Source organism: Enterococcus sp. DIV0800 (genome assembly GCF_050559735.1).
In the GTDB taxonomy this organism is placed as follows: Bacteria; Bacillota; Bacilli; order Lactobacillales; family Enterococcaceae; genus Enterococcus_A; species Enterococcus_A devriesei.
On record NZ_CP187898.1, the window covers coordinates 1,553,311 to 1,610,981 of the forward strand.

Annotated in this window: 55 protein-coding genes; 11 read left to right on the top strand and 44 right to left on the bottom strand. The window is 40.1% G+C overall.

Features of this window, described 5'->3' with window-relative positions; translation table 11 throughout:
• Positions 1 to 20 precede the first annotated feature (20 nt).
• On the bottom strand, positions 21 to 248 hold the full coding sequence (locus IGI54_RS07585; RefSeq protein ID WP_430620356.1) for a helix-turn-helix domain-containing protein: 228 nt from the start codon (positions 246 to 248) through the stop codon (positions 21 to 23).
• Between the two features lie 148 nt (positions 249 to 396).
• On the opposite strand from IGI54_RS07585, the gene IGI54_RS07590 reads away from it, so the two are divergent.
• Positions 397 to 1,053, top strand: a complete 657-nt coding sequence (locus IGI54_RS07590; RefSeq protein WP_430620357.1) for a LexA family protein — start codon at positions 397 to 399, stop codon at positions 1,051 to 1,053.
• A gap of 88 nt (positions 1,054 to 1,141) precedes the next feature.
• Positions 1,142 to 2,260 (top strand): tyrosine-type recombinase/integrase, encoded by a 1,119-nt coding sequence (locus tag IGI54_RS07595; RefSeq protein WP_430620358.1) that lies wholly within the window; start codon positions 1,142 to 1,144, stop codon positions 2,258 to 2,260.
• Between the two features lie 135 nt (positions 2,261 to 2,395).
• Here the strand turns inward: IGI54_RS07595 and rplS are convergent, their stop codons facing one another.
• The 7 genes from rplS to rpsP all read right to left on the bottom strand — a co-directional run bounded on the left by rplS (position 2,396) and on the right by rpsP (position 6,966).
• Positions 2,396 to 2,743, bottom strand: coding sequence for a 50S ribosomal protein L19 (rplS, locus tag IGI54_RS07600; RefSeq protein ID WP_010740291.1), 348 nt, complete (start codon positions 2,741 to 2,743; stop codon positions 2,396 to 2,398).
• Between the two features lie 141 nt (positions 2,744 to 2,884).
• A complete protein-coding gene (locus tag IGI54_RS07605; protein ID WP_430620359.1) occupies positions 2,885 to 4,153 on the bottom strand; it encodes a TIGR00341 family protein in 1,269 nt (422 codons plus the stop codon).
• 80 nt (positions 4,154 to 4,233) lie between these two features.
• Entirely contained in the window at positions 4,234 to 4,968 is a 735-nt protein-coding gene (gene trmD, locus IGI54_RS07610) for a tRNA (guanosine(37)-N1)-methyltransferase TrmD (RefSeq protein ID WP_071862878.1), read from the bottom strand.
• Positions 4,958 to 5,482 (bottom strand): ribosome maturation factor RimM, encoded by a 525-nt coding sequence (rimM, locus tag IGI54_RS07615; RefSeq protein ID WP_430620360.1) that lies wholly within the window; start codon positions 5,480 to 5,482, stop codon positions 4,958 to 4,960. The genes trmD and rimM overlap by 11 nt, the downstream gene beginning before the upstream one ends.
• 23 nt (positions 5,483 to 5,505) lie before the next feature.
• On the bottom strand, positions 5,506 to 6,354 hold the full coding sequence (locus tag IGI54_RS07620) for a membrane lipoprotein lipid attachment site-containing protein (RefSeq protein ID WP_430620361.1): 849 nt from the start codon (positions 6,352 to 6,354) through the stop codon (positions 5,506 to 5,508).
• A 79-nt stretch (positions 6,355 to 6,433) separates the two neighbouring features.
• Complete coding sequence (locus IGI54_RS07625) at positions 6,434 to 6,679, bottom strand: KH domain-containing protein (protein ID WP_071862881.1); 246 nt, start codon at positions 6,677 to 6,679, stop codon at positions 6,434 to 6,436.
• A gap of 11 nt (positions 6,680 to 6,690) precedes the next feature.
• Positions 6,691 to 6,966 (bottom strand): 30S ribosomal protein S16, encoded by a 276-nt coding sequence (gene rpsP, locus IGI54_RS07630; RefSeq protein WP_071862882.1) that lies wholly within the window; start codon positions 6,964 to 6,966, stop codon positions 6,691 to 6,693.
• 226 nt (positions 6,967 to 7,192) lie between these two features.
• On the opposite strand from rpsP, the gene IGI54_RS07635 reads away from it, so the two are divergent.
• Together IGI54_RS07635 and IGI54_RS07640 are read left to right on the top strand one after the other, a co-directional pair.
• Complete coding sequence (locus tag IGI54_RS07635) at positions 7,193 to 7,747, top strand: NADPH-dependent FMN reductase (RefSeq protein ID WP_430620362.1); 555 nt, start codon at positions 7,193 to 7,195, stop codon at positions 7,745 to 7,747.
• 99 nt (positions 7,748 to 7,846) lie between these two features.
• On the top strand, positions 7,847 to 8,494 hold the full coding sequence (locus IGI54_RS07640; protein WP_430620363.1) for a GNAT family N-acetyltransferase: 648 nt from the start codon (positions 7,847 to 7,849) through the stop codon (positions 8,492 to 8,494).
• Positions 8,495 to 8,523: 29 nt separating this feature from the next.
• Here IGI54_RS07640 and IGI54_RS07645 read toward each other — a convergent pair whose 3' ends face one another.
• From IGI54_RS07645 to IGI54_RS07670, 6 genes are all read right to left on the bottom strand, one after another.
• On the bottom strand, positions 8,524 to 9,036 hold the full coding sequence (locus tag IGI54_RS07645) for a dihydrofolate reductase family protein (protein ID WP_430620364.1): 513 nt from the start codon (positions 9,034 to 9,036) through the stop codon (positions 8,524 to 8,526).
• Positions 9,037 to 9,109: 73 nt separating this feature from the next.
• The gene (locus IGI54_RS07650) at positions 9,110 to 10,519 is read right to left on the bottom strand and encodes a C69 family dipeptidase (RefSeq protein WP_430620365.1); all 1,410 of its coding nucleotides are present in this window, start codon (positions 10,517 to 10,519) and stop codon (positions 9,110 to 9,112) included.
• A 76-nt stretch (positions 10,520 to 10,595) separates the two neighbouring features.
• Positions 10,596 to 11,162, bottom strand: a complete 567-nt coding sequence (locus IGI54_RS07655) for a DNA-3-methyladenine glycosylase I (protein WP_430620366.1) — start codon at positions 11,160 to 11,162, stop codon at positions 10,596 to 10,598.
• A gap of 100 nt (positions 11,163 to 11,262) precedes the next feature.
• Positions 11,263 to 12,678, bottom strand: coding sequence for a signal recognition particle protein (ffh, locus tag IGI54_RS07660; protein ID WP_071862888.1), 1,416 nt, complete (start codon positions 12,676 to 12,678; stop codon positions 11,263 to 11,265).
• 55 nt (positions 12,679 to 12,733) lie between these two features.
• Entirely contained in the window at positions 12,734 to 13,072 is a 339-nt protein-coding gene (locus IGI54_RS07665) for a putative DNA-binding protein (protein ID WP_071862889.1), read from the bottom strand.
• Positions 13,072 to 13,533 carry a DUF523 domain-containing protein gene (locus tag IGI54_RS07670; RefSeq protein WP_430620367.1) on the bottom strand — a complete coding sequence of 154 codons (462 nt, stop codon included), beginning with the start codon at positions 13,531 to 13,533 and terminating at the stop codon, positions 13,072 to 13,074. The genes IGI54_RS07665 and IGI54_RS07670 overlap by 1 nt, the downstream gene beginning before the upstream one ends.
• A gap of 295 nt (positions 13,534 to 13,828) precedes the next feature.
• Between IGI54_RS07670 and IGI54_RS07675 the strand changes: the two genes are divergently transcribed.
• Positions 13,829 to 14,524, top strand: a complete 696-nt coding sequence (locus IGI54_RS07675; RefSeq protein ID WP_071862891.1) for a response regulator transcription factor — start codon at positions 13,829 to 13,831, stop codon at positions 14,522 to 14,524.
• Complete coding sequence (locus IGI54_RS07680) at positions 14,521 to 16,257, top strand: ATP-binding protein (protein WP_430620368.1); 1,737 nt, start codon at positions 14,521 to 14,523, stop codon at positions 16,255 to 16,257. Before IGI54_RS07675 ends, IGI54_RS07680 begins: the two co-directional genes overlap by 4 nt.
• A gap of 53 nt (positions 16,258 to 16,310) precedes the next feature.
• Here the strand turns inward: IGI54_RS07680 and IGI54_RS07685 are convergent, their stop codons facing one another.
• Positions 16,311 to 17,189 (bottom strand): phosphate ABC transporter substrate-binding protein PstS family protein, encoded by an 879-nt coding sequence (locus IGI54_RS07685; protein WP_071862893.1) that lies wholly within the window; start codon positions 17,187 to 17,189, stop codon positions 16,311 to 16,313.
• Between the two features lie 288 nt (positions 17,190 to 17,477).
• On the opposite strand from IGI54_RS07685, the gene IGI54_RS07690 reads away from it, so the two are divergent.
• Positions 17,478 to 17,678 (top strand): hypothetical protein, encoded by a 201-nt coding sequence (locus tag IGI54_RS07690; protein ID WP_071862894.1) that lies wholly within the window; start codon positions 17,478 to 17,480, stop codon positions 17,676 to 17,678.
• 83 nt (positions 17,679 to 17,761) lie between these two features.
• On the opposite strand, the gene IGI54_RS07695 is transcribed toward IGI54_RS07690, so the two are convergent.
• Positions 17,762 to 18,928 (bottom strand): pyridoxal phosphate-dependent aminotransferase, encoded by a 1,167-nt coding sequence (locus tag IGI54_RS07695; protein WP_379945631.1) that lies wholly within the window; start codon positions 18,926 to 18,928, stop codon positions 17,762 to 17,764.
• Between the two features lie 340 nt (positions 18,929 to 19,268).
• On the opposite strand from IGI54_RS07695, the gene IGI54_RS07700 reads away from it, so the two are divergent.
• On the top strand, positions 19,269 to 19,655 hold the full coding sequence (locus IGI54_RS07700) for a hypothetical protein (protein WP_071863418.1): 387 nt from the start codon (positions 19,269 to 19,271) through the stop codon (positions 19,653 to 19,655).
• Positions 19,656 to 19,674: 19 nt separating this feature from the next.
• Here IGI54_RS07700 and IGI54_RS07705 read toward each other — a convergent pair whose 3' ends face one another.
• Entirely contained in the window at positions 19,675 to 20,592 is a 918-nt protein-coding gene (locus IGI54_RS07705; RefSeq protein WP_430620369.1) for a helix-turn-helix domain-containing protein, read from the bottom strand.
• 321 nt (positions 20,593 to 20,913) lie between these two features.
• On the opposite strand from IGI54_RS07705, the gene IGI54_RS07710 reads away from it, so the two are divergent.
• From IGI54_RS07710 to IGI54_RS07720, 3 genes are read left to right on the top strand one after another with little or no spacing between them, the layout of a single operon-like run.
• Positions 20,914 to 21,840, top strand: coding sequence for an AAA family ATPase (locus IGI54_RS07710; RefSeq protein WP_430620370.1), 927 nt, complete (start codon positions 20,914 to 20,916; stop codon positions 21,838 to 21,840).
• Positions 21,841 to 21,843: 3 nt separating this feature from the next.
• Entirely contained in the window at positions 21,844 to 22,857 is a 1,014-nt protein-coding gene (locus tag IGI54_RS07715) for a DUF58 domain-containing protein (RefSeq protein WP_430620371.1), read from the top strand.
• Positions 22,858 to 22,862: 5 nt separating this feature from the next.
• Positions 22,863 to 24,995, top strand: a complete 2,133-nt coding sequence (locus IGI54_RS07720) for a transglutaminase domain-containing protein (protein ID WP_430620372.1) — start codon at positions 22,863 to 22,865, stop codon at positions 24,993 to 24,995.
• Positions 24,996 to 25,020: 25 nt separating this feature from the next.
• Here the strand turns inward: IGI54_RS07720 and IGI54_RS07725 are convergent, their stop codons facing one another.
• The 27 genes from IGI54_RS07725 to IGI54_RS07855 form a co-directional block, all read right to left on the bottom strand.
• On the bottom strand, positions 25,021 to 25,845 hold the full coding sequence (locus tag IGI54_RS07725) for a MerR family transcriptional regulator (RefSeq protein ID WP_430620373.1): 825 nt from the start codon (positions 25,843 to 25,845) through the stop codon (positions 25,021 to 25,023).
• A 27-nt stretch (positions 25,846 to 25,872) separates the two neighbouring features.
• Entirely contained in the window at positions 25,873 to 26,613 is a 741-nt protein-coding gene (locus IGI54_RS07730) for an ABC transporter permease (protein WP_071863424.1), read from the bottom strand.
• The gene (locus IGI54_RS07735; RefSeq protein WP_430620374.1) at positions 26,606 to 26,869 is read right to left on the bottom strand and encodes a hypothetical protein; all 264 of its coding nucleotides are present in this window, start codon (positions 26,867 to 26,869) and stop codon (positions 26,606 to 26,608) included. Before IGI54_RS07735 ends, IGI54_RS07730 begins: the two co-directional genes overlap by 8 nt.
• 39 nt (positions 26,870 to 26,908) lie before the next feature.
• Positions 26,909 to 27,334, bottom strand: a complete 426-nt coding sequence (locus IGI54_RS07740) for an ATP-binding cassette domain-containing protein (protein WP_430620375.1) — start codon at positions 27,332 to 27,334, stop codon at positions 26,909 to 26,911.
• A gap of 65 nt (positions 27,335 to 27,399) precedes the next feature.
• Positions 27,400 to 27,804: a GNAT family N-acetyltransferase gene (locus tag IGI54_RS07745; protein ID WP_379945639.1), complete on the bottom strand. Its 405-nt coding sequence runs from the start codon at positions 27,802 to 27,804 to the stop codon at positions 27,400 to 27,402.
• A gap of 267 nt (positions 27,805 to 28,071) precedes the next feature.
• Positions 28,072 to 29,013, bottom strand: a complete 942-nt coding sequence (ribF, locus tag IGI54_RS07750) for a riboflavin biosynthesis protein RibF (protein ID WP_430620376.1) — start codon at positions 29,011 to 29,013, stop codon at positions 28,072 to 28,074.
• 3 nt (positions 29,014 to 29,016) lie between these two features.
• On the bottom strand, positions 29,017 to 29,940 hold the full coding sequence (truB, locus tag IGI54_RS07755; protein WP_430620377.1) for a tRNA pseudouridine(55) synthase TruB: 924 nt from the start codon (positions 29,938 to 29,940) through the stop codon (positions 29,017 to 29,019).
• A 163-nt stretch (positions 29,941 to 30,103) separates the two neighbouring features.
• A complete protein-coding gene (locus tag IGI54_RS07760) occupies positions 30,104 to 32,179 on the bottom strand; it encodes a cation:proton antiporter (protein ID WP_071863428.1) in 2,076 nt (691 codons plus the stop codon).
• A 4-nt stretch (positions 32,180 to 32,183) separates the two neighbouring features.
• Positions 32,184 to 32,474: a hypothetical protein gene (locus tag IGI54_RS07765; protein ID WP_071863429.1), complete on the bottom strand. Its 291-nt coding sequence runs from the start codon at positions 32,472 to 32,474 to the stop codon at positions 32,184 to 32,186.
• Between the two features lie 404 nt (positions 32,475 to 32,878).
• Positions 32,879 to 33,226 (bottom strand): 30S ribosome-binding factor RbfA, encoded by a 348-nt coding sequence (rbfA, locus tag IGI54_RS07770; protein WP_071861026.1) that lies wholly within the window; start codon positions 33,224 to 33,226, stop codon positions 32,879 to 32,881.
• 92 nt (positions 33,227 to 33,318) lie between these two features.
• Entirely contained in the window at positions 33,319 to 36,033 is a 2,715-nt protein-coding gene (gene infB, locus IGI54_RS07775) for a translation initiation factor IF-2 (RefSeq protein WP_430620378.1), read from the bottom strand.
• 12 nt (positions 36,034 to 36,045) lie between these two features.
• Entirely contained in the window at positions 36,046 to 36,348 is a 303-nt protein-coding gene (locus IGI54_RS07780) for a L7Ae/L30e/S12e/Gadd45 family ribosomal protein (protein WP_430620379.1), read from the bottom strand.
• Positions 36,341 to 36,637: an RNase P modulator RnpM gene (rnpM, locus tag IGI54_RS07785; RefSeq protein ID WP_071861045.1), complete on the bottom strand. Its 297-nt coding sequence runs from the start codon at positions 36,635 to 36,637 to the stop codon at positions 36,341 to 36,343. Before rnpM ends, IGI54_RS07780 begins: the two co-directional genes overlap by 8 nt.
• 18 nt (positions 36,638 to 36,655) lie before the next feature.
• The gene (gene nusA / locus IGI54_RS07790; RefSeq protein WP_430620380.1) at positions 36,656 to 37,843 is read right to left on the bottom strand and encodes a transcription termination factor NusA; all 1,188 of its coding nucleotides are present in this window, start codon (positions 37,841 to 37,843) and stop codon (positions 36,656 to 36,658) included.
• 210 nt (positions 37,844 to 38,053) lie between these two features.
• Positions 38,054 to 38,527: a ribosome maturation factor RimP gene (rimP, locus tag IGI54_RS07795; RefSeq protein WP_071861022.1), complete on the bottom strand. Its 474-nt coding sequence runs from the start codon at positions 38,525 to 38,527 to the stop codon at positions 38,054 to 38,056.
• Positions 38,528 to 38,693: 166 nt separating this feature from the next.
• Positions 38,694 to 43,037: a PolC-type DNA polymerase III gene (locus IGI54_RS07800; RefSeq protein ID WP_071861021.1), complete on the bottom strand. Its 4,344-nt coding sequence runs from the start codon at positions 43,035 to 43,037 to the stop codon at positions 38,694 to 38,696.
• Positions 43,038 to 43,136: 99 nt separating this feature from the next.
• Positions 43,137 to 44,405 (bottom strand): RIP metalloprotease RseP, encoded by a 1,269-nt coding sequence (rseP, locus tag IGI54_RS07805; RefSeq protein WP_430620381.1) that lies wholly within the window; start codon positions 44,403 to 44,405, stop codon positions 43,137 to 43,139.
• A gap of 217 nt (positions 44,406 to 44,622) precedes the next feature.
• Positions 44,623 to 45,573 (bottom strand): galactose ABC transporter substrate-binding protein, encoded by a 951-nt coding sequence (locus IGI54_RS07810; protein WP_430621488.1) that lies wholly within the window; start codon positions 45,571 to 45,573, stop codon positions 44,623 to 44,625.
• Positions 45,530 to 45,664, bottom strand: coding sequence for a hypothetical protein (locus IGI54_RS07815; protein ID WP_379971628.1), 135 nt, complete (start codon positions 45,662 to 45,664; stop codon positions 45,530 to 45,532). The genes IGI54_RS07810 and IGI54_RS07815 overlap by 44 nt, the downstream gene beginning before the upstream one ends.
• Complete coding sequence (locus IGI54_RS07820; protein WP_430620382.1) at positions 45,657 to 46,580, bottom strand: hypothetical protein; 924 nt, start codon at positions 46,578 to 46,580, stop codon at positions 45,657 to 45,659. The genes IGI54_RS07815 and IGI54_RS07820 overlap by 8 nt, the downstream gene beginning before the upstream one ends.
• Complete coding sequence (locus IGI54_RS07825; RefSeq protein WP_430620383.1) at positions 46,570 to 48,366, bottom strand: sensor histidine kinase; 1,797 nt, start codon at positions 48,364 to 48,366, stop codon at positions 46,570 to 46,572. The genes IGI54_RS07820 and IGI54_RS07825 overlap by 11 nt, the downstream gene beginning before the upstream one ends.
• Positions 48,366 to 49,970, bottom strand: a complete 1,605-nt coding sequence (locus tag IGI54_RS07830; RefSeq protein ID WP_311900029.1) for a response regulator transcription factor — start codon at positions 49,968 to 49,970, stop codon at positions 48,366 to 48,368. The genes IGI54_RS07825 and IGI54_RS07830 overlap by 1 nt, the downstream gene beginning before the upstream one ends.
• Before the next feature lie 229 nt (positions 49,971 to 50,199).
• Positions 50,200 to 51,852 (bottom strand): galactose/methyl galactoside ABC transporter permease MglC, encoded by a 1,653-nt coding sequence (locus IGI54_RS07835; RefSeq protein ID WP_071861015.1) that lies wholly within the window; start codon positions 51,850 to 51,852, stop codon positions 50,200 to 50,202.
• 20 nt (positions 51,853 to 51,872) lie between these two features.
• On the bottom strand, positions 51,873 to 53,381 hold the full coding sequence (locus IGI54_RS07840; protein WP_430620384.1) for a sugar ABC transporter ATP-binding protein: 1,509 nt from the start codon (positions 53,379 to 53,381) through the stop codon (positions 51,873 to 51,875).
• Positions 53,382 to 53,753: 372 nt separating this feature from the next.
• Positions 53,754 to 55,046 (bottom strand): substrate-binding domain-containing protein, encoded by a 1,293-nt coding sequence (locus IGI54_RS07845; protein ID WP_430620385.1) that lies wholly within the window; start codon positions 55,044 to 55,046, stop codon positions 53,754 to 53,756.
• A 364-nt stretch (positions 55,047 to 55,410) separates the two neighbouring features.
• The gene (locus IGI54_RS07850) at positions 55,411 to 56,205 is read right to left on the bottom strand and encodes a phosphatidate cytidylyltransferase (protein WP_430620386.1); all 795 of its coding nucleotides are present in this window, start codon (positions 56,203 to 56,205) and stop codon (positions 55,411 to 55,413) included.
• 56 nt (positions 56,206 to 56,261) lie between these two features.
• Positions 56,262 to 57,065, bottom strand: a complete 804-nt coding sequence (locus tag IGI54_RS07855; RefSeq protein ID WP_430620387.1) for an isoprenyl transferase — start codon at positions 57,063 to 57,065, stop codon at positions 56,262 to 56,264.
• Positions 57,066 to 57,671 lie beyond the last annotated feature (606 nt).

The window sequence follows — 57,671 nt, forward strand, 5'->3', positions numbered from 1 at the left end:
TAGGCAAAATAAATAACTTTCTATTTGCTTTTAGGCAAATCTTCATACAAAAAAAATTCAGGCAAATCATTGATATCTTTTCCTAAGGACTTCATTAAAACTGGCAATTCATTAGCATTGAACGAGTGTATTCCGTTTTCTTTTTTCCAGTATGATGCTCCATTCATTCCCATTAGAACGCCCATTTCAGTAACACTTTTTTTTGCATCTTTCCGCGCCTTTTCTACTTTTTTTAAGTTTAATAACACTTTCCTGTTACCTCCTTTCGTTATGACAAAATGACTATAACACGCATTTTGCCCTAAGGCAAACTTTTTTTGATATAAAATAATTCTTTTGCCTTGTAGGCAAAGATGTTATAGTATTTTTAGATAAATTAGAAAAGCGGTGAGAATATTGACTGGTGAACAGTTAAGCGAGGATCAGCTTAAAGTAGCTGCTATCATGAAACAAGCAAGAAAAGGAAAAAAATTAAGCCAGTTAGAAGTAGCCCCTAAATTAGGTTTAAACAATGCTACTTTATCTAAATATGAAAATGGTAAATTACCTTTCCCTGATTCAATACTAATAAAGCTCTCTAATATGTATGATATTGATTACTATTCGCTTCCCGGAGTCGTAAAACCTAGGCTAGTGGGCTCCAGAGAAACCATGCAACTAATTGGAACTATAGTAGCTGGAAAACCCCTAGTAACCTATTCAGATCCAGAAGACATACAAGTTCCAGCAGAAATAAAAGAAGCCTATCCTAATGGGTATTTGTTAGAAGCTTCGGGGGATTCAATGAATCGTCTTTTCCCAGATGGGCAATTGTTAGTTGTTGATCCAGATTCAGAAGTAGAGTCAGGATTAGTATACGCTGTTCGGATAAATGGTGATGAAACAACAGTAAAAAGAGTGATTGTGGGAAAAAACTTATTAGTGCTTCAGCCGGATTCTTATGATGAACGTTATAAGCCGTGGATGATTGATGATCCACTTGTATTAAGTGAAGTATGTATTGAAGGAAAAATAGTTTGGGATTTTGCCAATCCCAATAAAAGAAAATATTAATTCAACAGTCGATATAGCCCCGCCCCAATCTGGGGCTATTTACTGATGCTAAAAAAAGAACGTACATTCGATTAAGGAGGCACTGCATATGTGGATTGAACCATTGGCAAACGGAAAGTTTAAGTATGTCGAGCGATACGAGGACCCACTGTCTGGCAGAACCAAACGGGTATCAGTTGTAAAAACTAATAAAACAAGGCAAACTCAAAAGGAAGCTACTTATATTCTTAATAATAAAATAGCAGCAAAAATGAAAAACTCTAAATCTAAGCGGGAAGAAATCACTTTTGTAGATTTGTATGATAAATGGTTTGAAATATATAAGAAGTCTGTTGCAGAAAGTACATATCTTACCACTAATAACTTAATGACTGCTGTCAAAAATGATATTGGTAAAGAAACGCTCGTTTCTAGAATTGATAGCAATCTAATAAATGATATTCTCGAAAAATATCTTTATGAAAAAAGACTATCGAATAAATACGTTAGTGTCATTAAATCTAAAATCAATTTGATTTTTAAATATGCTCTCAAAAGAGGTTACATTCGAGAAAATCCAATTGATAAAGTTACGGTTGATTATAAACCTGAGTTTAAAACAGAGAAGATTAAAGATAAATTTTTAGAAGACGAGGAATATAAGAAGATAATAGAGTACACGGATGCACATAACAAACGCTACTCGTTGTTGTTTCAATGGCTTTACTTAACGGGAATGAGGCCCGGTGAGGCATTGGCTTTGCAAAAAAATGATATTCATGGTGACAGAGTAACAATCAATGGAACATTGCTATATCGTGAGCGTAAAGCCAATGAAATGATAAAATCAAAACGAACTAAAACGGCTGCAGGCATGCGGGAGATTGACTTGCCATCCAAAGCTATGGAAATTGTTAATGAACTGCTCGAATTAACTCCGAATGGTAAATTCTTGTTCCAGTCATCAAACGGCACGCCATTTTTTTTGAATGCTATTAACACTTATTTACGCGACCATAAAATTGAAATGGGATTGTCGCAAGACAAACCACTTAGTTCGCATATTTTTCGCCATACCCATATTTCAAAACTGGCTGAAATTGGAACGCCTATATACGTTATTCAAGATCGCGTTGGACATGAAGATAGCAAAATTACTCAACAAATATACCTTCATGTAACACAAGGAATGAGAGAAAAACTGCAGAGCGACCTAGAGCATTTATAATAGCTTGCCCCTTTTCTGCCCCTTTTACCGATTATTAGCGATTAGCTTCCTTGGAAAACGGCTAATAACATAACTAAAACAAAAGAAAAAACCCCTGAATTATCAAGGGTTTTATATTCATCAGATAATAATGGATTAACGACGAATTTCTTTGATACGAGCTGCTTTTCCGTGTAATGCACGTAGGTAGTAAAGTTTTGCACGACGCACTTTACCGTAACGAACAACTTCGATTTTCGCAACACGTGGAGTGTGTAGTGGGTAAGTACGTTCCACACCAACACCGTTAGAGATTTTACGTACAGTATAAGTTTCGCTGATGCCAGCTCCGCGACGTTTGATTACTACGCCTTCGAATAACTGAATACGTTCGCGAGTTCCTTCGACAACTTTCGCGTGTACACGAACAGTGTCCCCAGGACGGAATGCTGGGATGTCAGTACGTAATTGTTCTTGAGTTAGTTCTTGAATCAATGGATTCATATTTATCATTCTCCTTATTCCAAACATTCTTAGGACAGGTGCCCCAGCGGAATATCGTATAATTGATGAGCTTTGCACTCACCAAAACATTCTAACACAGATAAAAAGCATCTGTAAAGATAAATTTCTTGTCACGCCGGATTAATTCTCCAGCTTAATAGAAATTTCTTTATCTTGCTGCTTGATATAACTCTCGGCCTGCTGTTTGATTTTATTTTGTTCCGTCTCTGAAAGATTTTTATGAGTCATGATTTCGATCACACCCGTTTGTTCACCGGTCTTGGTTTCTTGTTCCTTTAGGGAGATACTGGTGATTCGGTTAGGAAACTTAGTGAACAGCTTTTCTTTGATTTGTTCCATTTCCTGATACAACGAATGATCATTGGCAGCGTTCGTTAAGCGCTGTGTTTCCGCTTGCGGGGTATTTTCTTGTTGTTGATTTTCTAAGTAACGATCTAAATCCTTTAGACTCAGCGCTTCGCTATCTGCGACTTGACGGACGCTTAGTTGATAATCCTTCAGCCGATAGTCGGCTAACTTTTCTTGCAACTGTGTGAGCTGTGATTTCGTCAGTTCCGAGCCGATGGTATCGATGGATAACTGATGGTTCTCTGTGTCTAGGGCTTGATTTAAAACGTAATAATCAGAGAATTCGTTGGCTAGGTATTTTTTAACTTGTTGTTCATCCACTTGTTTTTTTACTAAGGAACCAGCTGAGAAAATACTCGGCAGTAGGACTAAAACAGCAAAGAAGATCATGACATAATTTCTCTTTTTTGCCTCGCCTTTTTTCACCACTTTACGAGTAGAAATCTGAAAAACCTGCAGTACGATGAAGGAGGTCAAAATAATACAAGAAACATTGACGAGAAACAAATAACTGGCGCCTAAAAAGAAATCTAGATTTCTTTCGTAGATCCCATAACCTACCACACACAACGGCGGCATCAACGTCGTTGCAATGGCTACTCCTGGAACGATATTATTCATTTCTTTTTTTCTGGCACCGATCATACCGGCGATCCCACCAAAAATAGCAATGATTGCATCCCAAATCGTCGGCTGCGTACGGGCTAAAATTTCTGAACTGGCATAAGTGATCGGTGAAAGGAAAAAATAAAGGGCCGCCGCAATAATGGCGAAGCCGGCTTCCAATAGTAATAATTTCAACGCTTTGATCGTCAGCCGGGAATCAAAAGTCGCAAGCCCCATCCCTAGACCTTGGACTGGCGCCATGATCGGTGAGATCAGCATGGCACCGATCACCACTGGCTGTGAATTCATGTTTAAGCCGATAGAAGCAATCACGATTGCGCACACTAGAATCAGGACATTCTCCTTCTTTGGTGTGATTCCGTCATATATTTTATCGTAAAGCTCCTGATTCGTTAATACTGATGGATCGTCCATGCTCATCACTTCCTCGTTTTCTTTTAATTGTAGCAAAAAAGCTTGAATGACTGAAAAATTATGCAGTCACTCAAGCTCGTTTATTCTTCGTTCTTTATTTCAATTAATAATTTTTGCATTTCGGGAGTCAGCTCTAATTTCTCCAGCATGTCCGGTCGGCGCAAATAGGTTCGCCGCAAGGATTCTTTTAATTGCCATTCTTCAATCAGACGATGGTTGCCATTCATCAAAACTTCCGGCACACCCATCCCTTCAAATTCAGCGGGTCGGGTATATTGAGGATGTTCCAGCAAACCTGTCGAGTGGGAATCCGTTTTCGCCGAAGTCTGGTTGCCCAGCACGTCTGGTAATAAACGAACAGTGGCATCAATCATTACCATTGCTCCAAGCTCGCCACCAGTCAAGACATAATCGCCTAAAGAAACTTCATCGGTCACTAAAGAACGAATCCGTTCATCATAGCCTTCATAATGTCCGCAAATAAAGACCAGCTGCTCTTCTTGGGAAAATTCCTCCGCCATTTTTTGGTTGAAAGGTTTTCCGGCTGGATCAAGCAAGATCACCCGTTTTTGTTGATTACTCGTTTCAGCTTCGATGGCTTTCAAATTATCATAGATTGGCTGGACCTTTAATAACATTCCAGCGCCACCACCATAAGGATAATCGTCCACCTGCTTATGTTTATTATCTGAATACTGACGGAAATCATGTACCTTGATCTCCAATAATTCTTTTTCTACTGCTTTGCCGATAATCGATTCACCTAAAGGTTCTTCGATCATTCTAGGAAAGAGGGTCAGTACATCAATCCGCATCGTCTAACAATCCTTCCGGAAGTTCCACATGAACGGTTCCCTCAGTCAGGTCGATATCTGTTACAACTGATTCGATATAAGGAATCAGCGCGTCTTTCTGACCCTTACGTTTTACTACCCACACATCATTCGCGCCTGGTGATAAAATTTCAGTGATCTTTCCGATTTCACGATCTTCTTCATCAATGACTGTCAGACCAATGATTTCATGATAATAGTATTCATGTTCATTCAGCTCAGTCAATTGCTTTTCAGATATTTTTAAAATGCCATCACGAAAGGCTTCGACTTGATTGATGTTGGGATAACCTTCAAAACTTAACAAGTCAAAATTTTTATGGCGACGATAACTGGCGATCTTTAAAGGTAAAACCTCTTGGTCTTCTCTAAATAAGAAAAGTTTTTCTCCAACTTGATAGCGTTCCTCCGTAAAATCCGTGGTTGAGATCACGCGAACTTCGCCACGGATTCCGTGGGTATTGACGATTTTCCCGACTTTATAATAATTAGTCACGTACTTCCCTCTTTCTGCTTTCTCTATTGTGCCATCGAGACAGCCATTTTTAAGCTGCTCATGGCATCTGCGTTCATTATTGTATAAACCGTTTGATTGTTTTGCCAAACCACTGTATTGGATTGAAAATCACTTGGTGTAACTCGTAAGGAAATTTGGCCGACCGTTTGTGGTACTGGTAAAAAGGCCCCTTCCAAATATTCAACCGTCTGTTTAGCCAACGGTTTCGGATCTTCTTGTTCCAAATTATTGGCGCGAACCGAAAGACTCCAATTACCTTCTTTCCAGCCTAAAAAGCTTGAGCCAGCACCAGCCGTTTGATAGCCGGTAATATTGTGGCCTAGATCAACCTGTTGGCCATTTGGATCATAAGTTTGTCCAACTTCATTTTGAGCCGTCTCTTTTGAATCAAAGGTATGACGTTGAAATTGTGCCACTGGTGTTTGACTATTTAAACTTGAATCATTAAAAGGCGTCTCTTCATTGACAACGTAATAATTCACTTTCAATGTTCCTTGTGCTTCAGAAGCAGTAATTCCAATTGTTTTACCGCCACTAATTGTGGCTGGATCAGGAAATTTTTCATTTGGGTAATTGGCTTTGAGTTCTTCTAATGCGGTCATGGCATGATTGGCATGTGTCGAATCGGTTCCAGTTGCACTTGTAGCAGTCTTTGTGCTTGAAGCGACAGTTGACGATGGTTTTGCGCTACTTGGTTTACTGCTTTGCGAACTTGACGTGTTGGTAGTTGAGCTGGTCTTCGTCGTGGCTGTCGCCGTCGATTTTGTGGTGCTATCTTTTGAATCATTAGTTCCAGAGTTACAGGCGGCGAGTGCGAACAACGCGCTAAACAATACTAAAAATTTTTTCATGATGAAACACCTCCAACTCCATTCTACTCCACATCTACGTAAAAAACACTCGAATCAAACTGACTCGAGTGTTCCGATTTTATTTACCATCCACGATATTTAGACGAACTTTTTTCGGTCCATTCGTCCGGACGCTGTATACGATCGTACGGATCGCTTTTGCGACACGGCCTTGTTTTCCGATGATTCTACCGATATCCTCAGGTGCAACCGCTAAGTTGTACTCTAAGAAATCTTTAGACTCTTCGATCTCTAATTTCACTTCATCTGGTTTTGTCACCAACGGACGAACAATGGTCAACACAAGGTTAGTTAAATCTTGCATAATTGATCACCTTACTTCTTAGCGAATTTAGCGTCGTGGTGTTTTTGCATGATGCCTTCTTTAGAAAGAATGTTACGAACTGTATCAGAAGGTTGCGCACCTTTTTGTAACCAGTTTAAAACATTTTCTTCTTTTAAGACTACTTCTGCAGGGTCTTTCAAAGGATTGTAAGTACCCACAGTTTCGATAAAACGTCCATCACGAGGAGAACGAGAATCAGCAACAACGATACGGTAGAAAGGTTTCTTTTTAGAACCCATACGTTTCAAGCGGATTTTAACTGCCATTGTATAACTACACCTCCATATAATTAATCACAAGATGTAGTCTAACACGCTTTTGTTTAGCTGTAAAGAGTTTTTTCTTTACAGCTTCTTTTTCTTTCTAATCAGCGGTCTTATCCTTAAAAACAGTTGAAATAAAAATCATAAGTCGTATCTTTTGCATCAATTACTTATTTTTTGTAAGATTAAAAAGTAGATAACGAATGTAATTTACTTAGGAGGAATAGTTATGACAAAAACTATCGGTATTTTGGTAGGAAGTTTACGTAAAGATTCTTACAACAAAATCGTCGCAAAACAATTTGCGGAATTATTACCAGAAGGCTTTGAAGCAAAATTTATTAAAATTGATGATCTTCCATTCTATAATGAGGATTTAGAGGTTGAAGGTCAAAATCCTGAAGCTTGGACTCGTTTACGTGAAGATATTAAAGGCGTGGATGGACTATACTTCGTCACTCCAGAATACAATCGTTCCATTCCAGCAGCTTTAAAAAATGCATTAGACGTTGGTTCACGTCCAATGGGTAGCAGTGTTTGGGGCGGCAAACCCGGCCTAGTCGTGACTGTATCACCTGGTGGCCCTGGTGGATTCGGTGCTAACCATATCTTACGTCAATCACTAGTCTTTTTAGATGTCCCAACCTTGCAACAACCAGAAGCATATATCGGTGGCATCATGAACTTAGTTGATAATGATGGTCACCTAGCTGACGGTACAGTGAAATTCTTCAAGACGATCACTGATCAGTATATTGAGTTCTTCAATAAATTAACAAAATAATTTGCCTTTTCTAAATGACTTGCGATTTTCGCAAGTCATTTTCTTTTTTTAATATGCTATACTTATTACTAAACAACCAGCTTTTTTAGGAGGGATTATTTGACCATTACGATTCGATTGGAAGAAGAAAAGGATTATCGACAAGTAGAGGAAATTACGCGGGAGGCCTTTTGGAATTTGTATGTCCCTGGAGCGGAAGAACACTATATCGCCCACACTTTACGGAAACATCCTGATTTTATCCCAGAATTGACCTTTGTGATTGAAAAAGACGGAGAACTTATTGGCAGTATCTTTTTCAGCCATGCTAAAATCGAAGATGAAGTAGGTAAAGAATATCCGGTGATTTCTTTTGGACCTGTCAGTATTTCGCCTAAGTATCACCGCCAAGGCTACGGTCGGATGCTAATTGAATACGCCATCGCCGAAGCAAAACGATTAGGCTATCCAGCTATCGTAATCGGCGGCTTTCCTTATCATTACCATCCTTATGGCTTTCTCGGGACAAAAAAATACGGTATCTCGATGCCTGATGGCAAATACTACACTGGGATCATGGCGTTGCCGTTAAAAAAAGGCGCATTGGATCAAGTGATCGGCAAAATTGTTTTTTCCGAGGGCATGTATCCTGACCAAACTCACTTGGCAGGTTTTGATGAAACCTTCCCGCCTAAAGAAAAGAAAGTTTTGCCTTGCCAAGCAAAATTTGAAGCTGCCGTCAATGAAATTGATGAAACTGAGTATTAAAAAAGTTTTGAGCCGTAGCTCAAAACTTTTTATTTTTTTAAATGCAATTGGGCGAATTGCCCGAATTGTTCTGTTTCGACCAACTGAAATTTCTGCTGATTCCTTTGCGGTAAGAATAGCGGTACACCTTCACCTAACAAAATCGGTACAACTTGAATCCACCATTCTTCGATCAGGCCAGCTTCGATCACCGGTCGCAGAAGTGCTCCACCACCTACGACCCAAATTGTTTTATCTTCAGGCAAATGTTGAATAAAGGCTACCGGGTCTTGATCTACTAATTGGATATTATCTTCCAAATTTAAATTTGAACGACTAAAAACAAAATTCTCTTTTTCGGGATAAAGAACTTCCTCTGGTGCGTCTCGTTTCACCACATCATACGTTCGTCGTCCCATCATCGTATAGTCAATTCCTTGATAAAATTGATCATAAGGGACCAATTCTCCGCCTGGTTGATTATACAACCAATCCAATCGATCCTGCTTATCAGCTAAGTAGCCATCCAAACTGATCGCTCCATAAAACACTGCTCGCGCCATCAAATCCCTCCTCGCTCTATTTTTATCATGATATCAAAGAAAGGCTTCCTCAAAAAATAGGAAGCCTCGATCTTTATAAATTGATATCCATTTTGTACGTTAACTTAGACAAATCAATACTACTTTTTACTAATTCGCCAATATACTTCATCGCTTTTTCTTTTATAGCATCGACGATTTCATGATTACGTTTTGTCAAATAATCGGTGAGTTCAGCTCCCTGCATACTTTGGGCCTGTTCATCAGTCTCTGCCACTAAACGAATCAAGTTCTCACGACAATCTTTGACAAAATCACTATCAGATTCAATCAGTTCACTATAGTGGCCTTCCACTAAAGCAGTGATCGTCCGATACATCCAATAGCCGTCTGCTAAATTCCAATCCAGTTTCGTATCGTTGAAGCTTGGGTCTGAGTCTGTCGCATTGCCATAAAATGGTAGATGTGGGTTAAAGGCCGGGACTCCTAAGCAGACCCACATAATGGTTGAAAGCTCTTCTGGTACGTGATTACGAACTTGCATAATATGTGAATCTTGTGTCCGATTCAAAGCGATTGGGCGATACAAATGTTTTTCACGTTCAGATCCCCTGCCGTAAGGATCATAAACGGTCTCATTGTAATGCGAACCTAAAATATAAGCGATATCTTCCAAACTGATTTTACGATTAGCTTTTTGTAAAAACGGCAGCTTAGAGGACACGGGACTTTGATCGATCTCAGGATTGAAATAACGTTGGCCAAACCACACCCGCGGCGTGTTGTAATAACGATCTTTTTCCGTATCTGTACCAAAAATATGACGGAAATTAAAGCCTTCGTGATCAGGATTCAAATGATTTTTTTCAACAAATTCTTGGATGCCCTCAGACCACATGAAGTTTTCTGGATCATCGAAGTCGATTTCTTCTTGAGCAACTTGATTAGCAATCACAGCATAATGGTCTTCTGGGATACGTTGCGCTACCCAATGATGACCGGTAACGATTTCCATGTACCAAACCTCATCTTTGTCGCTAAAGACCACACCATTTCCTTCCGGTGAGCCGGATGTTTTGATGATCTCCCCTAGATATTCCACCCCATGTTTAGCAGAATCAATGTACGGTAAAACTGCGACGACCATTGAATCCTCTGCGATCCCATTTTTTACTAACGGATCGAAAGCCAAAACATGTTCATTGGCGTAGACACTTTCCGTCGCGCTGATGCCAACATTTTTTTCATTAAAACCGCTGCCGCCAAAAATCCCTTCCCTTTCAACATTAACGTTCGGCACCATTTGATAACGATAAGCTTTTTTCGGGTAATCAAAGGTAAAACCATTTTTATTCGATACGTATTTCCCTGTTTGATCGTCCTTGCTTGGAATCACTTGAATTTTTTGCGGCGTATCCGCCACAAACATATCGTTGTTCCGCGCCATCATTGTTGAACCATCTGTTGAAGCTTTTTTTCCTACTAAGATCGTTGTACAAGCCATTATAAAGGCCTCCTTTTTTCTTACAAATCAACTATAACGCTGATCGAAAAAAAAGACCAAAGAAAACCTAAAACGGTTACTTTTTGCTCAATTCTTCATAACGGAAACAATCGATTTTATGATCGTTAACGATTCCAACAGCCTGTAAAAAAGCATAGATCGTCGTACTACCGACAAATTTAAACCCACGCTTTTTTAAATCCTTAGCGATCACGTCAGATAATTCTGTTTTTGCCGGGACATCCACCATTGAAATTCTTTTTCCGTCGATCACTTGATGATCTACGAAGCCCCATAAATAATCTGAGAAACTCAACCCACTCGCTTGCATTTCTAAAACTTTTTGGGCATTGTTGATCGCCGCTTCGATTTTTCGGCGATTACGAATAATGCCGGCATCTTGCATTAATGACTCGACCTTAGCTTCATCAAACGCCGCAACTTTTTCAAGCACAAATTGTTCATAGGCTTGATCAAAGTTCTCCATCTTATTTAGAATCGTTTGCCAGCTTAATCCAGCTTGATTCATATCTAACACTAATTTACGAAAAAGGCGTTGATCATCGTATTCCGGCACACCCCAAACGGTATCGTGATACTCTTGCATGTTCTCATTACTACCTGCCCATTCACATCTTTCCATTTCATCACTCCTCAATTTTCATTTACAAAAAACGAACATACGCTCCCCTTTAGTATAGCAGAAAAAAGTGTCCATCTCTATTGAGATAGACACTTTCTTTTTATTTCCGTTTCTTTTTCTTCTTCTTGGTTTTCTTGACCATTCGGTTCATAGCCATTTTACCCATCTTGCCTTTGATACCTGAACCAAACATTTGATCCATTCCTGCCGGCATGCTGCCTTTGCTCATTTGCTGCATCATTTTGCGAGATTCTTTGAATTGTTTGATCATACGATTGACTTCGACGACTGAATTCCCAGAACCTGCCGCAATTCGGCGGCGACGGCTTGGATTTAATAAATCAGGATCTTCCCGCTCCGCTGGAGTCATTGAGTAGACCATCGCTTTTTTCCGTTCCACATCTTTTGGATCGACTTTGACATTTTCAATTCCTGGCATTTGATTCATTCCCGGAATCATTTTTAATAAATCTTCGATTGGTCCCATACCCATAACTTGATCTAATTGTTCGATGAAGTCATTGAAGTCGAAACTATTTTCCTTCATTTTACGGGCAAGCTCTTCGGCTTTTTTCTCATCATAATCTTGTTGGGCTTTTTCGATCAAGGTCAGCATATCGCCCATCCCTAAGATCCGGCTCGACATCCGATCTGGGTGGAAAATTTCAAGATCCGTTAATTTTTCGCCTGATCCGATAAATTTGATTGGCGCTCCGGTCACGGCGCGAATTGAAAGCGCCGCACCGCCACGAGTATCCCCATCTAATTTAGTAATGACGACCCCGGTAATTCCCAGCTGTTCATTAAAACTTTGCGCCACGTTCACCGCATCTTGACCGGTCATGGCATCGACAACTAACAGAATTTCATTCGGTTGAGCGATTTCTTTGATTTGTTTTAATTCATCCATCAATGCTTCATCGATGTGCAGACGACCTGCCGTATCGATTAAGACATAATCATTTTTATTTTGACGGGCTTGTTCCATCCCTTGACGCACGATCTCAACCGGGCTGACTTCCGTCCCTAGATCAAAAACAGGAACGTTTAACTGTTGACCCAATACTTTTAATTGGTCGATCGCCGCTGGACGATAAATATCGCCGGCGATCATTAGTGGCCGGGCCTTTTCGTTTTTGATTAATTGATTCGCTAATTTTCCGGCAAAGGTCGTTTTACCAGCCCCTTGCAAACCAGCCATCATAATGACCGTTGGGATCTTCGGTGATTTTTCGATTCCAACAGCTTCTGAACCTAGCGTTTTCGTTAGTTCTTCATCAACGATCTTTACGATTTGTTGAGCCGGCGATAAGCTGTCTAATACTTCTGCTCCTAATGCTCGCGTCCGAACTTCTTTGGTAAACTGCTTCACGACTTGCAAGTTAACGTCGGCTTCTAATAAAGCCAAACGAATCTCACGCATCATTTCTGTGATATCAGCCTCTGTAACTTTTCCTTTTTTACGTAATTTTCCCATCGCAGCTTGTAGACGCTGCGTTAAATTTTCAAATGCCATTACTTACTTTCCTTTCTCCTGATCAGATACAACACTTGCCTAAAATTTTTTCATACTATTCATCCAAATCTTGCAAACCGGTGATTGCCTCGGCTAACACTTCATCTTTGGGATAGTGTTCGGTTACATACTGCGCCAGCTTATCTAGCTGTTCTTCTCGTACGATATAGTCCGAAAACAAATGCAGCTTGCGTTCGTATTCCTCAATAATTTTTTCTGTCCTTTTGATATTATCATAAACTGCCTGACGACTCACCTGATATTCTTCCGCAATTTCTCCTAAAGAAAAATCATCCGCGTAATACAGTTCCATATAATTCATTTGTTTTTCAGTCAATAGCGTCGCATAAAATTCAAACAACGCATTCATTCGATTGGTTTTTTCGATCTCCATTACGTTATCCTCATTTCTCGCCAATTTTCTTCTGAGTACACCTTTAAGCCTTGTTGGATAAAATAAGCGGTCGCCACGCCAACGCCTGCGATCCGGTTCCCAGAGAAGCTGCCGTCGTAAATCAAACCGCTGCCGCAGGAAGGACTTCTTTCTTTTAAAATCATTCCGCTGATCTGCAATTTTTCTATTTCATTATAAGCTTTAACTGCCCCTTGTTTAAACAGTTCGGTGACATCTTCACCATCAGTATCCACGACCCGCGCTTGATTTCTCCATACATCAAAACCATCGCCCTGTTGAATCTCCGCTGGTCTTCGTGGGATCGGCAAGCCACCTAAAACTTCTGGACATATCATGATCGCCTGTCCAACATCGACTAACTGACGCAACTCCGGGATTGTATTCGACTGACCGTCATAGCGGCAAGCGATGCCGCCTAAACAGGCACTAATTCCTAACATCTATTCTTCTCCCATCATTTTAAAAAGAAAATAGGTGACAAAACTGCTTTCACATTATACCATTTATTCAGGTATTGAAATAGTCCTTCGCAAATGTTCTTATTAAGAAAAGCTGCGCGAATTCTTGCAGGTTCTAGACAATTTGTGAAACGGAGCAAATTTCAGTTTTATTTATGTAAAAACCTTGTTTTGTAAAGCAGCAAATCAAGAAAAATATGGTCTCCTTTTTAGTAAGTATGCAGATTCAACAGGATTAATCAAAGTATGAAGGTTTTTAATAGGAAGGGAGATATTTATGAAACGTGTATTAGTAGTAGACGACGAGCCCTCGATCGTAAAATTATTAAGCTTCAATTTGGAAAAAGAAGGCTATTTAGTTACCACCGCAGAGGATGGACAAGAAGGCTTTGAGTTAGCCTTAAACGAAAAGTTTGATTTTATTATTCTAGATGTGATGCTGCCCTCGATGGACGGCTTGGAGATCGCAAAAAAACTGCGGCAGGAAAAAGTTGAGACGCCGATTTTGATGCTAACGGCAAAAGATGATGCCATCGATCGCATTCTAGGGTTAGAGATCGGTGCCGATGATTATTTAACGAAGCCTTTTTCACCAAGAGAAGTGCTGGCACGAATGAAAGCTATTTTTCGGCGTATCGAGCCTAGGCAGGAACAAGTGGAGCATGAATTCTTATCAGCCGGCGAAATCAAAGCCGATTTAACCAACTATCAAGTTACCGTTCGCGACAAAAAAATCGAATTGACGCCGAAAGAATTCGAGTTGTTAGTCTACTTTATGAAGCGCAAGGAACGAGTGATTGACCGCGATACGTTATTGGATCGTATCTGGCAGTATGATTTTTCCGGTCAAAGTCGAATCGTGGATGTTCACGTCTCCCATTTGCGGGAAAAAATCGAAGTTGATCCGAAGCATCCGCAATATTTACAAACCGTTCGCGGCTTTGGCTATAAATTTCAGGTGCCAGCTCAATGAAACGAAAACAGCTAGACTATATCATCCCGCTAGTGTTCGTTTGTCTGCTTTTTTTTGGTAGCTGGAAATTAGCAAATCATTTTTATAATAAGGAACTGTTAGAGCAGCAAGAAGAATTTTTGACCAGTAATGGCGAGCTGCTGCTCCATCATCTGGATCTCATAGAGCTTAATTCGGCCGCCAATAAACAAGCCATCGAAACATTTTCCCAAGAGGCACATGATCGGATTACCTTACTAGACAAAAATGGCACGATTTTATTTGACAGCTCCGAGCCTAATCTTTCCGGCAGCCGCGAAAATCGGCCCGAGGTCAAAATGGTCTTGAAAAATAACGACGTAGGTTCTTCAGTCCGCTATAGCTCGACGCTAAAGACCGAGCTGCTATACACCGCTCAACCGATTCGGGGCGCCGATGAGACCATCGGCATCTTACGAGTGGCCAAAAGAACTTCCGCCTTTCAACCGAAAACGCGAAACTTCCAGCAATCAATCGCCATCATTCTTTTGATTTTTTATACCCTGATTTATTTGATTATCTGCTATTTGATCTATCAACGAAATCGTCCGATCGAAACGGTTCTCCCAGTTTTGCAACGAATGTTGAAGGAGCCAGAAAAAAGTAATTATGTCATGCAGAATGCTCCTCAATGGCAGGAGCTTTATGTCACGGTCAATCAAATCAGCGAACAGTTAAATGAGACCTATGCCGCTTATACTTCCACCGAGGAACAATTTTCTACCCTGTTTCACGAGTTGACTATCGGCGTTTTTATTATTGATATGGATGGGCGCTTTGTTATGATCAATCCGGCGATGGAGGAACTTTTACAATTTGGCGGTGCCAGTCGGCATCATTATTGGCAAGTCATTCAGGACAATCATTTCATTCAATTGATTCAACAAGTTTTAGTTGAAAAAAATCAAGTCCACCAAGAGATCTCCACCAAATTGCCAGCGGCGATGAATTTAGATATTCGTCTGCGTTACTTAGAAAATGAAGTAAAAGGTGATCAAATCATGGGCACGGTTTATGACCTGACCCATGTCCGGGAATTAGAAAAAATTCAACGTGACTTTGTGGGTAATGTCTCTCATGAATTAAAAACTCCGGTCACTTCTTTACTAGGCTTTTCTGAGACACTGCTTGACGGTGCAAAAGAAGACCCTGAATTAACTACCGAATTTTTGACGATCATGCAAAATGATGCTAAACGTCTGCAACATTTGATCCAAGACATTATTGAATTATCAAAAGACAAAAATGATTTAGCCGAAGATCATCAGACTATTGAATTGACGTCTTTTATCCAACAGCAAGTAGATCTCTTCCAACATTTGTTGAAGAAAAAAATGATTACCGTGGTGATCGACGGACAAAGCGATTATTTTTACCAGACTCGGCTGCCTTTTTTCCAACCGATCATTAAAAATCTTTTGGAAAACGCGATTCAGTATTCTCCTGAAGGCAGTCAAATCGAGCTTTCTTATCAATCGGCCGAGGATTTGATGATCTCTGTCAGTGATCATGGTATCGGCATGAATGAAGCTGACCAGAAGCGTATTTTTGAGCGCTTTTATCGTGTCGACAAGGCTCGCAGCCGGCATTCAGGCGGTACCGGATTAGGGCTTGCGATTGTGAAAGAATATAGTGAGATTCTTGGTGGTTCGGTGACAGTTGATAGTCATCCGCAACTGGGTTCAACCTTTACGGTGCGTTTACCATTAAACTAATTTAAAAACTAAAAAAGGATCACGGAAAAATTCTCCGCGATCCTTTTTTTGCTTTATTTAACGGTACCGTCCGCTGAACGTTCAATCTCCATTGAGGTGATTGGTAAGTAACCTAATTCTTTGACTGGTCCGTTTTGAATCTCATCAGTTGTCATGTATTTTAAGAAGTCGGCCAATGCTTTATCTGGTTTACCCTTTGTATACATGTGTTCATATGACCAGATTGGCCATTTGTTTGTTGTAATATTTTTATCAGTCGCTTTGACGCCATCTAGATCCAACGCTTGTAAGCTGTCATCCACATATGAAAGTGCTAAGTAGCTGATGGCACCTGGTGTTTGCGCCACGATTTTTTTCACCGTTCCTGATGAATCCTGTTCTTGTGACTGAATCGGTTCTTTCCCATCCAAGCCCCACTTTTCAAAAGTTGCGCGAGTTCCGCTGCCGGAAGCTCGATTGACAACTTGGATCGCTTCGTCTTTCCCGCCAAGTTCTTTCCAATTTTTAAGTTTGCCGGTAAAGATATCGATTAATTGCTGTTTCGTGATATCTTTGACCCCCACATCTTTATTTACTACTGGAACGAAACCAACTACCGCTACCTTATGATCAACTAATTTTGAGGCATCTACGCCGTCCTTTTCTTCTGCAAAGACATCGGAGTTTCCAATTTGGACGGAACCATTCTCTACTTGACTCAAACCGGTCCCGCTGCCGCCTCCTTGAACGGAAATTTGCACTTCGGGATGTTCCTGTGTATAACTTTCTTGCGCTGCGTCAACTAATGGCTGTAACGCCGTTGAACCTACCGCAGTGATTTTGGCTGTATCGCTTTTTCCTGCTCCTGAAGAATCTTTACTAGCCCCACTGCCGCTACCGCAGCCGGCCAATAAAACTCCTGATAAAGCTAAAGCAAAAATAATTTTCTTCATGTCATACTCTCCTTCTCCAATTAAAGAATAAATTCCCATAAGCAAACTTATCCCATTTTTGATTCCTAAATTCATTTTTATCCTGTCGTATCAAATGAATTCAGGTTTCGATTTCGTTATTTTTAGTACATGCTTACTTTAGCAATTCAACGTAAATATGCTGTTGAGCAGATGTAAATGATTGGTTAAGAACTGTAAAGCTTTGGTAAAGGTCAAATGGCTTACTTTTTATTAGTTTTGCGGTACAATACGAATGAAGTCAAAAATTAAACGAGAGAAGCGATTAAGATGCTAGTTATTACTTATGAATTGAACGGCTCAGAAAAAGAAAAAACTTATAATGCTGCCAGTGATTTTGTCGGTGCACAATTGAAGGAAGTACCTGATCTACCTGATTATTATCACGTAGTCAAAGCAACCGTTGACGGTGAAGAAATCAACTTAGATGACAAAACAATCAGCGGTTTATTCAACTACTTAAACAAATAAAAAAGGACCCACATGTGATCCTTTCCAGACTAAAGATAAATCAGGTTCGCCACTTTCTATCGAGTGGCGAACCTGATTTCTTTTTATTTGTTTAGATAGTTCGTTAGACGCTTCATCGCTTCTTCCAAATTCTCTAGCGAAGCGGCGTAACTGATACGGACGTAGCCTTCCCCTTCAGGTCCAAAAGCAATTCCCGGGATCAAGGCTAATTGATTTTTCTCTGCCAGATCAATACAAAAGGCCATTGAATCTTGAATGTAACCAGCTGGTATCTTGGCGAAAATATAAAAGGCTCCTGACGGTCGTGCAACATCAAAACCTAAGTCGGTCATCGACTGATACACGAAATCTCTTCGCGCACGGTATTCTTCTCGCATAATCTCCGCATCTGAGATTCCTTGGACCAAGGCTCGTACGGCGGCTTTTTGTGAAATCGTTGAGGCTGCTGTCACTAAATATTGATGAACTTTGATGATTTCTGCGACTAACTCTGCCGGAGCAAAAATAAAGCCGATCCGCCAACCGGTCATGGCGTGAGATTTTGACAAGCCATTGATTACGATCGTCTGTTCTCTCAAATATTTTCCAAAAGACACATGTTTAGATTCATAATTCAACTCACTATATATTTCATCGCTGATCACGAAGATCGAATACTTCTTCAAGGTTTCACTTAATGCGGCAACTTCTGCTTCATTATAAGCAACCCCAGTTGGATTGGATGGCGAGGTAATAATAATTGCCTTCACTTTATCCCCGTGCTCCGTCATCGCTTGATCAATTTGTTCCGGTGTTAAAACAAAACCAGTTGCTCGGGTATCGATGTAAACCGGCTCAGCTCCAGCTAATAAAATTAGCGGTTCATAACCAGGATAGGTCGGTGCGGGTAATAATACTTTATCGCCAGGTTCAAGGATCGCTAAAAGGCTGGCAGACAGCGCCTCGGTCGCTCCAACCGTCACTAAAACTTCGGTCGTCGCTTCATAATTAACCGCATATTTTTCAGATAAAAAACGGCTGGCGGCCTCACGAACATCAATCAAACCGGACATCCCAGTATAATGGCTAAAATTATCTTTGATTGCCTGCTGACCCGCTTCTTTTATATGCTCGGGGGTATTAAAATCCGGTTCACCTAATGTCAGCTTCAACATATTAGGAATCCCAGAAACCTTCTCATCAAATTGACGAATCAATGAGACGGCGATTTGATAAACATTTTTGTTAAATCGATCTTGTAGTTTGTTCATATAACCCCTCCATTTCTAATCATATTATCACAATCTTCCAGATAGTAAAGAGAAAATATTTCGGTTATTTTACTTGCTAGAATGGGAAAGTGAAAATTATAGTAGTGAAATTTCGTGTCCCATTTAAAAATAGACAATCAAGTCAGAATTTTTTTCTCAGAAATCACCTTCCTTATTGCGAAAATAAAATAATTTATCGGCAATCCTCTTATGATTTGTTGATAGCAGCATAAAATAATCTTCATTATTAAACGAAATTGATTAGCCGCTGTTGTATTGACTATTTATCGATCATAAAATAACCTTATACAAAAGTTTTTTAAGAAGGAGCTGACTGACTATGAACAAAGAACGAATCAAACAATTTCCTTTTGTTTTCTTTTTAATTCCATATATTCACATTTCATTGGCGATGGACTATTTGTTTGATTCCATTATTGGTATTTTTCTCTTTGTATTAGTGACCGCTATTATCGGTTTTTTTGCGAAGCGAACGCAGCAGCTGCCTTTATTGGTGATTGGGAATATCATCAATATTTTATTGAGTGGTCTATTGATTTTGCAAAAAAGCCCGTTAGTGAATCTTTATCACTCCTCCTCACCATTCACGGCGATCGCTCCCTTGTGCGTCCTTTTTTTGATCTCACAAATTACCGGAATTTTTTGGGGTAGTTTTTTTATAAAGGAATCAAGCTTAACACTTAACAAAAAAACTTCGGACCGCTAGACGATCCGAAGTTTTTTATTTATTCATGAGTTGTGACGAGCTGATTCACTGGTCGAATCCAAATTTCGATTTTAGGGTCATCCGTTACATTGAGATATTTCTGAATTAGAAAAGGTGCCATATCTTCCATGCCAATGCCATGTTTAGGTAGCCACGTCTCAAAAAAATAAGTATTCGCTTTGTAGAGCCCGTCGCTGACTAAATAATCAAAATCCTCAGCTTCATAAGAACAAACATAATAGTTTCCCGGTTCTATAATACATTGTGTAAAATGCTTAAAACCTTCCTTCGTTGATTGCCCGCCGACAAAATATTGGACCTTGCCTGGCAATACATCCATTGTAAAATAATCAAGTACTAAACCCTCTGGCAATAAATTTTCGATGGTCGCTCGTTCCTGTTGAAACTGATCCCATAGTTCAACTAACGTGTTAACGCCAACTTTGTTCATTTCGGAAGCATCAATCTGTTTAGAGACGCCTGTATAATATTCTGATACCTCAATTTTTTGTTGATAAATTTCTAGTACCAAATCATTGACTAACAATGGGACGCCCTCATCCACTAATGTGTAATCGATTGATAACTCTGGTTTCAAAAAATCAGTTAAGACCACCTCGTTCTTGCGATAAGTCTCAGGAGTTATACCGTAGATTTCTTTGAAATTTTTCGTAAAGACTTCATGACTATTAAATCCAAAATCCATGGCGATGTCAGCAATTCTTTTGTTGCTAGTTTTTAACTCTGACTTGGCGTTGGCAACTCTGCGGGCTTTTATATATTCTTTTACGGTTTTACCAACCAGCCGACTAAACAATTTTTGAAAATAGAAAACGGATAGATATGACACCTTTGCCAATTCGTCGATTGTCATTTCTGTTTGGATATTTTCTTCGATATAGTCAACCGAATGTTGAATCGCTTCCCATGCATGCATCATCTTCCCTCCTCTTCTTCATAGGATAATCTTAGCATAGCTTTTTAACTGAGGCTTGTTCTGTAGTGCTGTCTTACTTTCCACCTATTTTTGAATAATTTAGAAAAGCAACTCACAGAAAAATTTCCACAAGTTACTTATTTATATTACGATCCCTCTTTTCTACTAACCCATTCTTCAGTTTTCCCATTGCTGTGGCTATCATTGGCTCCAAATAAAGAGTTAATTGTACTTCCTTCAATGAAATTAAATAGCGATTAATTGCAATCACGCTGTTTTTTCCTTTACAATAGTAAAATAATCACAAAGGAGGTGCCACTGATGGCTGAACACGAATTGGACAAAATTACAGACTTGATCAGTGAGATTGAAAAAGTGATCCTCGGAAAACGTGATGTGATCCAATTAACAGTTGCTGCCTTGCTAGCTGGTGGACATGTTTTATTTGAAGATATTCCTGGTGTCGGAAAAACGATCTTAGTCAAATCTTTGGCTAAAGCCATCCACAGCGATTTTTCTCGAATTCAATTTACCCCCGATTTACTGCCTAGTGATATTTTAGGTATCTCTATCTTTGATGCTCAGACCAATCAATTTGACTTTCGAGCTGGACCGATCTTTACAACAATTTTATTGGCTGATGAGATCAATCGAACGACTCCCCGGACACAAGCTGCCTTATTAGAAGCAATGTCTGAAGGACATGTAACGATTGATAATCAAACCTATGCTTTAAATCCCCATTTCTTCGTGCTAGCCACACAAAATCCAGTCAGTTACTCAGGAACTTATCCGCTTCCCGAAGCACAATTGGATCGCTTTTTGTTTCGTTTGCATATCGGCTATCCCGCTTTTTCCGATGAGCTAGAACTAATAACTGGAAAACGTCAGCAATCATTAGCCTTGATTCAACCGGTTTTGACGCTAGCAGAGTTGACGGAGCTAAAGCAGAAAGTAACGGAGGTTTACGTGGATGATGCCGTTGCGCGCTATGCCCTGCAACTAGTCGAGGCTTCTCGCAATCATCCCGCGATTGACTTAGGTATCAGTCCTCGTGGATCAATTGCTTTTATCCAAGGAGCGAAGGCCTACGCTTTAACAGAAAAAAGATCCTTCGTGACGCCTGGCGATCTACAAAAGATTTTACCTGCCGTTTTTGCTCACCGCTTGATTTTACGTGAAGGGCTGTCCGTTGAGGAAGTCATTCACCAAATCATTGATCACGTCCCTATCCCAGTTAGGAGTTAGTCTATGAGACGAATGAAAGACGCTATCAAAATCTTCCTGTTTCTTTTTCTATATCTTTTGTCTTTTGCCTATGCGGGGATTTTTAACAATGACATCGGTTGGACCCTTTTTCTCTTTTTAACACTCTTTCTCCTCCTTTGTCTAATACATCTGCTGATCCCATTAAGTAGAATAGTCGCCGAATCACCAGATTCACTGACGACGCACGTGAAGCAAGTAACAAAACTTCCAATTCTTTTTTCTTATCTGCGCCAAATATTTCCCATTATACAACTAAATATCACACTGGCTGATGGCTGGATTGCTCGACAAGCAACTGAACTGTTTTTCATGCGCCAAAAGCAAATAAATTTTCAGTGGACACCGACACAGCGAGGGCTATACGAAGAATTAAGTATTCGTTATCAGAGCAGTAATCCATTATTCAGTAAAACCTATTGGACAACCTTAAAAAAGAAAATTCTGGTTTTGCCTCAATACCACAGACTATCCAATCACTTTCATTTCCAACAAGCCATGCATAATCAACCGTTTGGCGAACCAACGTTTACTATTAAAAACTATCGACATTATCGCAGCGGCGATGCCTTGAAAAATATCGACTGGAAGCTCTCTAGTAAGCAAACAACGTTGATTTATCGGGAACAGGAACACGCTCAGCTAGCAGAACCAATTTGGCTATTTTGGGGCAATCCTTCTCCACAATTCGAAGAGGCCCTCAGCTATTATTATTCGTTACAAGACCGAGTAAAACAGACAGAACAAATCCAACAATATCTCTTTGGTAATATTGTAGTGGCGTCTTCACAAATCGATAGTCAGGTATTTGCTAATATTCAGCCTTTTGAAGAACGGCCTTTCGTGAAGCGGTTTAAAGGGAAAGAGCTGTTCTTCTTTACTCCAGAACTTAATTCGCCAACGCTCGAACTGATTGAATACTTAAAAAAAGAGAATTCTGTCCAAGTATATGATCTGCCCTTCTTGCAGCATCTTTTTAAAACCGACGAAAGCAGGTGAAGCCTATGGCGCAACTAAAAAGGAAAGGACCTATCGTATTTCTGACGTTTCTAAGTTTGATTACGGTATTTTCTCAAGTTTTACGTATCTATGAGTTGGCAATCCCCCCACTTTTGATTGGACTGATAGCGGGCTTCTGTTTGATCATCGGTTTTGTTCCCTACTACAGCCTGAAATGTTTGCTGGGAATTGTTAGCTTTATTTTTAGTTTATATACTTTGCTTCCCTTGGATGAATCCTTGTCTTTGCAATGGATGACCGCTTTATTTGACAAAATGATTGAGAACTTCCATGCATTTTTTACTGGTGCGTCAACCTTTATCTCACAGGATTCAGCCATTCCCCTCTTGCTTCTAGTCTTGCTATTACTGGCCGTTTTAATGATTCAATTTGAGCGATTTCTTTTTAGCTATTTTTTGATGGTCAGCTACTTGTTGATCTTGAGTGTTTTTCATACTGATAATCTCAGCAGTCATTTGGCATTGCTTTTGATTTGTGGGATACTGTCCCGGACTTTTAGACAAAAAAGCTTACCGCCAAAACTTTTTATTGGTGTAATACTTGTTTTCTTAGTGGTGGGATTTTCCGCTATTCAATTAACGAATTCAGAAATACGAACCGTGTTGACTAACTGGACATCGCCAATCCGCAACTTCGCAAACCAACAAGGGCTTTATAACTGGATCCAGCGCGCTTCCTATTCTTCTACCGCTCGAACCGGCTTTAGCGAAAATGATCAGCAATTAGGCGGAGCATTGCTGGATGACTCCACGATCCTTTTCGAAGTAACGCAAAAAGACACAAGCTATTGGCGCGTCGAAAGTAAAGACTTTTACACCGGAAAAGGCTGGGAAAATACGAATCAAGTACAAACCTGGTCTCGGAACAGACAAGCGCCTCTCGTTGTTGAAACTCAACAATCTGACCAGTACTACAAAGCGCCTGAAGCCAGCTCCAGCCGTTACTTTAATCACGGAACCTACTTGCCCTTACCTTATGGGAATAGCTCCATCACCGTTACAGAAGGATCTACTAATTTTATTCGCGCTGAGGAAACAGGACGAGTCGACTTTGGTGGGTCCAATCAAACTGAACGAGGGATTCACAACCAATGGTCCCCGCCGGATTATCAATTAGCGGCGTTGGAAAATATCTCTCTCACTCTTCCAAATGATACGACGGTTGACTATTTACAGCTGCCAAATAGTCTCCCCGCAAGAATCGGCGAGCTCGCTAGTGAAATCATTGATTCAGAAACTTCTTTACTCAATCAAGTCAGTGCGGTAGAAAACTATTTGAAAAATAATGACGATTTCCGCTATTCTAAAATCGATGCTGCCTCTCCGGCAGACGATCAAGACTACATTGATCAATTTCTATTTGAAACAAAAGTGGGGTATTGTGATAATTTCTCTAGTTCAATGGTCATTTTATTGCGAACACTTGGTATCCCTGCACGTTGGACCAAAGGTTTTGCACCGGGGGATCAAACCTTGAACACTAATGGAGAAACGACCTTTACGATTAGAAATCTACATGCTCATTCATGGGTAGAGGTCTATTTTGCAGGATTTGGTTGGCTGCCTTTTGAACCAACGCCTAGTTTTACCAATCCTAGTCAACCTGAGGCCGCTGAAGAAAGTACTACACCCAATTCAGCATTGTCCGAGTCCTCGGTAGACGCATCTGACTCAAGCAGCCAAAATCAAGCCACTTCCAGCACGCTAGCTGACGGCTCTGGAGATAATGAAACAACTGATCAAGAAGGTCTGCCCCGCTTTCTAATACCGATTATTCTTATTGGATCAGCTGCGGTAGCCATTTGGTTCTTCCAAAAATATCTTTTGAGAATTCGTGTGCGTATTTTAAAGAAAATCACTCGACAACCTCTTAGAAAGATTTATCCACTCTTATTGAAAAAAATGGAAAGAAATTTGGCACGGAATTCTTCTGAAACATTGTCCGACTATGCAAAACGAGCAGAGAAAAAGGAGCCCGGACTTGAAGGCGCATTTTTAAAATTAACAGAGGACTATGAAAAGTTGCTTTATGGTCAGCCAACCACTTTGAACTTCGACCATGAATTGGTTGATAAAATTATTTTTTATATTGAGAATAAGAAAACCGTAAGAGAATAGATCCTTCTCTTGCGGCTTTCTAAGTTCATTCGCTTTTTTTCACTGGAATTTGAATTTCTGTTAGCCATTCTGCTTCACTGTCTTTGTTCCAAATGCCATCAATATAATTTTCACGGGCGGAATCAATCAGTTCATAGCCGTTATCTTCTGCAAATTTGATTGCCGCACCATATGCTTTTGGCAGACTTGAATATGGACCTTTATGCATGGTACAAATAGCGGTGGATACTTCGGGGATTTCTTTAAATTTCAATTCACCCAAGTCTGGTTTCAACTCCGTTACTGCTTCACAGGCTTCAATGTCAATATTTGTTTCTTTGTATTCATTATCGTGGTAAATGCTGAAACAATACTCCGGCAATGAGCAGACACAATCGGCTTTTTCCATCAACGCGCCCATTTCCGGCATCATTGAAAACAATGTGTCATAACTGGGAATCACACGCCGAATTGATGCCACAATTACTTTTGGTAATTGCTTGATGACCATATGATAGCTTTCAGCTTCTTGTTGTAAATACCCTTCAATTTGCGCGAGCATCGTGGTCCGTTCAGCGATTTCTCTTAGTAGTTGCTGTTTCTTTTTTTGCAAAATCCGCTGTTCACTTTCACCTTCCTGCACACGTTTGATCTCTTCGATACTGTAGCCGATTCGCCGCAGCGCTAGTAACCGATGTAACGGTTCCAGTAGGCTCGAGCTGTAATATCGATAGCCATTATCTGGATCAATGAAGCGGGGATGCAACAACCCCACTTCATCATAATAACGTAACGCTTTAATCGTGACCTGATTCATTTTAGAGAACATGCCAATTCGATAAAGCCGTTCTTCGATTTGTTGACATTCCATAAGCTCACCTCTTTTTCTTTTTTCCTTTTATTCCCAGCGAAATAATTTTGCTGCTAAACCAAACCCAACAATGGTAATGACGATCAAGAGAATTATAATAAATCGTGGATTCCCGATCGGTTGGTTCAAACTAACGCTTTTTAACAGCTGGACACCTTGTGTCAAAGGCAAAACATGCGCGATTTTTTGCATTCCTGTTGGAAACAACTCGAAAGGAATCACTGCACCTGATAAAAAAAGCATTGGAAAATAAACCAAACTACAAACTAAATTCGCGATCTTGATATTTTTACATAGGCTGGCAATCAATAACCCTAAACTATACATTGCGATCATCACTAAAAAATAACTAGCAATCAAAAGTCCCCAACTACCTTGCATCCGATAATCAAGAAAAACTACAGAAACCAGAGCTACTAGAACCGCTGAAATGATTGCAGTAATCATCGCTACCACGACTTGAGTCGCAATCAAATGCCCTGGCGATGCCGGAGTCACAAAAAAGTGTTTCAAAATCTTCTTATCACGGTAATCGCAGATCGTCAGTGGGATTCCCATAAAAGCCGTCGCACAAATACCCACAACTAAAAGAGAACTGAAGCTACTATCTAAAAAAGTATAATCAGCCGCTCCAGCCTGTTTGCTTCCAGCAATCATGGTGGTCAAAAGCAGGACCCCCAGCGGCATTCCAATCCCAAAAAGTACACCATCAATCGAACGCAGTGCTAACTTTCCTTCAACTTTAGTCAATTGAATCACTTTACTCATCGTCTTCCTCCCCTACAAACCAAAGATACGCGTCTTCCAACTTATTCTGAGCACTCCTTGCTAGAAGTTCTGGAATCGTCCCTGTCGCAACGATACTGCCTTGCTTCAGGAAACAAATTCTGTCACAAAGGATCTCCGCTTCTTCCATATAATGAGTCGTTAAGAATATCGTCAGATTCGTTTTTTTTAGTTTCAACAACGTTTGCCAAACGATTCGTCGCGCTTCGGTATCTAAGCCAGTCGTTAATTCATCCAAAAAGATAATTTTAGGATTAGGGATCAGGGCCAGAACAATCTATAATTTTTGCTTCTCGCCACCAGAAAGCTTCTCAACGAATTGTGTTTGAAACTTATCTAGCTTGAACATTTTTAGTAATTCATGATAATCTCTTGGGTCTTTGTATAGACAGGTAATTTCTCGACACAGTTCTTCGACTCGAATATTATTTTGATAACTCGAGGATTGCAGTTGAACACCTACTTTTTCAAAAATTTCTCGCCGATGCTTTCGCGGATCTAAGCCAAAGATGGTTGCCGCTCCTTGATCTGGGCGCTTGATGCCTAAAAGTGTTTCGATCGTGGTTGTTTTACCGGCGCCATTGGGTCCCAACAAACCAAAAACTTCGCCTTGATTGATCGCAAAAGAAACTTGGTTGACAATTTTTCGACCACCAATTTCTTTTGTTAGCCGATCAGTTTTGATGGCTGGATTCATAATCATCTCTCCCTTCTCTTATTAACAGAATAGTGTCTCCTGTTAAGGGAGAGTCAATCAAGCACCTAAAATTATTTTTTATTGGGCTGCACGATAAAGATTGTTCCTTCTTTTTGATAGCCTTGTTTTTCATAATAAGGATCAACATCGCTCATAACATAAACCGTCTGTTCAGGGAAATCATGGCAGACCTGTTCCATCAAATACCGCCCATAACTCTTTCCGCGATAAGTTGCATCGACTAACAAGTCATAGATATACACACCAAAGCCATCATCCTCTCGGCAACGGGCATAGCCACAAATTTTTTCATTTTCAAAAAGCAAATAAGTCAGCGATGTTTGTAGTGCTTGTAAATAATTTCTTTTCCCAGTGCCACTAGTGTAGCCGCCCCAGTCAGCTTCCTTTTCCATCATCATAAATAACTCTTTGGCATCTTCAACTTGATAGCGTCGAATATTCCATAACTGCTCCATATTTGTCACTCCCTTTTCTTTAATGATAGCAAACAAGTAGCATCCAAGACACCGCTTTTCCTCTGACAATCATTTACCATTATCGGAAATTTCGCTAAGAAAGGCTTTCACGAACTCCCTCAGCTTTTGTTTATTGCCGATAAAACTAGTTCGTGAAGCCGGACATGAATATACCCGCAGTAAAGTGATTTGTTCATGTAAAAAATTTATACTTTCACCGTCAAAAAAACCAGTGAAAGAATGATCTTCCACTGGTTTACTGAAATACTATTTAAAATAATCTCTCGTTGCTTGTTCGTCAATTTCTAACTGCTTCACTAAGCCGTCAACTGATTCAAAGGCAACTTGTCCCCGCAGCATATGATACCAACACACTTTGACCTTTTCACCATAAATTTCTTGATCGAAATCTAAAATATTGATCTCAACCGTCAGCATGCGATTCGGGCCAAAAGTATCGTTATGGCCAATCGAGCCCATTGCTGGATACCACTGGTCGCCTACTTTAATTTGATTGACGTAGACGCCTTCTTTTGGCAAATTCATATCCTCCGGTACTTGGATATTGGCGGTGGGATAGCCCAATGTTCTGCCGCGCGCTTCCCCATGAATCACTGTGCCGCTGACTTCATAGATGTAGCCTAATAAATGGTTTGCTTCTTCTAAGCGCCCTTCAGATAAGAGCCGACGAATCCGGGAAGAGCTGATTTTTTCTTCTTCATTTTTTTCGGTTTTTTTCGCCACTGTAACGACTTCAAAACGGTCTTTCGCATATTTGGGCAAATACTTGGCATCCGCTGATTGATCCTTGCCAAAATTATAATCAAAACCAGACACCGCAACTTTCCCATGCAGTCCAACGATATATTGATCGACAAACGTTTGTGGGTCCAAGGCCGCAAAGGCTGAAGTAAAAGCCACCTCATACAAAAGATCAACGCCCAGTTTTGCCATCCGTTCTTCTTTTTGTTTTAGCGTCGATAAATATTTGATTGGTGTGCTTTGAACCTTTTGAAAGACTACCGCTGGATGCTGATTGAAGGTCATCACTGCTAATTTCAAATTTTTTTCCTGCGCAATTTTTTTGCCAGTATTGATGACTTCCTGATGCCCGCGGTGAACACCATCAAAAAAACCTAAAACTAATACGCAGTCTCCTGCTGGAATTTCTGCTGGTTGATAAGGATGACGTAATTTTACAATTTCCATCTGTTATACCTCGTTTCGAATCACTTTACTAGGCTTCAAAAGCCCTTTTTTTTCGGGATGCTGTGCATACAGACTGACTAATTGATCTTGATAGAAAAAAGCTAACAAACCAGGTACATTTTCTTTCAAACCAAAATTTTTCAGCGGCATCAACTGCCCGTTTTTTACTTTTTGCCAATCGGCATTACTCAAATCGATCCGGGGAAATGCACTCATTGCTTCTTCAATGGGACGCAACGCCTGTTCGATTTGACCTTTTTCCATTAGCTCACTAACTTGTGCCAGTGTCACCGCTTGACCGACTGTAAAACCACCACTTGCCAGTCGGGTCAAATCAGACATATGAGCCGGATAACCTAGCTTTGCACCAAGATCTACCGCTAACGTGCGGACGTAGGTTCCTTTGCCGCAAGCTACGCGGAAACGCCAGCTTTGAGTCTGTGTCGCTTCGTGAAAAACTGGCGCTGTAATACGCTCAAAGCTCTCAATCTCCGCTTGCCGTTTTGGCCGCTCCACCGACTCGCCCGCGCGAGCATATTCATATAAGCGCTTGCCGTTTACTTTAACAGCAGAATACATCGGTGGTACTTGAACGATCGTTCCGATAAAAGTTGCCATCATTTGATCGATTTCAGCTTCTGTCAAAGGTATTGCTACGGGTTTCTGATCTACTACCTCACCACTTGCATCTTCTGTAGTTGTCGAAAAACCAAGGGTGATCTCGCCTTCATAGATTTTTCCGTTATCTTGCAGATATTCGATTACCTTCGTACCTTTACCGATGCAGATTGGTAAGACACCATCCACATCTGGATCTAAAGTGCCGCCGTGCCCGACTTTTTTAGTCTGCAGAATTTTTCTTAATTTAAAGACGCAGTCATGACTGGTCATGCCTCGCTCTTTCCATAACGGTAAAATACCGTCCATTGCTTGTCCCTCATTTCAATTTTTACTCAACGTTGCCATTATATCACAGCTACTAAAAGAATTGGTACGTTGGCTCACCTGATAAAAACGGAAACCGTTTGATCTATTTCTCCAAAAATTTAGTCGATAAAAAAACCACCGTCAAATCTGACGATGGTCTGGATCAATCTTTTAATTTCTTTTTCTTCTTGCGTTGACGGTTGATCACAAAGCGAATGCTCGGATCAGCAGGCTGTTGCATCGCATAAGATTCTAATTGATTCACTTGATGACGATAATTATTAGCCGCGTAATTTGAAATATCGCCGTTCACTTCGAACTCATCAATCTTTTTCCGTTCTAAATAATAGCCACGCACCAATTCTTTAGTGTACAAGGGATCTTGCTGAATTAGATACGTTCCAAACAACCCATGACCACTCACTTGGCGCATTAAATTTTTCCGTTCATCGACAAAGAAATCAATCAATTCTTCATCGTAAACGTCTCGCAAGTTTTCTAAACTATCTAAGATTGCTTCACTGTTACGCATGAAGATTTTTCTAAGAGAAGTGATATCTTCATTGTCCACCGTTTCACGGCGTTTTTCGCGACGCTGCCAGAACATTTTAGGATGCATAATCACACGAATGATCCGACGAACAAAGATCAACCAGAAGCTCAATAAAGAAAGCATCTGTTTAGTAACTGATTCAGAGACATTTGAGATGAACCGGGAGTATAACCGATAGGCGCCAGAATCGATTTGATGGCGGCGGAAACTTTCATCTAAACCGTCTCGTTCTACTGAAATAATCAACGCTTGAATTTCTTGGAATTCCTGCTGAGCACTTTCCGGCATGGAGTTATTAAAGACTAACTGAATTCGATTCTGATAATTTGCGATCACCGCTTGCAAGGCAAACCGTTCTTTTTCGCTGAGGTCCTGATTTTCAATATCATCATACAATTCACTAATAACTTCACGGAAAATCAACATGGACTTAGGATCAGTGGGCGGAACAACTTCGCCGTCTGACAGCAGCGGCAGCACGATCATTCCTACTACGAGGGTTAAAAAAGTGACACAGGCGGTAATAAATAATAGTAAGGACCGCTCAGGAAAATCCATGCCATTGATCGTCGTTGGCAAAATGAAAATCGTCGCGATACTGACTGTCCCTTTGACCCCACCAAACGTTAATAATAAACGATCTCTTAATTGCGCATGGCTTTTTTTCCAACCTTGTGTCAGTAAATAAAAAGCACTCACGAAGAGAAAACGTAGAACAAACAGCAACAATGTCAAAAGCAACACGATTGAGAAAAGGTGCATGTTCGAATAATTGCGACTATTCCAAATTGGCGAAAAGACTTGTGTCAATTCGATTCCTAGGAAAATAAAGACTAATCCATTCAACGTGAAACTAATCGTACTCCAAGAGCTTTCTGTCACATTTGATAGCTGAGCGTCAAATAGGGTTACACGGCGAAAGCCGGTGGCTTGCAGGACACCGGTAACAACAGCGGCGATGATCCCAGAAGCATGGAAGACTTCGGCGATGAAATAAGCGGCAAAGGGGAGAATCAATTCAATCAATAAATACGCGGAAACATCTTGTGCCGAGATTCGTTCAATGATCTTGATTGCTTCATTCTTGATCCAGACAACTACAAACCCCACCACTGCGCCAATAATACTTGACGTAAGTAACGAGATCGAGGCATCTGCCGCAGAAAACTGACCTGTTAATAAAGCTGCTACTGCAAATTGGAACGCGGTAACGCCCGTCGCGTCATTAATCAACCCTTCGCCTTCCAATACGTGCATCACTGATTCCGGGATATTTAAGCGCTTGGCCAACGAACTAACTGCTACCGCATCGGTTGGTCCAAGAGAGGCCCCAAAAGCTAAACAAGCCGCGATTGGAATCGCCGGCAAGATACTGTGCAACACATAGCCCAATCCAAAAATCGTGAACAAAACCCCGCCAAATGCTAAGAGCAAGATCAAACCAAAGTGTTTCAATATAGACGGAATATCGGCAGTCTCACCCTCACGAAACAATAGCGGTGCGATAATCATCACCAGAAAAACTTCTGGTTCAAAATTAATTGAGCTGCCGACCTCAGTCAACCCGAGAATAATTCCGGTAATAATTTGAATCATAAAAATCGGAAACGATGGAAAAACTTTTGCTAAAACATTGGATAAGGTAATGGCAATGGCTAAAATGATAATAATCTCAATTAAGCCCATTCAATCACCTCTTAGAACAAGTATCTTTCGCTTTACAAAATAATTTTAAAAATTCGCGTTTCTTCACAATAATTCGATCTTCTAATTCAGAAAGCTCTTCTGGATCATCATCTAAAGAAAGCTGCGCTCTTTTGGTCTCCATCCGCAATAATTCATGCTTCATGCGTTCCAATTTACGCGCGGTTAAAACATTTACTCGTTTAATTTTTTGTTTAACGGCTTTTCTTTCTTCCGGGCTCAAGTTTTCAAATTCTTTATGGAGAGCCTTCATCCGTTCTTCAAATTCAGTCGTCATTTCGACCTTGCCTCCTTGAAAAATATCCAGCAAAAGGATTACTTACAAACATCAATACTCTAACAGGATTTAGCAAATAATGCAATTGACTCAAAGCAATAGGAAAATATATAGGCCAAACTTTATATTTGTCTTTATAAACCTATTTTTGTTGAACGATTCAACAATCTATACTCGACCAGATTATACTGAAAAAAGCAGAACTCGCAGCTACTTCTTTTCAACGTATTTATTTTTTGAAATCCACGAAAAATTCATTTTATCTCCGCCACGCGTACGATCGGACTATCCGATTTGATTATTAATAGTTATAGCCGATTACCTGATTTCTACGCAATATCAAACTGGGAAAAGTCCGACTCGCAAAAAGAACCTGAGGCTGTCTGCTTCAGGTTCTAAGGGAGTTATTCTTTATTTAAATCACGGATCATTTGATCAATCTTAGAACCGTATTCGACTGATTCGTCTAATTCAAAAAACAATTCGGGCGTCTTGTAAATCGACAACGCTTGTCCTAGTTCACGACGAACTAAACCAGTTGCTTTGTTCAAGCCCTCTTGCGCTTTTTGTTTATCAGAAGCTTTATCAGATAATAGGCTGTAATAAATCGTCGCTTGCTGCAAGTCACCAGTCACGTGAACATCAGTAATATTCACATCTTGGACTCGTGGGTCGCGAACTTTCTTACGTAAGATGTCATTGACTTCTTTTAAGATTTCTTGTGCTAGACGACGATCGCGATAATTTGGCATAACGATGGCCTCCTGTCTTTACTTATAAATTCGGTATCACCATAGCTTAGGGCATGTGGTAAAACATGCCCTAAGCTACCTCGCTGAACCGATTATTTTTGTTTAATTTCTTGCATAACGAAGGCTTCAATCACATCGTCAACCTTCATGTCGTTGAAGTTTTCAATCATAGCTCCACATTCAAAGCCCATTTTAACTTCTTTCACATCATCTTTGAAACGTTTCAAGCTGGCAAGTTTGCCTTCGTAGATAACGATACCGTCACGGATAATCCGTACGCCGCTATCTCGTTGGATAACGCCTTCGTTAACGTAACAACCAGCGATTGTTCCAACTTTAGAAACTTTATATGTTTCACGAACAGTCATTTGACCGGTAATGATTTCTTCGTATTCAGGATCAAGCATACCCTTCATCGCTGTTTCAATTTCTTCGATGGCTTTGTAAATGATCCGGTGCAAGCGAATGTCCACTTCTTCAGCAGAAGCTTGTTGTTTGGCTTGCGGTGTAGGACGAACATTGAACCCGATAATAATCGCGTTACTTGCAGCGGCTAAGGTGACATCACTCTCGTTGATTGCACCAACAGCTGAATGGACGATCTTCACACGAACGCCTTCCACATCGATTTTTTGCAATGATGCAGCTAATGCTTCTGCCGAACCTTGAACGTCTGCCTTAATAATAACATTGACTTCTTTCAATTCGCCTTCTTTAAGCGATTCAAACAAGTTGTCTAAAGTGACCCGTGCATTTGAGTTGCGGTGTTCCAACAACGCACGTTTCGCACGTTCTTCACCAGCAGCCCGGGCTGTTTTTTCATCATCGAAGGTTGCGAAGCGATCCCCCGCTTGCGGTACATCATTCAAACCAGTAATTTCAACTGGAGTTGCTGGGCCAGCCGTTTTTTCACGACGACCAATATCATTCGTCATGACACGAACACGACCATAAGTATTTCCGACAACGATTGGATCGCCGACTTTCATCGTTCCTTGTTGAACTAACAACGTTGCAACTGGTCCTTTGCCTTTATCAAGACGTGCTTCGATGACTGTACCAATCCCATGTTGTGTTGGATCAGCCTTCAAGTCTTCCACTTCAGCGACTAAAAGAATCATTTCTAATAGTTCCTCAATGTTTTGGTTGAATTTCGCTGAAATTTCAACAAAGATCGTATCGCCGCCCCATGATTCAGGGATTAATTCGTATTCACTTAATTCTTGCATCACGTGTTGTGGGTTTGCGCCTGGCTTATCGATTTTATTCACCGCTACGATGATCGGCACTTTCGCCGCTTTCGCATGATTGATTGCTTCGATTGTTTGCGGCATTACACCGTCATCGGCTGCGACAACTAAGATCGTGATATCGGTGATACTTGCACCACGGGCCCGCATACTTGTGAAGGCCGCATGTCCTGGAGTATCTAGGAACGTAATTGGTTTGCCGTTGATATCGATTTGGTAAGCACCGATATGCTGCGTAATCCCACCGGCTTCTCCACTTGTTACACGCGAATGACGTAAAGTATCAAGCAACGTCGTTTTCCCATGATCGACGTGTCCCATGATAGTAACAACTGGTGGACGGGAAACTAAATTGTCTTCGTTCACTTCTTCGGTATCGAAGAAACGGTCGATATCAGCAATATCGATTTGAACTTTTTCTTCTGCTTCCATGCCATAATCCGTTGCTAACAATTCAATCGTATCTTGATCTAATGGTTGGTTTTGGTTGACCATAACGCCCATCATAAATAATTTTTTGATGATTTCAGCTGGTTCGCGGTGGATCTTTTTAGCAATATCCGCCACATTCATGCCAACCGTGTATTCCAATACTTCAGGCAACTCACGGAATTTACGTGGTGGTACAGCAGGCTTGTTGCTTTGTTGCTGTTTACCTTTTTTGCCTTTTTTATTGAAACGGTTCTTATTACGGTTTTGGTTACCGCCGAAGCTATTGCCGCGGTTTTGGTTACCGTAATTATTATTTTTGTTGCGGTTTTGATTGCCGCCTTGTCCTTGTCCGCCGCCGCTTTGGTTTGAACGTTGACCTTGCGTGTTGCTGTTCGAACGTTGTGTATTTGAAGCATTTTGCGCTGGACGTTGACCTTGGTTTTGATTTGGACGTTGTGAATTATTTGTATTACCTTGTGGACGTTGTTGTCCTTGATTAGTACGTTGCGCATTGTTTGTGTTGCCTTGCGGACGTTGTTGTCCTTGGTTAGTACGTTGCGCATTGTTTGTGTTACCTTGCGGACGTTGTTGTCCTTGGTTAGTACGTTGCGCATTGTTTGTGTTACCTTGTGGACGTTGTTGTCCTTGGTTAGTACGTTGCGCATTGTTTGTGTTACCTTGTGGACGTTGTTGTCCTTGGTTGGTACGTTGTGCATTGTTTGTGTTACTTTGTGGGCGTTGTTGTCCTTGGTTGGTACGTTGTGCATTGTTTGTGTTACTTTGTGGACGTTGTTGTCCTTGGTTCGAACGGTTTGCGTTCGCTGAGTTGTTCTGCTTATTAGTTTGTGTCAAGTCTTTATTTCCTTTTCTATTCTGGAAATTTGGGTTGTTCTTAGAGCTCTTTCCATGGAATTTTGGTTTTTCGTGCTGGTTAGCTGATGGTTTTGCTTGAGTATTTGCTTGCGATTTGTTAGTAAAAGCCTGCTTTAATTTTGTTTCATCGTCTCCGGACAATGAACCCATATGATTTTTTACATCAATTCCTAAAGCATTTGCTTTCTCTACAACATCCTTACTTGATTGATTCACTTCTTTGGCAAATTCGTATACTCTTTTTTTTCCCATGCAATCACCTTCCTAACCTTTTATTAACGCCATGATTTTGTTAGCGAAGCCTTGGTCTAAAATCCCGATCACTTTTCGAGGTTTGCCAATCGCGCCTAAAATTTCTCCTTGAGTAAATTCGACAAAACATGTCGTTTGATAATACTTGCTTTTATCGGATACTTTTTTCTGAGTGTTCTCACTCGCATCCGTTGTGACGATCACGAGCTTCACTTTATTTCTGCGAATCTCGTTGATTGTCAGGTCTTCTCCTGTAATCAGTTTGCCTGCACGCATTGCAAGGCCTAACATGTTCAAGGCCTTTTCTCTATTCATCGCCAAAGAGCTCTTTTCTGGCTTTTTGGTGCTTCACATAATCGAGTAGTTCTTGATAAAATTCATCACTTAAGTCCGTTCCAAGATTGCGATCTAAGATTTTCTTTTTCCAAGCTTCTTCAACTTCCGCCGGCTCTAACGCGATATAAGCACCTCGCCCAGGCTTCTTACCTGAAGGATCAATGGAAACTTCGCCTTCTTTTGACTTAGCGATCCGAATTAATTCTTTTTTAGGGAACATTTCACCGGAAACGACCGATTTGCGCAAAGGAATTTTTCTTTTTTTCATTTGCTGTCCTCCCATAAATTACTCTTCCTCTTGATCGAAAGCAACGTTTTCGATGTCGTCTGCTGTCATATCAGGAGTAATTTCATCTAAATTTTCTTCTGTTGCTTCAACTGTTGTTTCTTCGCTTTCTACCTCTTCGACTTCTGCTTCATCATAATTGGCGTAAAATTCTTCCATGTCTGATTCAGATTTGATGTCGATTTTGTGAGCCGTTAATTTGGCTGCTAAACGAGCATTTTGACCACGTTTACCAATCGCTAATGACAATTGATAATCAGGTACGACTACCGTACAAACTTTTGGATTGTCAATGTCAAAGATGACATCTTCAACTTGAGCAGGGTTCAAAGAGTTTGCGATAAAGACTGCTGGGTCTTCATTCCACTCAACGATGTCCATGTTTTCGCCTTTTAATTCATTGACGATGGCTTGGACCCGTTGGCCTTTTGGTCCGACACAAGTGCCGACTGGATCAATGTTAGGGTCCGTTGAACGTACCGCAACTTTTGCTCGATCCCCAGCTTCTCTAGCGATGCTGACAATTTCCACAATGCCATCATAGACTTCAGGAATTTCTTGTTCGAATAAACGACGCAATAAATCTGGATGACTGCGGCTTACAAAAACTTGTGGGCCTTTTGAAGTGTTTTCAACGCGAGAGACGTAAACCTTGATTCGATCGTGAGGTTGATAATGTTCATTAGGCATTTGATCTTGCTTCGAAAGAACCGCTTCGATCTTACCTAAGTTCACATAAATATAGCGATTATCTTGACGTTCAACAACACCTTGCATGATATCTTTTTCATAAGCACTGTATTCGTTATAGATAATGCTACGTTCGGCTTCACGGACACGTTGCAAGATTACTTGTTTCGCTGTTTGTGCTGCGATCCGACCGAAATCTTTTGGTGTCACTTCAAAACGAATCGTATCACCGATTTCATAAGCTGGATTGATTTCCATCGCTTCTTTCAGTGACACTTCTAGTTGTGAATCCATAACTTCTTCGGTTACTTCTTTCACAGCGTAGACATGGATATCACCTTTCTTTTCGTTGAATTCAACTTCAACATTTTGTGATTGTCCATAATGACGTTTATAGGCAGAAACTAGCGCCGCCTCTAACGCGTCGATGACGATTTCTTTTGAAATACCTTTTTCTGCTTCGAGAGTATCCAACGCATTCAGCATTTCTTTACTCATTTTTTCTTTCCTCCTAGTTCATATTAACGAATCTATTTTCTAAAGAAAATAGGTTTGATTTTCACCACGTATATCATCCAACTACACAACTCGTATAATTTTTGGGGATTAAACTTAATCCATTTCTTACTAGACAAAACTGCGAAAAGTTGGACTGACATCCTAGTTCATATTAACGAGTCTATTTTCTAAAGAAAATAGGTTTGATTTTTAAAACTCAATCGCAAAACGGGCTTTGGCGATATTTTTACGCTCGAAAACCATCTCTTTAGTCCGTGTTTTGATTTTCACTGTCAATGTTAATTCATCGTCAGTCAGTTCTTTTAAAAAGCCTTGGTATTGCTTTTCGCCATCAATATTTTGATAAAGCGAGATATTGATGTATTGACCAATTGCTTTTTGATAGTCCTCTTCTTTTTTCAATGGACGTTCCGCTCCAGGAGAAGAAACCTCTAAGAAATAAGCTTGGGGAATTGGATCAGGGTCGATCGCATCCAACTTATCGCTAAGTTTTTCACTCACAAAGGCACACTCTTCAATATCAATGCCGCCTTCTTTATCGATATACACTCTTAAAAACCAACTTTTTCCTTCTTTGACGAATTCCACTTCAACTAATTCAAAGTTTTGTTCATCTAAGATTGGCATTACTAGATCAGTCACTGTTTCGACTACACTGCTCAAACTGTCAGCCTCCTTTTATCCATTAAAAAGAGTGAGCGAAAAATCCGCTCACTCACCATCAGTCTTTGATTACATTGTTATAGTAGCATAATTTTATTGAAAATTCAACCGTGTCATTTTCACAGCGGAATTTTCTTTCATTTAAAGCTTGAATTTATCTTTTTCTTTACATATCAAACAATGAAAGTTGGTTTTCATCAGGTAAATCTTTCAAAACGCCATGAGTATCCATATATTCAATCAGCGTCTTGGAAACTTTCCCCCGCGAAGCCAAATCTTCTTTTGATAAAAAGATTCCGTCTTTTCGTGCTTCAACGATTTGTTTCGCCACGTTCAAACCAAGTCCAGGTACAGCTCGGAAAGGTGCAATCAAGGTATCCCCATCAATCACAAAATCTTGCGCGTCAGACTTATACAAATCGATCATGCCAAAGTGAAAGTCACGTTCCAGCATCTCATTGCATAATTCCAACACCGTCAATTGATTTTTTTCTTTGGTAGAAGCATCCATTCCTTTATCAGTGATAGCTTTCATCGCTGCTTTGACTGCGTCTTTGCCTTTCGCCATTGCGACTAAATCAAAGTCATCCGCCCGTACAGAAAAATACGCACAGTAATAAAGAATTGGGAAATACACTTTAAAATACGCCACCCGCAAAGCCATCAACACATACGCTGCCGCATGGGCTTTCGGGAACATATATTTGATCTTAGAACAAGAATCAATGTACCAATCTGGCACATTATTTTCTTTCATAGCCGTCAGATAGGTCTCGCGTAATTCGTCATCAATTTTATTCCATTGACCTTTACGTACGGTCTCCATGATTTTGAAGGCCATTCCACTATCAAGTCCCGCATGGATCAAATAAACCATGATGTCATCCCGACAACCAATTACTTCTGCTAAGTTGGCTTCACCACGACTAATTAATTCTTCCGCGTTGCCTAGCCAAACATCGGTTCCGTGAGACAGACCAGAGATTTGCAGCAATTCCGCAAAGGTCGTTGGACCGGTTTCTTCTAGCATCCCCCGCACAAAGCGCGTTCCAAATTCAGGAATCCCTAAGGTTCCAGTCTTCGAATAAATTTGATCCGACTCAACTCCTAGCACTTGCGGACCAGCAAAAATTTTCATCACTTCCGGATCATCGGTAGGGATCGTTTTAGGATCGACCCCTGATAATTCTTGCAACATTCGAATCACAGTTGGATCATCGTGTCCCAGAATATCTAGCTTTAACACATTGTCATGGATCGAGTGGAAATCAAAGTGAGTCGTTTTCCACTCAGCATTTTGATCATCGGCTGGAAATTGGATCGGTGTGAAATCATAAACATCCATATAATCGGGAATAACGATGATCCCGCCTGGATGCTGTCCGGTCGTTCGTTTAACCCCAGTTGCACCTTTTGCTAGACGATCGACTTCGGCATTTCGAAAATGCAAATTATGATCACGTTCATAACCCTTAACGAAACCATAGGCTGTCTTATCCGCGACCGTACCGATCGTACCGGCGCGATAGACATATTCTTCCCCAAATAAGACCTTGGTATAGTTATGCGCTTCTGCTTGATAATCGCCCGAGAAGTTCAGATCGATATCGGGAACCTTATCTCCATGGAAGCCTAAGAAGGTTTCAAACGGAATATCGTGACCGTCTTTATTTAGTCGAGCGCCACATTTGGGACAAGCTTTTTCTGGCATATCAAAACCTGACCCATAGGAACCGTCCTCGAAAAATTCTGAGTATTGACACTCTGGACAATAATAATGAGGCGGCAATGGATTAACCTCAGTGATCCCCGTCATCGTCGCAACGAAACTGGACCCCACTGACCCCCGTGAACCAACTAAATAACCATCGGCGTTACTCTTATGCACCAGTTTTTGTGCAATCAAATAAATCACAGAGAACCCATTTCCGATGATCGAAGTCAATTCCTTCTCCAACCGCTTCTCGATAATATCAGGCAGTGGATCACCATACAATTCCCGCGCGCGATTATAACTTAAATCTTTGATTTCTTCCTCAGAACCAGGGATCTTTGGCGTATACAAATCATCTTTGACCGGAATAATTTCTTCGCAAGTGTCCACAATCGTATTTGGTCCGTCAACAACAACTTCTTTGGCCAATTCAGGACCTAAGAAACTAAAGGCCTGTAACATTTCATCGGTCGTCCGGAAATGAACATCCGGTAAGCTGTGACGGTTCAATGGATTCGCCCCACCCATCGAGCTGATCAAAATCTTGCGATAAATTGCGTCTTCTTTATTCAAATAGTGAACATCGCCAGTTGCGACGACTGTTTTGTTCAACTCTTTTCCAATTTGGATCAGATTCCGTAAGATGTCTTCCAAGTCTGCTTCGTTTTTCACTAGCTCTTGTTCGATTAGTGGCGCATAGACCGCTTTAGGCATGACTTCGATATAGTCATAAAAGGCTGCCCGATTCTTGGCTTCTTCCACCCCTTTTTGCATCATCGCTTCAAAGATTTCACCTTGTGAACAAGCGGAGCCGACTAATAAATTTTCTCGCAGTTTATTTAATTGCGAGCGAGGAATCCGCGGTACCCGTTCAAAGTAATTGATATTTGACATAGAGATCAATTTAAATAAATCCTTCAAGCCCGCTTGATTTTTTGCCAAGATTGTTGCATGGAAAGGTCGTGCTCGTTTATAAGAATCGCCTTCGCCAACATGATCGTTCAATTGATCATGATAATTCATCTCATGTTTTTCAATGGCTTCTTTGACAAACAGCCAACCTAAATGCCCCGTTGCTTCCGCATCGTAAACCGCCCGGTGATGCTGCTCCAAGTTAATCCCAAATTTTTTCGTCAACACACCTAACCCAAAACGTTTAAATTCAGGATATAAAAAACGAGCTAATTCCAATGTATCAATCACTGGATTGGGTGTTTCCGGCATATTGTGACGAACATAAGTCGTATTGATAAAGCCAATATCGAAGGTCGCATTATGAGCGACAAGGATCGAATCTTCACAGAATTTTTCAAACAATTCCATGACTTCTTTTTCTGGTTTTGAACCACGAACCATTTCATCTGTAATCCCCGTTAAATTAATCGTCGTTTCTGACAAAGGATGTCCGGGATCAATAAATTCTTCGAAAGTCTCGATGACATTTCCTTTATGCATCTTCACTGCCGCTAATTCGATGATCGTATCATAAACCGCCGACAAGCCGGTGGTTTCCACGTCAAATACAACATAAGTCGCGTCCGTCAGGGCCACATGGGCATCATTATAGGCAATTGGCACACCGTCTGACACCACATTGGCTTCCACGCCATATAAAATTTTCACGCCGGCTTTTTTCCCAGCCGCGTGAGCTTCAGGAAATGATTGGGCACCGCCATGATCGGTGATCGCAATTGCTTTATGGCCCCATTTTCCAGCTTGTGCAACTAAGTCACTGGCGTTGTTGATAGCATCCATCGTACTCATGTTAGTATGCAAATGCAATTCAGAACGTTTTTCTTTAGCTGTATCTTTCCGTTCGGGATGTCTTACCTCTTGGATATCTTGTGCATTCATGACCAAGTCGCGCATAAAGGTATCTTCTTGTACACTTCCCCGCACACGGATCCAGCTTTTATTTTCGATCGCATCAAAAATAGCCTCGTCCTTTTCGCCATTAGAAAACTTTTTCACGACAAAAGAAGACGTGTAGTCGGTCATTTTGATAATTAAGATTTTCCGTTTAGAACGTAGCTCTCGGACTTCCTTATCAAAAATAAAGCCTTCAATCGTGATGCGTCGTTCCTCTTCAATAATGTTCCCCATCGGTGTGATCGCTTCATCAGCGGGAATGTTTCGTCCCATCTGGATTGGACCATCAAAATGAGCGGCGCTTTCCTTCTTCTCTTTTTTCTTCGATTCGTACTGAGCGATGCTGGCAGCCGCTTGTTCTTGCATTGCCTGTGCCTGTTCTTGTTTGCGAACTTCAAACTCTTGCAGTTTTTTATCTGCTTGTTCCTTGTCCACTTCAGGATCAATACGTAAATGAGGAAAACCGAAGGAAACAAGATTTTCTTCGATTAAAGGTAGATACTGCTGTTTCAAGACCGGAATCACCGAATCATTGTCGATTAATAAAACGATTCGATTTCCTTGGATCACTGGCAAAGGTTTGCTTAACACTTGCTTAACTAACGGCGTATCACAATCCTGTTCGCTTAAAGCGAGCTGCCAATAATTCTGCAAAGTTTCTTCCGCAAACTGATTGTCTTCTGGAATAATATGTAATTTCACTTGCGCAATGGATTGGAAAGCAAGCAATAACTTTTGGTGGAACGCATAAAATAATTTTGCAGGAAGAATTTCCGGTGTTTGGATAAAAAATTCCCAGACCCGTGATTTTTCATGAACAACAACTTCCTTGATCTCTGATGCTTGGATCATAGGATGTTGCTGTTCTTCATCTGCCAATTCAATTTGTCGTAATAAATTTTCGAATAACTCACGATTTTTAGACAAATGGACATCTCCTTCACTTTTTCAAGTATGTTTCAGTATAACTGTTTTCCTTTATGTTTGCATTAGAAAAAGGACCGAAAAAATTTCGATCCTTTCATTTTAAAAGAAGAAGCGTTGAATGTCATTCCAGGTCACCATGATCATTAACAACATGATAAAGCCAAAACCGATCATCGTGATCAAGCCCTCTTTTTCGGGGTCAAGGGGTTTGCCGCGAATTCCTTCAATCACGTTCAACAAAATTTTTCCTCCATCAAATGCCGGAATCGGCAAAAGGTTTACGATTCCTAAATTGACAGAAAGTAATGCCATTAAATAAATGACAGTTTTCACGCCTTGCTGAGAGGCCTCCTCAGACATCTTGAACATCATCACCGGACCACCTAGCTTGTTCAAACTGAAACCAGTGAACAGAGAACCTAATGCACTGAAAATATTTTTCGTCATATCCCACGATTGAGTCAAACCACCCATGATCTTATCAAAAAAACCCGTCCGAAGATATGGTGTCACACCGATCTGACCAACCTTTTGGCCGTTACTTTCAACACTTCTTGGAGTCATCTCGATCGTCTTTTGGTTGCCTCCTTGTTCGATCACAACCGATAATTCTTTTCCAGGACTGCTAGTAACTGGTTTGGTTAAGTCTTCCCACGATTGAACCTTCTTTCCTTCGATAGAAACGATCGCGTCGTGATCTTTCATACCCGCCTGTGCCGCTGGACTGCCAGCTTCAACCGAACCAATTTGATTTGTATTGTAATCCGCTACCCCGCCTTGAATAAAGGCCAATGCGATGAATAAAATTATCGTTAAAATAAAATTATTCATTGGTCCGGCAAAATTCGTTAAGATTCGTGAACCTAATTTAGCCGATTGAAACTGAACATCTCGTGGAGCGATCCGGACTTCCGTCCCGCTTTCTTCGATAACCGTGGCATCGTGCAGAACCTTGTAGGTCGTCTCTTGACTCTCATCTCCATTCACATATCCTTTGATAGTTAAGTCATCCACCAAATCCGCCGCGATCAGCTCCAGCGGAATACTATTAGGTAGCTGGACTTTTTTGCTGACATTGATGCGGCGAACCATATTTTTAGACGTCAATTCAACTGAAAGCGGAGTGCCCGGACTCAGCTCGGTCTCTTCATCTTCTAGCCCAGCCATTCGGACATAACCGCCAATTGGTAATAATCGTAATGTATAGGTGGTGCCATCTTTTCCCATATGAGCAATCAGCTTGGGACCCATGCCGATCGAAAATTCTCTAACTAAAATTCCTGAACGTTTTGCAAAGAAAAAATGTCCGAATTCATGGACAATTACTAAAACGCCAAAAACGATTAAAAACGTAATAACAGTGCGCATAATTTCCCTACCTTCACTATTTTCTTAGGGATAGTTTATCACAGTCTTGTAGAAATAGAGCTCTTTCTCGTTCTTTTCATAGAAAATTAAAAAAAAAGCTCCGAGACTCTTCAAACTTCTTTAAAAATTATTCCCGTAAGAAAAGGGAGTCACCAAAAATTTTAATCTGTCCTTTTTTATCTTAATACGCCTTGTTTACAATCCTTATCATTCTGTACTACTTTGTAAAAATTTTATACGGTACCCAAACGTACTGTCCTTTAATTGTTGGAACCGCTGACCGAACATTTTGCTTCATTCCACAGGCTGCGGCTAGATCAATAATCATCTCTGCTTGTTCTTCATTCGAGTTAATCACTGTTCCCAACATCTTTTTAGCATTGACCGCATCAATTGCCGCCTTAGTTCCATCAATACCAACAATCGTCGGCAAATAGTTAATTTTTGAATCATTGACTGCATCTAGCGCGCCTAATGCCATATCATCATTATTACTGATGACCAATTCGATTTTGTCATCACCTTCATTCAGCCAATTTTTCATCAGATCATAGGCTGGTCGTCTCATCCAATCAGCCGTTCCGCGATGTAAACGTTGCAATTTGATGCCCGCATCCGTCAAGTATTGAATCGATGACTCGGTCCTGATAAGAGAATCTTGATGCGTTTCTTCACCTTCTAACAGAACATACTGTAAGAACCCATCGCCATTGAGATCTAACTTTTGTGGATTCTTTTTCCAATGGTCTACAACGATCTGAGCTTCCAGTTCACCAGATTCGCGTGCACTGCTTCCAACATAGAAAGCTTTGTCCCAACGTTCAAGGTCTTTTTCCACTGGCTCTCTGTTAAAGAAAATGACTGGTACGGACGCTTGTTTAGCTTTTTCAATGATTCCTGAAGCTACAGTACGATCAACTGTATTTACAACCAATGCGTCATAGTCATTTTGTAAGATATAATCTACCTGCTGGTTTTGTACAGATTGGTTTTGCTTTGCATCCCTGAAAGTAATAACCATTTCTTGACCATATTTTTCTTTAAATTCTGCTTTCTTTTTTTCCAAAGAATCTGCAACTGTAGATATAAATTCATCATCTCCACGATACAGGAGGACTCCAATCTTAAAAACCTGTTCCTTTTGCTGCTTTTGATAATAATTTTTCAAACCCAGTCCTAAAAAGAGAAAAGACAGAGCAAAGAAAAGCAATGCTATTCTGAAACTCAACTTTTTCATTCAACTCACCTTTTTCATTCATTGTAAGGAAACAGTAACGGCTCCAAATCTTGAGAAAATAAATTTTGTTTATCGATGACTCGATCTCCCAAATTTTTTTGCTTCTTCTTTTGATCTGAATCAATCAGTTGGTAAATACTTTGATATCCACGGGAATAATCATCTTGAAAAACGGCAGCCAAAATATCTCCGTCATCGATAGCGGCCAATATCTTGTCAGAAAATTCTAGTAGATACCCCCGCAAATAATTCTTACTCTCATCATGTTTAGAGGACCCTAAATAATCCGTCAACTGCTGAGGAGTATCCATTACCAGGCTGACATTCTTTCCATTTGAGTAACTGTTTAAACGTTGAATTAGAGTTTCAACTTTTCCAGAAACACAATCGACTTGCTGCTTGCTTTTCAAGTGTCGTTCTAAACCAGCGATTCTTCCTTCAGGATCGGCGCAACTCTTGTCTTGCCAATAGACAACCTGACTAGTGGTGGAAAGCTGTCTACTTAAATATTTTCCAAGTGTGGCTCCTCTTTGATAATCTGCACTAACGATCTTTTCTTTTTCATTCATTTTGTACTGAAAATCCGCCGCTTCTAAATTAACTATTTCTTGGTTTTTTTCGACTAATTTACGATCAACGGGGCCTCCATATAGAATGCCTTTATACATATCGTCTGTTCTTGCCGAGACTTCTTCTTGTTGACGGCGATACTCACTTCTAGATACTTCTGTATAAATAACCTCACTATCAAGCTCTTTAGCCGCTTGTTCCAGCCCAGCCTTCAGTCTATCTAGCTGCCACTTGTTCTCTTCGGCAGCAATCAATACTTCAATTTGCGGATTTTTGTCATTAGTGGGACTACCAAAATAAAACCAACCCGATAAAACCAAAAAGATGGAGCTGATAATCAAAAACACACGCCCTCTTTTATTTACCATTTTGTGCCTCCGCCTCCTCAAAAGGAATCAAGATCCTAACGATAGTCCCCTCATCTGGTTCACTAATCACAGTGAGACCAAATTTAGGGCCATAATGAAGTTTGATTCGTTCAGCTACGTTACGGAAACCAACACCAGATCCTTTTTTAAATTTGACTTCACCTTTTATAATCGCTTTCACTTGTTCTTCCGTCATACCTGGTCCATTATCTTCAACATCAATGTTGATCCCCTCTGGAATTCGGTAAGCCCGAATATTGATTTCTCCATCCTCATAGATATAATCCATCCCATGATAAATCGCATTTTCTACAATTGGTTGAACAATCAATTTTAAACAAGGGTGGTCTTTCAATTCTTCTTCAACAAGAATTGTCCAAACAAATTTATTTTTATAACGATTTTCTTGAATCATTAGATAATTTCGAACATGTTCAAGTTCTTCACCGATTGTAATTATCTTTTTCCCTTTACTAAGACTAAGACGAAACAGTTTCGCCAGAGCTGTAATCATCTGAATTGCCCCATCATAACGTCCACTTTCAATCATCCAAACAGTAGAATCCAAGGTGTTGTATAAAAAGTGCGGATTAATCTGAGCTTGCAGAACAGACAATTCATTTTCTCGAATCTTCTCCTGCTGAACTACAATATCTTTCATTAAACGCTTCATGGTATCCGTCATCGTCATTAATGCATGGGACAAATGTTGAATTTCGAAGGTTCCTTCTTCCGGAATTGTTAGGTCATCCAGATTTTCTTCGATCTGGGTCACCGCTTTTTCTAGATTTTTCAAAGGAGTGGTGATTCTAGATGATATGACTAGATTGATAATCAGCAAAGATAAACAAGCGATTAACGCCAGCCCCCAAATGACGACACGATTATCTGTGAGTTTGGGGATTGTTTCGCTGATTGGTTCTACGCGAACGAGCTTCCAACCCGTATATCCCATCGTCTTGATTGTCACAATTTGAGAATCTTTTTGACTATCATCTCGATAAACACCATCTTGACTCTTGTTTTTAATCTGGTTGGGTAATACTAATAATTTTTGATCCAACAAAATCTGCTGTGGATGATAGATCACATTACCTGAAGACTGGGTCAGAAAGAAACTGCCCATACTATTATCGGATTGGGTCAAAATTCTTTCCGCAGCATCAAAATTCATATTAATCATTAACACACCTTGATAGATCAACCCGCCACGGTTAATTTCGACGTTTCGGCTAAAGGTAATGACTCTGGGATAATCATAACCGTTTGATTTAAACAGATTATCGACATATGGCGCCGAGATATGAATATTTTCTATTTGCGCCATCGCGCTTAAATACCACTTCTCTTTTTTTACAGAAATGCCTTTTCGAAAAGGACGATCTGCAGGAACCACAACTAGTGGTTCCCCATGACTATCAAAAACTGCAATACTGCTGATTTGCGGATCATGGGAGCGCAAAAGAAAACTAAGCTCTTCTGACACTCGATCCTTGTCAACATCCAGATCAGCATCCTTTAAAATATCATAATAGCTGACATTCGTAGCCTGCATCATATTCTGAATCGATTGGTCAAAACCAAATGCGACCTGCTCAATCACTGAAGAATTATTAGCTTCCAGCATTTCTTCATGCGCAACAGAAAGTCTTTTTGAATAGACAAAAGTCACAATCAAAATCATTACGACCGCAACAAGTGAAAATGAGATTAGCAACGTAAATTGTAAGCCCTTTCTATAAATAGCATCACTAAATTTTTTTATCATCTGTTGCAGTTTTTCCATCATAGTGACTCCTCACTAGTATAGAGTTTCCGATAACGTGTCGGCGAGTGCCCAGTCGCTTTTTTAAAAACATAGCTAAAATAATTAGACTCCGTATAACCTACTTTTTCTGCTATGATATACGTTTTGTCGTCGCTATTTTCTAATAGCTCTTTCGCTTCTTTAACGCGCTTCTCGGTCAAATAGCTAACAAAGGTTTTCCCAGTGTGCTTTTTGAATAAGACTGAGAAATATGCTGGATTTAAGTGCAAATAATGACTAAGTGAATCCGCTGTCAAATCAGGATCATTGAAATTTTCGGCGATATAATGTAACCCCTGCATGATTTGACCTTTTGAGGACTGGTGGATATCCTTTTGTAAGATCTTACTAACTTGGCAACAACAATCAATAAACCAACGACACCCTTCCTCAAAAGGCAGACCAACTTTTGATTCCATTTCCCGCGACAAACGAAAAATCATCGTCTCTCCTTCACTTGTTTCATTCAATAAACAATTTCTACTTAACACTCCGACCCATTCTGATAAAAAAGCCGTGTACTCAAAACGATTTAAATTTTGTTTTTGTGCCTGCTGAAACAATTCTTTGGCACACATACTAATTTTTTCAACGTCTCCATACTTTAAGACATTTACCAATCGTCTAACCTCAACATCACTAGCATTCAGTGAAATCGAACTGCCGTGATGAGGAATGTCGTCCGCAATCATTGCAAAGGTCGTTCGCTGGTCAAGATGACTGCTAAAATCCAGGGCTGATTGTGCTTCTATGTAGGCATTTTTTAATTCAATCAATGCTAAATGACGTTTACTAATCCCCGCTAGAATCAGAGAACCTAAGCTAGTTATCGTCGCGCATATCTCATTTGTAATTTGAGTGATTTGTTCATCAGTCACAGAAATCGGCAACCACACTAGATTCTCTCCATAAGAAAATACGAGCGGTTCTTCAAAAACACGAATTTGTTCAATTGCGATATCTTTAACTGCTAAAGACAAAAACGGACGGTCGCTTGCTTCTGTCAATTCATAATTGCCACGAAATTCAAACAGAACTAATCGGCAAGAAATCTTTTCAGGAAGATTAAAATCTCTTTGCTGCTGAAGTACTCGTTCTGTTTCATTCAATCCGTTCAGACAGCTGATAAAAAAATTATCACGAAAAATGGAAATATTTTCTTCAAAGCGCTTTTGCAGTCGTTGAGTATTCAATCGTTCCGCTTTTTCTTCTTGCATTTTTTCCTTAATTTCACACAAAACTTTTGCTAAATCATCTGCGGAAAAAGGTTTAAGAAGATATTTATCGACTTTAAGAGATACTGCCTTTTGGGCGTACTCAAAATGATCGTAGCCTGAAAAAACTAAAAATTTCGAAGCCGGAAGCAATTTAGTCGCTTGCTCGATAAATTCCAAACCGTCCATGAAAGGCATCTGGATATCTGTAATGATAATATCCGGCCTTAGTTTTTCGGCTAATTCTAGAGCCTCAATTCCATTTTCTGCAGTGATTGGCTTAAAAAAGCCTAGTTGCTGCCAAGGAATTCTTCGAGCCATTCCTTCTCTTATTTCTTCCTCATCATCCACTAGTAATACATTTAACATTTTTATTCCTCCCAGAAATTCCTTTGCATAAATCATTAAGCAAAACGAAACGAATTTCTTCAGCTTTTCGCCATTATTGTCATTTCATATGAAGTTATTATTCGCACGTTCAAAAATATTTTGTTTCCGCTTTCCCAAGAGTCATTATACCTAAAAAAGACTGCATCCGTAAGTCAAAATAAACTTTGACATTTGAATGCAATCCTCTTCAGTATTAACTTAGAGAGTCTTATTTTTTCTGTACATATTTCAAACAGTCAAGCGTCACCGCAACTAAAATGATGATTCCTGAGAAGACGAACTGTAAGTTAGTATCGATACCCAAAATTGTCAATGCGTATGTCAAAGCAGTAAAGATTACAACCCCGACAACTACACCAGAAATCTTACCGATCCCACCAGTGAAGGAAACGCCCCCCACAACACAGGCCGCAATTGCATTCATTTCCCAACCCTGACCATATGCTGCTGAGCCCGAACCGACCATCCGTGCACATTCTAACCAAGAACCAAAACCATACAAGACCCCTGCCAAAATGAAGGCGCAAATGGTTACAGTGAAAACGGAAATACCTGATACTGCTGCTGCTTCAGGATTTCCACCAACTGCATAGAGATTTTTACCAAAGGTAGTTTTATTCCAGATAAACCATACAATCACAATCGCTGCTAAAGCCCAAAGAATGATCGTTGGAAATCCATTCACTTTCGGAATAATCATATTGGGAATAGCCGGTTCAATAGCACCAAAGGAAACACCCTTTGTTGCGTAAGTAACCAACCCGAAAATAATCAGTGTATTGGCCATCGTAGAAATGAATGGATGCATTAGAAACTTCGCTGTAAAGAAGCCGGCGATAGTTGTGAAAAATGTACATAAAACAATACAAGCGACTAATGCTAAAGCTAATCGTGCGCCTAAAGACATTTTGGTGAAATCAAAGATATGACCAAAGACCCCCCCAGTATTGACTCCTTGGTGCATGATGATGGTGGAAGCTGTCATCCCCATCCCCATCATCCGTCCGATCGAAAGGTCAGTACCTGTCAAAAGGATCAAGCCAGCAACTCCTAAAGCAAGAAACATCTGTGGAGAAGCTTGTTGTAAAATATTCAACACATTATTGTAGGTCAATAACGGAGCTCCTTTTACAGCCGGAGTAATGATAGCTAAAATAAGAAAGACAATAATGATTGCAATGTACAAACCATTTTTTAATAAAAAGTCTCGACGATTGAACGTATATTTGTAATTTTCCCAATGCTGCTCAATTGTTTCCGCCAATTTGAATTTGGACATTCGAAGCATATCTAACAAATGAAATTTATGATTGAAGGCTTCGTGCATACGATCTTTGATCCGCTGTTTCTCAGCTAAATAGTCCATTTTGACATCGAATAGCTTATTCTTATATACATATTTTTCTTCTTTGATTTCCTGACTATCAGATAATTTAGCCAATGCCTGTTGACGTTCTTTTGACATTTCATGTAGTCTGATTTGATAATTTTCTTTTGCGAGTATCTTCTCTTCTTCAGCACTTTTCTTCACATATTGAAAATAGTCTTTATCAAAATGCTCTTTGATGTATGCCTCAGCCTTATTGACCAGCGCCGCAACTTGATCCTTATTCTGTTCTTCAATCTTCTTTGCTACTTCAAGGTCTTTATTCAAAGCAGTGATTTTTTCTTCTTTTTCATCCTTTGAAAGACTGCGGTCACGTTTTGTGCTTTCAATCAAACTAAGTAGCGAAAGGACTTGATCTGTTCCTTCTTCTCTTAGGGAATCAACTTGTTTTTGGATACTGCCGACATATTCATCGATCGGCTGCCGCAATTTTAATTCTTCTTCGGCAGATAATAGATTTTTTGTAGTTGCCATGTTTCCTTTAAACCCCTTTACTATAGATATTTTGAGCTGAGTCGCATCAATTCTTCTTGGTTCGTTTCAGCAGTATTGACAATCCCGGAAAGACGACCGTTTGACATGACTCCGATCCGGTTAGTAATTCCTAATATTTCAGGCATTTCCGAGGAAACAACGATAATGGTCTTTCCTTCTTTTGCCATTTTGATGATCAACTCATAAATTTCGTATTTAGCACCTACATCGATGCCTCGCGTCGGTTCATCCATCAAAAAGACATGTGGATTACGTTCTAACCATTTACCAAAAACAACTTTTTGCTGGTTTCCACCTGATAAGCTGGCGATCGAATCATTCGGGCTCATTGCTTTGGTACGCATTAATTTGATTTCTTTCACTGTTGCTTTCTCCATCTTGGACTCGGAAAGCGCCACTCTTGATTTATATTCTGGTAAATTCGCAATAGTAGTATTGAAGATAAGATTTCCTTTATCAAAAATACCGCTGGCTTTGCGTTCTTCAGTGATCAAAGCAAAACCCTGATCCATCGCTTGTTTAGAACTACCGAAATTCATCAATTTTTTATTAAAGTACACTCGACCAGCAGCCCTCGTGCGAATTCCAAAGATCGTTTCCAATAATTCTGTACGACCCGCTCCTACTAGACCATATAGTCCGAAAATCTCACCACGGCCAACGTCAAAAGTGACATCCTGTAGCTGGGGTGTAAATCTAGTAGATAGATGTTGAATCGATAAAATCGTTTCACCTGGTGCGTTATCAACTGGCGGGAAACGATTATCCAATGAACGTCCCACCATCGCTGTGATCAATTCATTCATGTTAGTTTCATTTGTTGCTTTTGTGGTGACTAACTTTCCATCACGCAAAACGGATACTTCATCACATATTTCAAAAATCTCATCCATCTTGTGAGAAATATAGATCAAAGAAATTCCATCGTCTCTTAATCGGCGCATCATTTCAAATAGCTTGTCAACCTCTTGTGACATTAAGGAAGACGTCGGTTCATCCAAAACAATTACCTTAGCATTGTAAGAAATGGCTTTTGCGATCTCACACATCTGTCTTTGAGAAACGGACATCATTCGCATTGGCTGTGTTAGATTTACTGTGATACCTAATTTTCTAAAAAGCTCAGATGCTTCTTTTCGCATCCGTTTTTCGTCGATTAATCCTAAGGAATTCGTCGGATAACGGCCTAAAAAGAGGTTATCAACAACGTTTCTTTCTAATGCTTGGTTCAATTCCTGATGGACCATCGCAATTCCATTTTCTAAAGCGTCTTTAGGTCCGCTAAAGCTAACCTCTTTACCATCCAAATACACGGTTCCTTCATCTTTTTGATAGGCTCCGAAAAGGCATTTCATCATCGTGGATTTTCCAGCGCCATTTTCACCCATCAGCCCCATAACTGTTCCTCGTCCAACATCCAAATTGATGCGATCCAGTACACGGTTACGACCGAAAGACTTACTCATACCTCGTATGGATAAAATAGTATCCTCTTTTTTTTCTGTCATAATTTATACTCCTGTATCTATCTTTATAAATAAACATCAAAAAATTAACTGCTTGTTCAATAATCGTAGACAGCGAAAATTTATTGGTCCTCTTTGGGGATTCACATACTAATAATTTCTAAAAACTAGTTCAACAATGCCGTTAGGGTTAGCCTCGAGTTCAAAGCGTTTGCATTTTCAAATAGTTAAACATTTCTTGAAAAAACAAGTTTTATCTGCATATAAACAAACGAGGCAAACAAGCGGAATATTAGAAATATGTATCGAAGCAGGCCAATATTGCGCTTATTTCCTCGAAAGGCTTCCTTCATTGCTCAGATTTTCAAACCTGAGACTGCAAAACTATTGCAGTCTCAGTCAAGAACCTTACGTTTATTGATTTAGAATAGAAGTGTAAGAAGCGCCATTATCTGTTTTAACCATGTTAATGGCAAAAGCATCGTATTCGTTAGGGTTCCCCAAGCGGTTAGTAATATTAGATTCCGTTTGTCCATCACCCGCGATATATTCCACATTCAAATTCAATAGCTTATCGTATTTTTCTAATAATGGTTTGTAGGTAGAACCTAAGAAGTTATCGGCAGAGTTGTAGATGTCCAACCAAACTTTCTTTTCTGGAGAATTTTCTTTGCCTAATTGGTTAGAGACTGCTTTGTCAATCTTTGTAGAATCAGTGAAATCATTATAATTATCTCCTGTTACAGCTACATTCATCGCATAATAAGAGCGTTCGTCTTTATCATACTTGTAAACGTCAGAACCTAATTTGTTTCCAGCATCATCCGCTTTACCAATACCAGTATCTATATCAACGCCGTCTAGCGAGTTCCGTAATACTCGTAAGGTCAAGTATGCTTGAACATCCGCACGCTGGCTGACAGTACCACCATAGCCTTCTTTAATTGCTGAAACTGCATCGCTGTTCGCGTCATAGCCGAATGTTGGAACTTTGTTTTCTTGAGACCATGCATTGAAAATAGACATGCCCATTCCATCATTGTTTGAAGCAATTACATCGATTTGTTTGTCAAAAGAAGATGACCAAGTACCGATTGCATTTCCTGCAGTCGCTGCATCCCATGTGGCTCCGGAATTATTTTTCATCTCTTGAGAAGCCAATTCCCGAATCTTATATTTCTTTCCTTTTACTTCAATTTCGCCATCTTTGACTGCTTTAGATTTCCCTTCAGTATTGGTTCCAACTGGCTTACTGTCGATTCCGCCATCTTCCTTAACACCTGTGCCTAACGCTTCACGTACTCCACGTGTCCGAGCGATTGAATCATTATGACCTACATCACCAATAGCCAGCACATACCCGATAGTGCCATCTCCATTGCGATCGATCGTATCGATATTTTTTTCAATATAATCTTTGATCATCGTACCTTGAACTTCGCCACCTTGTTTTGCATCAAAGCCTACGTAATAAGTATTATCATTAAAACTCAACGCTGCTTTATCTAGTTCTCCAGTTGACGAGTTGGATGGTTGGCGATTGAACCATACAAGTGGTTTGTCCTTATTTACAACATTCGTAGTATCACCACTGCTGCCTTTTGAAGCATCAGTCGCTTTGTCGCCATCCCCTCCACCACACGCTGCCAACGAAACTGTTAACCCAAGTGCCATTGTTACTGTTAAAAATCCTTGCCATTTCTTCATGTATTAATCCTTCCTTCCAGCGTTTTTGTAAACGCTTTATTTATCATCAGTATAGCGATTGATCTTTGGAAAAAAAATAGGATTTTTTTTAGAAAGTATACAAATTTTTATGTTTTTATTCGATTAGAAAATAAAACATCTAGTAACATAAAAAACTTCACGAATTTCACTTAGCATGTTTTAGCTAAAGTTCATTCGTGAAGTTGAGAATTTAAAAGGAGTTATCTTTCTGGAAAACGAACAGGCGACTACTAACACACTAATCTATCCTTTATTTTAAAAAAAAGATGACAAAAAAAGGGCAACGCCGAAGCGCACCCCTTTAGTTAGAATGAAATTTGGTTAAAAACAGTTGATTCATTGTTTAGAAGACACCCAATAAATGCATCATTGGAAAGACAAACAGCATACTGTCGAAACGATCTAGGATGCCGCCATGCCCTGGTAAAATATTTCCTGAATCTTTCACATCATAGTGACGTTTGATTGCTGATTCCACTAAATCGCCAAATTGACCAACGATTGAAAATACAATCGTAAAAATGATCATCGTCACTAAATTATGTTGGAATACTTGCGGTTGGACTAAAAAGAAAATGACCGCTACAACAACCGCACTAGCGATTCCTCCAAGCGCACCCTCGATCGTTTTATTTGGTGAAATCTCAGGCCAAAGCTTCCGCTTACCGATTTGCCGTCCAACCATATACGCGCCAATATCAGTCGCCCAAACAACAAAAAAGGCAAATAGCAAAATAGCTAAGCCGCTATCACGAGCCGTCACTAAATTTTGAAAGCCGACGCCAACATACAAGCTAGATATGACAGGAAACCCTGCTTCATCAATCGTATAGGTATTTTTTGAAACGACTGAAAAACCTAAAATGATCATTACTGTCAAATAAAATAATAGGAAATTATTATTGTTGCCACTTAAAAAAGGCATCCAACGTTCCGCTGGCAAAACAAGAAAAACGGCGCCCAATATCGAAAGCACCCCTTCAAAACTTAAAATCGCCAAGCCCTTCATACGAAATAATTCGTACACACCAATTCCTGCTAATACTGCCGCTGCTATTTCTACCGCGATTCCCCCAACGTACAAAATAGGGATAAAAATCACTAAGGCAACGACAGCAGTAATTACTCGCTGTCTCACTTTTTTTCCTCCTAATTCAGTTGCTGATTTTTCATGCCACTACCGTAAATAAATCTTTAAGTAGCGCTGGTATCTTTATTCAAGCCGCCAAAACGACGGTTACGATTTTGGAAAGAAGCAATCGCTGTTTTCAAATGGTCTCCATCAAAATCAGGCCATAACGCTTTGGTAAAATATAGTTCACTATAAGCTAATTGCCATAGTAAAAAATTGCTGATCCGTTCTTCCCCACTAGTACGCACTACTAACTCTGGATCCCGTAGGTCGTAGGGCAAAAAGCCCGTCATTAAATGATCTCCCATGACGGTATCGTCGATTGCATCGATGGCTAATTGGTCATCCTTCACTTCTTGCGCCATCTGTTTCATAGCTGAGATGATCTCTGCTCGACTGCCATAGTTGAGGGCGAAATTTAAAATTAAGCCATCATTGTCAGCAGTCTGTTCAATTGCTCGCTTTACCGCATCCTGTGTATGGGACGGCAAATACTCTTCGTAGCCCATCACGTGGACTTGAACATTTTCTTCAATCAATTCAGGGACGAAAGTATCAAAAAAATCAACCGGTAGCTGCATCAGAAATTTGACTTCATCGTCGGGCCGCTTCCAATTCTCTGTTGAAAAAGCATAGAGAGTCAGAACTTTTACCCCGAGGCGATTGGCTTCCTTCGTAATTTTTTTGACCGTTTCCATACCCTCTTTATGACCGGCAATGCGCGGTAGACGACGATTTTGTGCCCAGCGCCCGTTACCGTCCATAATGATCGCAATGTGTTTTGGAATAGCACCCTCTGGATCAAATACAAAGTCTGATTCTTCAGGTGTATATTTTTCTTTTTGTGGAAAAAAACGTAAGACCATGTTTTCACTCCTAGCTCGTATTTATGGATTCATTTTTCATAATGCGAAAAATGAGTTTGATTCTCACCACGTATATCATTCTGCTAAACTGTTCGTACTTTTTAAGATCAACAATTCATTTGCGATCTGTCCAATAAAACTGGGAACAGCGGAACTGACATCCTAGCTCGTATTTATGGATTCATTCTTCATCGTGCGAAAAATGAGTTTGATTCTCACCACGTATATCATTCTGCTAAACTGTTTGTGCTTTTTAAGATCAACAATTCATTTGTCCAGCTGTCCAATAAAACTGGGAATAGCGGAACTGACATCCTAGTTCGTATTTAGGGATTCATTTTTCATAGCTGAAAAAATATTTTTTAGACTCTGGATTATTTCGCAAGCGATTTATTATTTTTTTCAGAAAGTAAACAAGCAATTAGATTCAACAGCCATTATAGCAATAATCTAAATGCTTGCCTACGAATATTCATAGTATTTAAATAATTTCAAACATTGGCGAAACTACTTTTAAGAATTTCGGTTTTTCGAAAGCTGCTCCAATTTAATTAAAAAAATTAGAATACGACAAAAAAACTGGCGTACGAGACTCGTACACCAGTC

Excerpts from the sequence above, each read along its gene's own strand:
- IGI54_RS07595 (WP_430620358.1), top strand. The coding sequence starts at position 1,142 with ATGTGGATTGAACCATTGGCAAACGGAAAGTTTAAGTATGTCGAGCGA.
- rplS (WP_010740291.1), bottom strand. The coding sequence starts at position 2,743 with ATGAATCCATTGATTCAAGAACTAACTCAAGAACAATTACGTACTGAC.
- IGI54_RS07605 (WP_430620359.1), bottom strand. The coding sequence starts at position 4,153 with ATGGACGATCCATCAGTATTAACGAATCAGGAGCTTTACGATAAAATA.
- trmD (WP_071862878.1), bottom strand. The coding sequence starts at position 4,968 with ATGCGGATTGATGTACTGACCCTCTTTCCTAGAATGATCGAAGAACCT.
- IGI54_RS07620 (WP_430620361.1), bottom strand. The coding sequence starts at position 6,354 with ATGAAAAAATTTTTAGTATTGTTTAGCGCGTTGTTCGCACTCGCCGCC.
- IGI54_RS07625 (WP_071862881.1), bottom strand. The coding sequence starts at position 6,679 with ATGCAAGATTTAACTAACCTTGTGTTGACCATTGTTCGTCCGTTGGTG.
- rpsP (WP_071862882.1), bottom strand. The coding sequence starts at position 6,966 with ATGGCAGTTAAAATCCGCTTGAAACGTATGGGTTCTAAAAAGAAACCT.
- IGI54_RS07635 (WP_430620362.1), top strand. The coding sequence starts at position 7,193 with ATGACAAAAACTATCGGTATTTTGGTAGGAAGTTTACGTAAAGATTCT.
- IGI54_RS07645 (WP_430620364.1), bottom strand. The coding sequence starts at position 9,036 with ATGGCGCGAGCAGTGTTTTATGGAGCGATCAGTTTGGATGGCTACTTA.
- IGI54_RS07650 (WP_430620365.1), bottom strand. The coding sequence starts at position 10,519 with ATGGCTTGTACAACGATCTTAGTAGGAAAAAAAGCTTCAACAGATGGT.
- IGI54_RS07655 (WP_430620366.1), bottom strand. The coding sequence starts at position 11,162 with ATGGAAAGATGTGAATGGGCAGGTAGTAATGAGAACATGCAAGAGTAT.
- ffh (WP_071862888.1), bottom strand. The coding sequence starts at position 12,678 with ATGGCATTTGAAAATTTAACGCAGCGTCTACAAGCTGCGATGGGAAAA.
- IGI54_RS07665 (WP_071862889.1), bottom strand. The coding sequence starts at position 13,072 with ATGGAGATCGAAAAAACCAATCGAATGAATGCGTTGTTTGAATTTTAT.
- IGI54_RS07670 (WP_430620367.1), bottom strand. The coding sequence starts at position 13,533 with ATGTTAGGAATTAGTGCCTGTTTAGGCGGCATCGCTTGCCGCTATGAC.
- IGI54_RS07675 (WP_071862891.1), top strand. The coding sequence starts at position 13,829 with ATGAAACGTGTATTAGTAGTAGACGACGAGCCCTCGATCGTAAAATTA.
- IGI54_RS07680 (WP_430620368.1), top strand. The coding sequence starts at position 14,521 with ATGAAACGAAAACAGCTAGACTATATCATCCCGCTAGTGTTCGTTTGT.
- IGI54_RS07685 (WP_071862893.1), bottom strand. The coding sequence starts at position 17,189 with ATGAAGAAAATTATTTTTGCTTTAGCTTTATCAGGAGTTTTATTGGCC.
- IGI54_RS07690 (WP_071862894.1), top strand. The coding sequence starts at position 17,478 with ATGCTAGTTATTACTTATGAATTGAACGGCTCAGAAAAAGAAAAAACT.
- IGI54_RS07695 (WP_379945631.1), bottom strand. The coding sequence starts at position 18,928 with ATGAACAAACTACAAGATCGATTTAACAAAAATGTTTATCAAATCGCC.
- IGI54_RS07700 (WP_071863418.1), top strand. The coding sequence starts at position 19,269 with ATGAACAAAGAACGAATCAAACAATTTCCTTTTGTTTTCTTTTTAATT.
- IGI54_RS07705 (WP_430620369.1), bottom strand. The coding sequence starts at position 20,592 with ATGCATGCATGGGAAGCGATTCAACATTCGGTTGACTATATCGAAGAA.
- IGI54_RS07710 (WP_430620370.1), top strand. The coding sequence starts at position 20,914 with ATGGCTGAACACGAATTGGACAAAATTACAGACTTGATCAGTGAGATT.
- IGI54_RS07715 (WP_430620371.1), top strand. The coding sequence starts at position 21,844 with ATGAGACGAATGAAAGACGCTATCAAAATCTTCCTGTTTCTTTTTCTA.
- IGI54_RS07720 (WP_430620372.1), top strand. The coding sequence starts at position 22,863 with ATGGCGCAACTAAAAAGGAAAGGACCTATCGTATTTCTGACGTTTCTA.
- IGI54_RS07725 (WP_430620373.1), bottom strand. The coding sequence starts at position 25,845 with ATGGAATGTCAACAAATCGAAGAACGGCTTTATCGAATTGGCATGTTC.
- IGI54_RS07730 (WP_071863424.1), bottom strand. The coding sequence starts at position 26,613 with ATGAGTAAAGTGATTCAATTGACTAAAGTTGAAGGAAAGTTAGCACTG.
- IGI54_RS07740 (WP_430620375.1), bottom strand. The coding sequence starts at position 27,334 with ATGATTATGAATCCAGCCATCAAAACTGATCGGCTAACAAAAGAAATT.
- IGI54_RS07745 (WP_379945639.1), bottom strand. The coding sequence starts at position 27,804 with ATGGAGCAGTTATGGAATATTCGACGCTATCAAGTTGAAGATGCCAAA.
- ribF (WP_430620376.1), bottom strand. The coding sequence starts at position 29,013 with ATGGAAATTGTAAAATTACGTCATCCTTATCAACCAGCAGAAATTCCA.
- truB (WP_430620377.1), bottom strand. The coding sequence starts at position 29,940 with ATGGACGGTATTTTACCGTTATGGAAAGAGCGAGGCATGACCAGTCAT.
- IGI54_RS07760 (WP_071863428.1), bottom strand. The coding sequence starts at position 32,179 with ATGGGCTTAATTGAGATTATTATCATTTTAGCCATTGCCATTACCTTA.
- IGI54_RS07765 (WP_071863429.1), bottom strand. The coding sequence starts at position 32,474 with ATGACGACTGAATTTGAAGAACGGATGAAGGCTCTCCATAAAGAATTT.
- rbfA (WP_071861026.1), bottom strand. The coding sequence starts at position 33,226 with ATGCCAAATTATCGCGATCGTCGTCTAGCACAAGAAATCTTAAAAGAA.
- infB (WP_430620378.1), bottom strand. The coding sequence starts at position 36,033 with ATGGGAAAAAAAAGAGTATACGAATTTGCCAAAGAAGTGAATCAATCA.
- IGI54_RS07780 (WP_430620379.1), bottom strand. The coding sequence starts at position 36,348 with ATGAATAGAGAAAAGGCCTTGAACATGTTAGGCCTTGCAATGCGTGCA.
- rnpM (WP_071861045.1), bottom strand. The coding sequence starts at position 36,637 with ATGAAAAAAAGAAAAATTCCTTTGCGCAAATCGGTCGTTTCCGGTGAA.
- nusA (WP_430620380.1), bottom strand. The coding sequence starts at position 37,843 with ATGAGTAAAGAAATGCTGAATGCGTTGGATACTCTCGAAGCAGAAAAA.
- rseP (WP_430620381.1), bottom strand. The coding sequence starts at position 44,405 with ATGCGCACTGTTATTACGTTTTTAATCGTTTTTGGCGTTTTAGTAATT.
- IGI54_RS07815 (WP_379971628.1), bottom strand. The coding sequence starts at position 45,664 with ATGAATGAAAAAGGTGAGTTGAATGAAAAAGTTGAGTTTCAGAATAGC.
- IGI54_RS07820 (WP_430620382.1), bottom strand. The coding sequence starts at position 46,580 with ATGGTAAATAAAAGAGGGCGTGTGTTTTTGATTATCAGCTCCATCTTT.
- IGI54_RS07825 (WP_430620383.1), bottom strand. The coding sequence starts at position 48,366 with ATGGAAAAACTGCAACAGATGATAAAAAAATTTAGTGATGCTATTTAT.
- IGI54_RS07830 (WP_311900029.1), bottom strand. The coding sequence starts at position 49,970 with ATGTTAAATGTATTACTAGTGGATGATGAGGAAGAAATAAGAGAAGGA.
- IGI54_RS07835 (WP_071861015.1), bottom strand. The coding sequence starts at position 51,852 with ATGGCAACTACAAAAAATCTATTATCTGCCGAAGAAGAATTAAAATTG.
- IGI54_RS07840 (WP_430620384.1), bottom strand. The coding sequence starts at position 53,381 with ATGACAGAAAAAAAAGAGGATACTATTTTATCCATACGAGGTATGAGT.
- IGI54_RS07845 (WP_430620385.1), bottom strand. The coding sequence starts at position 55,046 with ATGAAGAAATGGCAAGGATTTTTAACAGTAACAATGGCACTTGGGTTA.
- IGI54_RS07855 (WP_430620387.1), bottom strand. The coding sequence starts at position 57,065 with ATGGTCTTACGTTTTTTTCCACAAAAAGAAAAATATACACCTGAAGAA.